Below are 57,671 nucleotides of genomic sequence, written 5' to 3'. Positions count from 1 at the left end.
AGGACACCGGCGACGCGCTGCCGCTCGATGCCTGCTTCACGCTGCGCGACGGCTCCGACATCACGCTGGTCAGCTGGGGCGCAATGGTCCAGGAAACGCTGGCCGCCGCCGACCTATTGGCCGACGAAGGCATCGCTGCCGCCGTGATCGACGTGGCCACGCTCAAGCCGCTGGACATGGAGACGATCCTGGAATCGGTGGCGCAAAGCGGCCGCTGCGTGATCGTGCACGAGGCGCCGCGCACGGCCGGCGTCGGCGCCGAGATCGCGGCGAACCTGGCCGATGCCGGGCTCTATACGCTCAGCGCGCCGGTACAGCGCGTGACCGGCTACGACACCGTGGTGCCACTGGCACGGCTGGAGCACAGCTACCTGCCGTCGGTGGCGCAGATCGTGGACGCGGCACGGCGCGCACTGGACGCCGGCTAGGCACTGCCAACCAGGAGACAACGATGCGGATCTTCAAGCTGCCCGACCTGGGCGAAGGCCTGCAGGAAGCCGAGATCGTGACGTGGCACGTCCAGCCCGGCGACACCGTGCAGGCCGACCAGCCGCTGCTGTCGGTGGAAACCGCCAAGGCCATCGTCGAGATTCCGTCGCCGTTCGGCGGCCAGGTGGCCAGGCTGTACGCGCAGCCCGGCGACATCGTCCACCTGGGCGCCCCGCTGGTGGGCTTTGAAGGCGTGGGCGCGGCCGACGATGCGGGCACCGTGGTGGGCAATGTCGAGGTGGGCACGCACGTGGTGCGCGAAAGCGAAACGCGCGTGGGCGCCGCCGGCATCGTGGGCGGCCACGGCCTCAAGGCGACGCCTGCGGTGCGCGCACTGGCGCGCAAGCTGGCAGTGGATCTGGCCATGGTGACGCCTTCGGGCCGCGACGGGGTGATTACCGCCACCGACGTGCAGCGGGTGGCCACCACGCTGGCCGAGGTCGGGCCGGCCGAAGTGGTACGAGGCGTGCGGCGCGCCATGGCCCAGAACATGGCGCGCGCGCAGAGCGAGGTGGCCGCGGCCACCGTCATGGACGACGCCGATCTGCACGCATGGCAGACCGTGGGCAGCACGGCCAGCGGGCATGACATCACGATCCGCCTGGTGCGGGCGCTGGTGGCCGGCGTACGCGCCGAGCCCGCGCTCAACGCCTGGTACGAGGGCCGTACCGGCCGCCGCCATCTGCTGGAACGCATCGACGTGGGCATTGCGGCAGACCTGCCGGAAGGGCTGTTCGTACCGGTGCTGCGCAATGTGGGCAAGCGCGATCCGGCCGACCTGCGCAACGGGCTCGACCGGATGCGGGCCGACATCAAGGCCCGTACCATCGCCCCCGAGGAAATGCGCGGCAATACCATCACGCTGTCGAACTTCGGCATGATCGCCGGCCGCTATGCGGCCCCGATCGTGGTGCCACCCACGGTGGCTATCCTCGGTGCCGGGCGCATCCGCGACGAAGTGGTGGCCGCCGGCGGCCAGCCAGCCGTGCATCGCGTGTTGCCGCTGTCGCTGACGTTCGATCACCGCGTGGTCACCGGCGGCGAGGCGGCGCGCTTCCTGCGCGCGGTCATCACCGACCTGGAGCGCCCGGACTAGGGAGTGACGCACGCGTTACCGGGAAAATTCCGCCACCGGAACGAGGGCATTCGCGCGCCGCGCTTCCTATACTGGATAGCCCCGGCCATGGCGACTGCCGCGCGTGCCGGACATCCATCCGACAACTGCATACCACCCTGAAGGAGCCTGACCATGGCCATCCGCATTGGCGAGACCGCCCCGGACTTCACCGCAGAGACCACCGAGGGCAAGATCAACTTCCACGAATGGATCGGCGACAGCTGGGCCATCCTGTTTTCGCACCCCAAGGACTTCACGCCGGTCTGCACCACCGAGCTGGGCTACATGGCCAAGCTGAAGCCCGAATTCGACAAGCGCAATACGAAGATCATCGGCCTGTCGATCGACCCCGTGGGCGACCATTCGCGCTGGGCCAAGGACATCGAGGAAACGCAGGGCACCGCCGTCAACTACCCGATGATCGGCGACCCCGACCTGACCGTGGCCAAGCTCTACGACATGATCCATCCCGAGGCCAGCGGCGGCGGCCCGCGCACCGCCGTGGACAACGCCACGATCCGCTCGGTGTTCTGGATCGGCCCGGACAAGAAGATCAAGGCCATGCTGGTCTATCCGATGAGCGCCGGCCGCAATTTCGACGAGGTGCTGCGCCTGCTCGATTCTCTGCAGCTCAACGCCAAGCACACGGTGGCCACGCCCGTGAACTGGAAACCGGGCGACGACGTGATTATCCCGACTTCGGTTTCCGACGAGGACGCAAAGAAGAAATATCCGGACGGATTCAAGACGCTCAAGCCGTACCTGCGTACGGTGGCCCAGCCGAAGTAACCCACGGCCGGGGTAACTCGACTGGATGAGCCAATGGTGCGGTATACCTGTTTGAGTTAGTCCATCTGGCCTGTGGAACTATCCACAGGTTGCGTGGATAATCGCCCTCTTGACAGCCCGCAAACCCGCGCCAGCCTTGAGATGAGCTGGACTGCCTTTTTTTTGGGCAAACGCCGTTGCGGGGGTTTTATTGCCTTCGGCGGCGATTTATGCAGGGCGCCCGCCGGACACCAAAACGACGCGCCCCTCGCCCGCATGACGGGAGAGGGGCGCGGGTTTCCGCCACTGCGGGCGTCAGTACTTCCGGCTTCGGTACTTCCGATTATTTCCGTTTATTCCCGATTATTCGCTTACGGATGCCGCGCCAGCACGCCGCGGATCGTATCGGCCAGGTCCTTGGCCAGGAACTTCGACACATAGGCGTCGGCGCCCACCTTGCGCACGTGCTCTTCGCTGGCCTCGCCCGACAGCGACGAATGGATGATCACGGGCAGCGACTTCAGCCTTGCATCGGCCTTGATCTTGCGCGTCAGCGTGAAGCCGTCCATCTCCGGCATTTCCAGGTCGGTCAGCACCAGCGCCACTTCGTCGCGGATCGGCCGGCCCTGGCTGGCCGTCAGTTCGGCGATCTGGCCCAGCATCTCCCAGGCTTCCTGACCGGTCTTGGTCATCACCACCTGCACGCCCATGGCCTTGAGGCCGTTCTCGATCAGCCCGCGCGCCAGCGCCGAGTCGTCCGCGCACAGGATCTTGCTGCCCGGCCGCAGGTTCAGCTGCGGGCCCACCGTGGCGGGATCGACGTCTGGCTGGCGGGTCGGCAGGACGTCGCGCAGGATCTGCTCGACGTCCAGCACCTGCACCAGGCGCGGGTTGTCGCCGCCGACATCGAGCTTGGCGATGCTGGTCACCAGCCCGCCCTTGACGCTGTTCTCGGCCGAAATCACCTGGCTCCAGTCCAGTCGTACGATCTCTTCGACGGCCTCGACCGCAAAGCCCTGCGTCGAACGTGCGTACTCGGTCACCAGCATGATGTTCAGGCCCGACTTCGGGGTGCATTCCAGCAGACGCGGCAGGTCGATGACCGGAATCACCTGGCCGCGGATATCGGCCATGCCCAGGATCGACGGCTCGGCGCCCACCACCGTGGTGACCGGCGGCATGACCAGGATTTCCCGGACCTTGAAAACGTTGATGCCGAACAGTTCGGACTGTCCGCTATGCGTCGCATCGCCAAGTCGGAACAACAGCAACTCGAACTGGTTGTTGTTGGTCAGGTTGGTGCGCTCGTCGATGTCTCTCATCGCGCTGGTCATGCTGTGGCTCCGCTTCGGCTCGGTATGTGTGGATGTGGGTGTTGCCAAGGGGCTATCGGCGGCCCTGCCGTGACCTTTAGCCCGACATGTGCCACCGACGCCGGGTGTGACGCATCGGTGGCCTCCGCGCGGCATTTCAAGGCACCGGGGCGGCCAGCGTCGGCCATTGAGGGAAATCCCTGAGCCGTTCCAGGCACCGCCGGGCCGTGGTTATTCAGGCGACGGCATGTTCCGCATGTGGCCCCGATGATGAACATGGCGGATGGCTCGCCTACCTTTGAGCCTCGCCGGATCCCGCCCGTCAGAGGCATCGGACCGGCACCCGGCCCCAGTGGCCGGACACCGAGGAACGAGACGCCCGCACCCCTTGCCCGATGCCAGCGGCAACTCCGCCCTCGCACACCCGGAACCACGTGAGACGAGGCTGACGCCCGATCCGTACGCGGACGCGCGCAGCGCCCCAGCAAGGAGACAGACCATGATCGAACAGCCGTATCCGTCCGTTACGGACGTGGACGCTGCGCCGCCGCAGGCCAGCGGCAAGCTCGACCAGTATTTCCAGATCAGTTCGCGCGGCAGCACCCAGCGCCGCGAAGTGCTGGCCGGCGTGACCACCTTCATGGCGATGGTTTATGCCGTGTTCGTCGTGCCCGGCATGCTGGGCAAGGCCGGCTTCGACACCAGCGCCGTATTCGTGGCCGTCTGCCTGACGACGGCATTCGGCTCGCTGCTGATGGGATTGTGGGCCAGGCTGCCGATAGCCATCGGCTGCGCCATTTCGCTGACCGCCTTCATGGCCTTCGGCCTGGTGCTGGGCCAGAAGCTGTCGCCCGCCGTGGCGCTCGGCGCGGTATTCCTGATGGGCGTGGTGTTCACGGCCATCTCGGTCACCGGCGTGCGCTCCTGGATCCTGCGCAACCTGCCCGCTGGCGTGGCACACGGCGCGGGCATCGGCATCGGCCTGTTCCTGCTGCTGATCGCATCCAACGACGTGGGCCTCGTGGTCAAGAACCCCGCCCCCGGACTGCCGGTGGCGCTGGGCCACATCACGGCATTCCCGGTCATGATGTCGGTGCTGGGCCTGGCCGCGATCTTCGGCCTGGAACGCCGCCGCGTGCCGGGCGGCATCCTGCTGGTGATCGTAGCGATCTCCGCGCTGGGGCTGATGTTCGACCCGGCCGTGAAATACACCGGCGTGTTCGCGCTGCCGTCGCTGTCCGCACCGGGCCACGCGTCGTTGATCGGCGCCATGGACATTCGCGGCGCCCTGTCGGCGGCCGTGCTGCCCAGCGTGCTGGCGCTGGTGATGACCGCCGTCTTCGACGCCACCGGCACGATCCGCGCCGTTGCCGGACAGGCCAACCAGCTCGACGCCACGGGCCGCATCCACAATGGCGGCCGTGCACTGACCGCCGACTCGGTCAGCTCGATTTTCTCGGCGTTCTTCGGTGGCGCACCGGCCGCGGCCTATATCGAATCGACCGTTGGCGTAGCCGCCGGCGCGCGTACCGGCCTGGCCGCCGTCACCGTCGGCCTGCTGTTCCTGGCCGTGATGTTCTTCTCGCCGCTGGCCGGCCTGGTGCCGTCGTACGCCACGGCGCCTGCGCTGATGTACGTGGGCCTGCTGATGCTGTCGAGCGTATCGCGCCTGCATATGGACGATATGGTCGATTCGCTGTCCGGCCTGGTCTGCGCCGTATTTATCGTGCTGACCTGCAATATCGTCACCGGCATCATGCTCGGCTTCTGCACGCTGGTCATTGGCCGCATCGTTGCCGGCGAATGGCGCAAGCTCAATGTCGGCACGGTGGCCATTGCGGTGGCGCTTGCCGCGTTCTACGCCGGCGGCTGGGCCATCTGACAAGAGCATTCCCGGATCATCAGAAAAATTCCGCCGTAGCAATCGAAGGCCATCGATTGGCCGCGGCGCCGGCAACCGCGTCTCCTCCACCTGGGATGACCGGTGGATTTCCAGGGCCCTCGGGACTTTCCCCCGGGGCCTTTTTTTATATCCGCGTCCGGCCAGTCGCCCGCATGACAAAAATACCAATACTGACAATCATGCATGGGGCTGGCCGCCTCCGGAATGAAAGGCGAATGGAAGCAACGGCCCTCGCTGGGTAAAAAATCGACATCGATTTGTCGGGATCTCAGCTGGCGCATACACGAATATCCGACCCGTTGCGGTTGCCTCGCATTACCGATTCTGGTTAGGATGCGAACCGGCGCCATTGGCAAAACGCCTCGCCGGCGCCAAATAGATTCCGGAACATTCCGATAAAAGGCAGGGCAGCGGATTTTGACGCCCGGACAGTGACGAATGTTTTCGCGATTCACGTTGGAATTCGCGTTTGAATCGTGCTTTTCCGGATAATTCTTGTAATATTTTTGTTATGCGGATCGTATTGCAGCCGTACGCAATGCACCGCCAATCTGAACGGGGATCCAAAAATGCCAACTTACAAGCAACTGCTGGCTGAAAAAGAAGCACTGGAAGCAAAGCTCAGCGAAGTGCGCGCCAATGAAGTGGCCAGCGTGATCGAACAGATTCGCCAGCTGATGGCCGATTATGATCTGACCGTCGAAGACATCGCCCCGAAACGCCGTCGCGGACGCCCCGCCGGCAGCGGCGCCGCACACAAAGCCGCTGCAGCACTGCCGCCCAAGTATCGCGATCCGAAGACCGGCAAGACATGGTCCGGCCGTGGCCGCGCACCGGCGTGGCTGGGCAAGCGCCCCGAACGATTCCTGATCGAACAGGCCTGAATCCCACCGATTCGCGGGACGTGCGATCTAGCGCGTCCCCGTCCCCGCCCCCGCCTTCCCGGCCGCCCCGGCCTCGCACAGGTATTCGGGCCGCAGCGCCCTGAACCCTTGCTGCGTGGGCTCCTGGACCACCGTTGCACCGCCTTCCGCATCGGGCTGCAGCCGCAGCACGCGCGCCGTGCATTGCGTCGCGGTCTCGTCCCGCCTATACCGGATTTCATATTGCCCATTGACCTGGGGGACGAACGACACCCCGGCGGCGCAGCGCGCCTCGTCGGCAGGCGGCGCGGCGTACGACGTCACGGCGACATAGATCCGCTTGCCGGGCAGCACCTTGCGCTCGCGGGTGCGCGACGGCGGCTCCGGCGGAATACCCGCCATGTCCAGCGTCGAGTCGCGCCCCATCGAGGCCAGTTGGCGGCCCATGCCGGCCAGCACCTGCGGACGCGGCGACGGACACCGGGCAGGGTCCAGCACGTTGAACGTCGTCCGGTCGTCGGTACTGGTCATCAGGCGCACGCTGGCATAGGGCGCGTCCGACGGCACGCGGTAATATGACACGCAGCCCCCCAGCGGCAGGGTCAGGGCGACTACAACAGGCACGGCGGCAATCGGAATCCTGCACATAGCGGGCATGAAGCTGACAGTTGACCGAGGTTGGTGCCAGAGCATAGCCTTTCCGCGACATTGCCGACGTGGGCTGGACCACGTTGAGGATATCCACAGTTTCTGTGGATATCCTGCCATGTCGCCCCGGCGGGGCCCAGTCTGTGCGGCATCGCACCGGACTGCTCAAGAAATAGGCAACCAGTGGCACCCTCGACGCCGGTCTGCCGCTCCCTCCGAAACACGGCCGGAACATGGGACTGTAGGTCAGGTTCGGCCCGAACCCAAGTCCGGCATGCCCGGCGGCGCCACGCTCCAGTGCTCGGCCAGGTAGTCCACGAACGCGCGCACGCGCGGCGGCACCAGTCGGCGCTGCGGCATGACGGCGTAGATGCCGGTGACCGCGATGGGATGGTCGGGCAGCACCTGCACCAGCCGGCCCGCCCGCAGGTCGTCGCATACATGCCAGGTCGAATGCATGGCGATGCCGAACCCAGCCAGCGCCGCGTCGGCCAGCAGTTCGCCCGTATTGGCTTCTACCCTGCCGCGCACCCGCACCGCGATCTCCCCGCCCTTGCCATCGTCGAATCGCCAGACATCCGAGCGCCCCTGCGCCCCCACCAGCACCAGGCACTGGTGCCGGGCCAGGTCCTGCGGCGTCTGGGGCCAGCCGTGTTCGCGCAGGTAATCGGGCGACGCGCATAGCAGCCGCTGGTTGTCCGCGAGCTTGCGAGCCACCAGCGTGGAATCCTCCAGCGCGCCGATGCGGATCGCCAGGTCGAAGCCGCTGCTGACCAGGTCCAGCACATGATCGGTCAGGTGAACGCTGACGTTGACTCCGGGATATCGCCGCAGGAACGCGGTCAATAGCGGCGATACGTACTGGCGGCCGAACGATGCCGAGGTGGTCACGCGCAGCGTGCCCGTGATACCGGACCCGGACTGCCGCAGCGACCCCGACAGCGCCTCCAGGTCTTCCACCAGCGCCCGCCCCTGCTCCGCCAGCACCGCGCCCTCTGGCGTGGCATGCAGGCGCCGCGTGGTGCGATGCAGCAACCGGACCCCGAGGTCGCGTTCCAGCCGCTGCAGGCGCTGGCTGGCCACCGCCACCGAGATGTCCAGGCTGCGCGCCGCCGCGCTGATCGAACCCTGATCCAGAACCCGCAGAAACAGCCCGATGTCCGCAATGCGATCCATGATTCTCAATGAAATCTTGAAACTGATTATGGATATTGCCCGTTTTTCAGAAGATGGGAAAGGCCGACACTGCTGCCTTCCCCGCCATCCAACCGTCGGCCCCGCGCCGGCTTCCAACGGAGAAATTCCCATGGCTGCGTCCCCCACTTCCCCCACCGCCGGCCCGCGCACGCGGATGCCCGCGGCCCTGTATGCCCTGACGGCCGGATCGTTCGGCATCGGCTGCGCCGAGTTCGTCATCATGGGCCTGCTGCTGCAGGTGTCGGCCGACCTGGGCGTGACGATCGCCGCGGCCGGCATGCTGGTATCGGGCTACGCGCTCGGCGTATTTGCCGGGGCGCCCGTCCTGACGCTGCTGACCCGCCGCATGCCGCGCAAGGCTGTGCTCATGGCACTGATGCTGATCTACACCGTCGGCAACGCCGCGTGCGCGCTGGCGCCCGACTACACCACGCTGATGATTGCCCGCGTGGTCACGTCGCTGACGCACGGCACGTTCTTCGGCGTGGGCGCGGTCGTGGCTACGGGCCTGGTGCCGGCCAACCGTCGCGCTTCGGCCATTTCGGTGATGTTCTCGGGTCTGACGCTCGCCACGTTGCTCGGCATGCCGGCCGGTGCGTGGCTGGGCCTGCAGTTCGGCTGGCGCTCGACGTTCTGGGCCATGACGGCGATCGGCCTCGTGTCGTTGACGGTGATCGCGTTGCTGGTCCAATCCAGCCGCGACAAGACCGCGCCGGTACGGCTCGTCGACGAACTGAAAACCATCGGTCGCCCGCAGGTGCTGCTGGGTCTGCTGATGACGGTGCTGCAGGCGCTCGGCACGTTTGCCGTGATCACTTATATCCAGCCGATGCTGACGCGCGTCACGGGTTTCGCCGAAAGCGCGGTGTCGCCAATCCTGCTGCTGTTTGGCGGCGGCATGATCATCGGCAATATTCTCGGCGGGCGCCTGGCCGACCGGCGGCCCACGGGCGCCCTGCTTGGCGCGCTGCTCGCGCTGACGGTGGTGCTGGCCAGCATGACCCTGTCGCTGTACAACCCCGTGGCCGTCGTCGTCTTCGTCGGCGTGCTCGGCATCGCGGCGTTCTCCACGGTATCCCCACTGCAGTTGCGCGTACTGCGCCACGCCCAGGGCGCCGGCCAGAACCTGGCATCGAGCTTCAATATCGCAGCCTTCAACCTTGGCAACGGACTCGGCGCGTGGCTGGGCGGCGCGGTGGTGGATCACGGGCCGGGACTGCAGGCCCTGCCGTGGATCGCGGCCATCGCGCCGCTGGCGGCACTGGGTATTGCGCTGGTGGCCGTGCGCATGGAGCGCAACGCATCGGGCAAACCCGGGGCGTACCATCTCGATCCTGCTTGATAGCCGTCAACAAGGCCGCGACCGAACTTCACGATCATGCCCGCATGCTGCGGGCGTGCTCCGGTTCGTCGCAATACATGGCGCCTGCGCATCGACCCCGTGCGTTCCCCTCGCACCGATCCGACAGCACAACCCCCTCGCCGTGTACGACGCCATGTTCGACGAAAACGATCTCTACAACCGCATCCAGGACGATTTTCCGCTGCACGCACGGCCCTACCAGGCAGCCGGCGAAGCCTTCGACCTTTCGGAGCACGCCGTGCTCAGCCTGCTGGCGCGCGACGTGGGCAATGGACGCGTCAGCCGAATCGGCGCGGTCTTCGCGCCCAACACCATCTGGGCCAGCACGGTGGCCGCGCTGTCGATCCCGGCCGCACGCATCGATCGCGTGGTCGAACGCATCAACAGCGATCCCGATATCAGCCAGAGCCATGCCCGCGAAGGCCATCGCTACAACCTCTGGTTCGTGGCCGGCGCGCGGGACCGCACCACGCTCGACGGCGTGCTGTCACGCCTTGCCCTGGATATTGGCCAGCGGCCCATCGACCTGCCCCTGGAACGCGAATACCGCACCGATCTGGGCCTGCCGCTGGGCGCGACGCGCAGCCCGCGCCGCGCGCCGCTGCAGCCATCGCAAGTGTTGAATACCCCCGTACGGCCCGACTTCGATGAAGCAGACTGGCGGCTGGCCATCGCGCTGGAAGCGGGCCTGGCGCTGACGCCGCGGCCGTATCACGCGCTGGCGCGGCGTACGGGACTGGCTTTGTCGGAAACGCTGGCACGGCTGGCCAGATGGCGAAGTTCGGGCGTGATCCGGCGTTTTGGCGCCATCCTGCGGCACCGCCCCTTCGGCTACACCCATAACGTGATGTGTGTCTGGAACGTGCCCGATGCACGGGTGGATGCGGTCGGCCTGCGGCTTGCCCAGGTGCCGCACGTCACGATGTGTTTCCGGCGCACCCGGCGGCTGCCGGCGTGGCAGTACAACCTGTTCGCGATGATCCACGCCCGTAGCGCCAACGAACTGCACACCACACTGGCACGCTTTGACGCCGTCGGCGGCCTGGCCGACGTGCCGTGCGCGGTGCTGCGCGCCAGCCAGTGCTACAAGCAGCGCGGCACCCGTTTCGGGGGCGCCATGCCCGAATTCTGATTCAGGCGCCGCGCGGCTCGGGGAACAGCAGCGACAACCGCTGGGCCAGCGCGCCCAGCCACGCGGGCCGCGGCGCCGCATCGAGCCAGTATTTGACTTCAAGGCCGAGCGCCGTATCGCCGCGGATTGAAAGACGGCGCTGAAAGAACAGCGTATCGGTGTCGGCATCGCCGCTGATCAGCCGCAGGTAGCTCGACGCCGCCGCATGCAGCGTCAGGTCGGTTTCCCGGCCATCGAACGGCCCCGGCAGGAATCGGCCCTTGACGCACTGGAAGCGCACCTCCAGCCCCACGTCGTCCACCGTCAGCGAAAACGTGCGGCCATCCAGCGCCGCGGGCGGCTCCATCCAGCCCGCGCGGCGCATGGCCTCCAGGGCCACGACCAGCGGCGCCGCACGCATCGGCGCGGGCATATGGCGATGCACGCGCGCCATCATCGATTTCAGAATCGTCATGCCTCAGCCCCTTCCTCCGACAGCCAGTGAATGCCCGGCTTGCCGCTCCAGTAGCCATTGCTCCGCGCCGCGCCGGCCGGCAGCACGGCGCTTGGCGATGCGGCGCGTTCCCCGCGCCGGATGGCATCGAGATGGGCAATCACTTCGCCCGTGCCGGTGGCGTGCGGGCTGACCCGCGCGTAATCGATGCCGGCGGCCGCCATCTGCGATACCTGCGCGCAAAGATCGAGGCAGGTAGCCGATTGGGTCTGGATGCCGTTGAGCGTGAAAAAGTCCTGGCCTTCTCCCGTGGTGGCCACCAGGCCATCGGGATACGCGATGCAGCGCAAATCGCACGCATCCTTGCGCAGCCGGTGATGCCGCGCGGTGAAGCATCGCGCCGAGAACGCCAGCGGCATGCGCCCCCAGACCATGGCTTCCAAAGCCAGCCCCGCCGGGCGCCCCGCCGCCAGCGCCGCCATCGTCGTGCCATCCATCTCCACCGGCACCACGCAACCCTGTGCGCCCAGGCCGGCCAGCCACGCCAGTGTGTCGGCGTGATAGACGTTCAGATGCGGGCCGCCGATAAAGGGTCGCCCGCGCATGCCATGCACGGCGCCCAGATCGTTGGCCTCCACCAGGAAGTCCTCCTGCGCGCAGACCCGCCGCATCACCGCGATGTCGCTGTCCGACTCGACCAGCACCGGCGTGGACAGCACCACCTGCTTGCCGGCATCGCGCAACATCTGCCCGACTTCGATCCAGTCGGCCAGGCGCATCTCGTGCCGCCGCGTACAGACGGCCTCGCCAAGATGGACGCGATCGACAGCCGTGTCGGCGACCGATGCATAGAATTCCAGCACTGTCGTGCGTGGCCAGTAGTACAACAACGGGCCGAGCGCGATGCGGAACGGCTCGGGATTCAGTGGGGTCATGGTTGCCATGTTGGGCTGGAATCGGGCAGGTCTCGATGCGGAGCGGGCCGGCGGCGCCGTGGCCGCCCCGGGGAAGATGGAATTACCGCCAGGGCCGGTCGTACGCGCCTTGCGTCACCTGATCGCCCTCGGCATGACGGCCCAGCGTGGCCTGCCAGTCCTGGCGTGGGACAAACCGCTTCGGGTCGCGGCACGCATCGTCGATGGCCGCGCGCAGCACGCCCACCACATCGGCCACATAGCGCGGGCTGCGCTGGCGGCCTTCGATCTTGATGGCCGCGATGCCGATATCGATCAGCGACGGCAACAGCGACACCGCATTGAGGCTGGTCGGTTCCTCCAGCACGTAGCCGCGCTCGTCTTCCACGGTAAAGCGGCCCTTGCACAGCGTGGGATAGCCGGCGGGCTCGCCCGGCGCGTAACTGTCGATCAGGATGCCCGACAGCCGCGCATGCATGGTGCCGTCCTGCTCGTCCCATCGCACCGCATGGGCCGGCGAACAGACGCCCCTGTTATTGGGGGAATCGCCGGTGGCATACGAGGACAGCAGACAGCGCCCCTCGGCCATCACGCACAGGCTGCCGAAGCCAAAGACTTCCAGTTCGACATCGGTCTGCCGGGCCAGCCGGGCAATCTGGGGCACGGACAGCACCCGGGGCAGCACCACCCGGCGGATGCCGAACTGCTCGCGCATCAACGCGATGGCGTCGGCATGCGTGGCCGAGCCCTGTACCGAAAGATGGATGCGCAGCGACGGGTGCCGCTTCGCGGCGTATGCGATCAGCCCGGCATCGGCCATGATCACGGCGTCGGCACCCAGTGCGGCAGCGGCGTCCACGGCATGGTGCCAACGCTCCACATGGCCCATCTGGGCAAACGTGTTGATGGCGAACAGCACCTCGGCGCCACGCGCATGCGCTTCGGCCACGCCGGTGCGGATATCGTCCTCGCTGAAGTTCAGGCCGCCGAAGTTGCGGGCGTTGGTGGCATCGCGCAAGCCCAGGTAGACCGCGTCGGCGCCATGCTGGAGCGCCATGCGCAGCGCCGCGAGCGATCCGGCAGGCGCTACCAGTTGAGGGCGGCGAACGGCGGTCGCCGTAGAGTGTGTCATCGCGTGATGATCCGGGAAGGGGAACCCCCGGATGCTAGCGATTCAGCGAGATTGGGCCTTTGACCCTGCGCAAACGTCGAGAAGGATCAACGCGCCGCCACTGTGTGCGTCGCCGATGCCGGCGCGCCCAGCCTGGCCGAAAGCCGGTCGGCCAGCGCGCGCACCTGCTGGCCGATACGCTCGCCGGTGGCCGTATCGATCTCGCTGGTCAGATAGCTGACGGCAATGGCGCCGGCGGCGCGGGCAGCCTGCGCGTCGAACACCGGCGCGCCAAAACAGGTCATGCCCTCGCGCATCTGGCCGTTGTCGACCGAATAGCCCATCGCCCGCACCTGCTGCAGTTCGTCGGCCAGCGCGTCGGCCGAGGCAACGCTCGCCCGGGTGAGTGGCGGCGGCAGGCCGTCCGCGAACAGCCGCTGCACCTCCGCGGCAGGCATCGTGCTGAGCATGGCCTTGCCCGTGGCCGTGTACGGCGCCGGCAGGCGCATGCCGATGCGGAAGGTCACGCCCAGCGGGCGGTCGCCGTTCTGGCAGGCCAGGTAGACCACTTCGTCCCCTTCCAGCATCGACAGCGTGACCGTGGCGTCGTGGAACGCGTCGGTCTGATCCCACAGCGCGCGGAATTCCTCGGTGATCTGCGTCTGCGCCAGAAACGCGTTGGCCCAGGTCATCACGTGCGGACCCAGCGCCATCGCCCCGCCGGGCAGCCGCTTGACCAGTTGCAGCTGCACAAGCGTGTCGCACATGCCATGCAGCGAACTCTTGGGCGCGCCGGTCAGCCGCGTCAGATCGGCCAGCGTCAGCGGATCGGCCGACGCGGCGATGGCATCGAGCACCTGCACCGCCCGTACCACGGCAGGCGACGTGGGCCGGTTCGCGGCGCTGCCGGGGGCATCGGGATCGGCGGGGGTGGCGTAAGCGGATTTGGGCATGGATGAGCTTTACGGACAGGAAGGCGGACGGCAGGAGCCCGAGCCGCACGGAACGCTGGGGACCTACTGGCGGTCTCCCCGCCATGGGCGTATGATCTGGTCATCGTTCGACATACGGAATATAGTTCAATCTATTGAACGCAGGCAAGCGATTTTATCGGCAAGCCTGCATTCGTGACTTCGGGGAAATTTGCCATGCAACTCAAGGATCCTTCACTGTTTCGCCAACAGGCTTATGTGGGCGGCCAATGGTTATCCGCCGATTCGGGCGCCACGTTCGATGTGACCGATCCGGCCACCGGCGAGGTCATCGCCAAGGTGGCCGACCTGGGCGCCGCCGAGACGGAGCGGGCGGTGGCGGCCGCCGAAGTGGCCCAGAAAAGCTGGGCGGCGCTGACCGGCAAGGCCCGCGCCAGCATCCTGCGCCGCTGGTTCGACCTGATGCTGGCCAACACCGACGACCTCGCCTATCTGATGACCCGCGAGCAAGGCAAGCCGTTGGCCGAAGCCAAGGGCGAGATCGCCTACGCGGCCAGCTTTATCGAATGGTTCGCCGAGGAAGCCAAGCGCGTGGACGGCGAGGTGCTGGCCAGCCCCGCGGCCGACAAGCGGCTGGTCACGCTGCGCCAGCCGGTGGGTGTCTGCGCCGCCATCACGCCCTGGAACTTCCCGGCCGCCATGATCACCCGCAAGGCGGCGCCGGCCCTGGCCGCCGGCTGCGCCATCGTCATCAAGCCCGCCGAACTGACGCCGCTGTCCGCGTTTGCGCTGGCCGAACTGGCCCATCGCGCCGGCGTGCCGGCCGGCGTGCTGCAGGTGGTGACCGGCGACGCCAAAACCATCGGTGCCGTGCTGACGGGCAGTCCTGTCGTGCGCAAGCTGTCGTTCACGGGCTCGACTGAAGTGGGCCGCATCCTGATGGCGCAGTCGGCGCCGACGGTCAAGCGCCTGTCGCTGGAACTGGGCGGCAACGCGCCGTTCATCGTGTTTGACGACGCCGATGTCGATGCCGCCGTCGAAGGCGCCATCGCCGCCAAGTATCGCAATGGCGGCCAGACCTGCGTCTGCGCCAACCGCTTCTATATCCAGGACGGCATCTACGATGCCTTCGCCGCCAAGTTCGCCGAGCGCACCAGCCAGCTGCGCGTGGGCAATGGCCTGGAAGACGGCGTGGTCATCGGACCGCTGATCGAGGACGCCGCGGTCGACAAGGTGGTGTCGCTGATGGACGACGCCACATCCAAGGGCGCCCGCGTGCTGACGGGCGGCGGCAAGCACAAGCTGGGCGGCACCTTCTACACGCCGACCGTCATCACGGGCGCCACGGCGGACATGCGCGTGGCGCGCGAAGAAATCTTCGGGCCCGTGGCGCCGCTGTTCCGCTTCAAGACCGACGACGAGGCCGTGGCGGCCGCCAACGACACCGAATTCGGCCTGGCTGCCTACCTGTACACGCGCGACATCGCCCGCGCGTGGCGTACCGGCGAGGCGCTCGAATATGGCATGGTCGGGCTCAACACCGGCCTGATCTCGAACGAGGTGGCACCGTTCGGCGGCATCAAGCAGTCCGGCGTCGGCCGCGAAGGCTCGCGCCACGGCATCGAGGAATACCTCGAGATCAAGTATCTTTGCCTGCAGATGTAAGGTAGCGACGCGTCCGGCTCCCCTCTCCCATCAGTGGGAAAGGGGAAAACCCCAAAAAAGCTCATACCCATACCCGGAGACATCATGAACCCGTTCCGCTTCCAGACCGTGCCGACGGTCGTCGTCGAATCCGGCGCGGCGCGCCGGCTGGGCGCGCTGCTGCGCGAGGCTTTTCCGCCGGCGCGACGCCTGTGCGTAATCACCGATGGCTTCCTGGCCCAGAGCGGGCTGCTGACGCCGGCGCTGGAAGACCTGGGCAAGCATGGCTGGCAGGTGACCGTGATCGACGACGTTGTCGCCGATCCGCCCGAGCATGTCGTGCTGGAAGCCACCGAACGGGCCCGTCAGGCCGATGCCGAAGTGGTGCTTGGCCTGGGCGGCGGCTCGTCGATGGACGTGGCCAAGCTGATTGCCGTGCTGCTGCCGGCCACGCAGTCCATCAAGGACATGTATGGCGTGAAGAAGGTCACCGGCACGCGGCTGCCGCTGGTGCAGATGCCCACCACGGCGGGCACGGGATCCGAAGTCACGGCCGTATCGATCGTCACCACGGGCGAGACCACCAAGATGGGCGTGGTGGCGCCGCAGCTGTTTGCCGACCTGGCCATCCTCGATGCGGAACTGACAGTGGGCCTGCCGCGCGGCGCCACGGCAGCAACCGGCATCGACGCGATGGTTCATGCCATCGAGGCCTACACCAGCGCGCATCTGAAGAACCCGGTCTCCGACATGCTGGCCGTGCGGGCGCTGGAACTCCTGTCGCAAAACCTGATGCGTGCCTGCGACAACGGCCACGACCTGGCCGCGCGCGAGGCCATGCTGCTGGGCGCGATGTTTGCCGGCCAGTCGTTCGCCAACGCTCCTGTGGCGGCCGTGCATGCGCTCGCTTATCCGATTGGCGGCATCTTCCACGTGGCGCACGGCCTGTCCAACGCGCTGGTGCTGCCGCACGTGATGAAATTCAACGCGCCCGCCGCCTGCAGGCGGTATGGCGAACTGTGCGACGTCGTGCTGCCCGGCACCACCGGCAGCGACGAGACCAAGACGGCAGCACTGATCGCCCATATCGAGGGCCTGGTCGAGGCCACCGGCATTCCGCGGACACTGCGCGACGTGGGCGTCAAGGAGCCGGACCTGAACCGGCTGGCCAGCGATGCCATGCTGCAAACGCGCCTGCTCGTCAACAATCCGCGCGAAGTCACCGAGGCCGACGCCTTCGCCATCTACCGCGCGGCGTTCTGAGCCAGCGCCCGAGCCACTCCGGACGGCGCGTGGCAGGCATTGGCCGCAGGCGTCGTCTTATTCCTACACCCATATCAGCCCTTGCCCGCCTCTGGCGCGAGTGGTGCTGTCCTAACCTGCAGTAACAGGGACAGCCGTGCTGCGGCGTAGACAGTCGCAGCGTCGGCAGCACCACAACAAAGGAGCGCACTATGGGTATCGGCACCATTCTTCTGATCGTCCTCGTCCTGCTGCTGATTGGCGCACTGCCAACGTGGCCGTACAGTTCCGGCTGGGGCTACGGGCCCAGCGGCGGCCTGGGGCTGATCGTCATCATTGTCGTGCTCCTGGTTGTACTGGGCCGGATCTAGCGATCCGGGGCATTCACCGCGAACCGAAGGAGATCGACATGCCAGCCAAATCCAAGGCACAGCAGATGGCGGCCGGAGCCGCCTTGTCAGCAAAGCGCGGCGAGCGCAAGGCTAGTTCGCTCAAGGGCGCATCGAAGTCGATGGCCAAGTCGATGAGCGAAGGCGAACTGAAGAAGATGGCCAGTACCAAGCAAAAGGGCAAGCCCGCGCACAAGTCGAAGAGCTAGCCAGATTTCGCCGGCCGGGCTGGCCGGCGAAACACGCCGCGGGCGGGACGTCCCCATCGGAAGGACGAGGGGGTGTTCTCCTGCGGCGTTTTCACGTCGGTTTCCAGCCGGTTTTCATATTCTTTTCATGTCCTCTGCCTGCCATCAGCCCGTCCGCTCGCACTTGCCAACGTAGCCCGGCAGGCGCTTGGCCTTGCTACTGCGCGCGAGCTGGATCGCCTGGATCATCGCGCGTGCGAAGCCTGGAATGCTCTCCATGTCTTCTGCCACGTGCCGGCGAAAAAACCCCGCCCATTGGAAATCGCCATAAGCGTTGCCCGGCTTGCGGTAGGCGCCCGCATTGCGCGTGAACGCCGCGAGGCTGCGATACGGGTCGTCGCGCATGCCCATTACGGTGGCAGGCAGGTCCTTGGCCGACAGATGTTCGCCGTGTTCGTCGTAAGGATGCAGATGGCCCAGGGCGCGCATCCGCTTCCAGAACTTGCCCTGCGGCAGGTGGCTCAGATCGTCGATGATGGCAACGGGCGCCTCCTGCCAGCCAAGTTCGAGCCACGCGCGGGCCCAATGATGATGGTCGGCGATATACAGCGCGCCACCCGGACCGGCGATCGTCTTGATGCGGTGGTCTTCCAGAAAACGCTTCAGCGCCGCGTTACTGCGCGGCCGGGCCGAAACATCCATCTTCTCGTGTACCTGATAGATCCCCAGCGTGATCTGGGTGGGCCGAAGCGTGTCGAGTTCGGCGGTGGCATGCGTCGCCATCAGTGCGTCGTCCAGGGTCAGTTATGACTGGCGACCTGCCGGTCGACGTAGTGTTCAAGTTCGCTGCCGGGATCCTCGTTGCCCGTGCTGTCCTCGGCCACTGCCTCCTGCGCCACCGGCGCGGCATGCGCGGGCCGGGCATCGCCGTCGACGCCCTTGGCTGCGCCCTGCCCGGGGATGGGCCAGCATTCGCCCTCCGCCGGATCCAGCAGCGCCGGCGCGCGCGCCGGGTCGAAATCGGACCATTGCCCGCCTTCCCACTTGCCCTTGGCCTCCTCGCAATCGCAGGCCCCGCCTTCACGCAGCACGTCCAGCGCCTCGTCACGGCGCTCGCCCTTGGCGCGGGCGGCCAGCAGGACGCCCGGCGGGCGGGCGCCGCCCGGGTCCACGGACATGATCGACACGTCCCACACGGAAAAGCCGCGCGCGTACAGCTTCTGCGCTGCCTGCTCGGCCTCGGGGATGGACGCGAAGCGCCCGGCAACAATCGAAGACATGATGTTTCTCCCTGTGTTCAGGCGTTGACCACCTCGCCGCCGTTGATGTGGAGGATCTGGCCGGTGATATAGCTTGCCGCATCGGACGCCAGGAATACGTAGCCCGCAGCCACTTCGAACGGCTGCCCCGGGCGACCCATTGGCGTCTTCTTGCCGAACTTGGCCACTTCCTCGGCCGTAAAGGTGGACGGAATCAGGGGCGTCCAGATGGGGCCCGGCGCCACGCCGTTGACGCGGATGCCGCGATCCACCACTTGCAGCGCCAGCGAACGCGTGAACGCCACGATGGCCCCCTTCGTAGCAGAGTAGTCCAGCAGATGCGCACTGCCCCGATACGCCGTGACCGAGGTCGTGTTGAGAATCACGCCGCCCTGCCCCAGATGCGGCAGCGCCGCCCGTGTCACATGGAACATCGCGAACACGTTGGTCCGGAACGTGCGCTCCAGTTGTTCGGCGCTGACGTCTTCCAGCGATTCCTGCGGATGCTGCTCTGCCGCGTTGTTGACCAGCACATCGAGCCGGCCGAACGACTTCAGCGTGTCGGCCACGACCTTGTCGGCATGATTCACGTCGCCGATATCGCCCTCGATGGGCAGCGCGCGCTGTCCGGCCTCGGTGATCAGCCTTTCGGTCTCCCGCGCATCGGCCTGCTCGTCCAGGTATGCGAACGCGACATCGGCGCCCTCACGGGCAAAAGCCACGGCAATGGCACGGCCGATACCGCTGTCCCCGCCGGTCACCAGCGCCACCTTGCCCTTCAGGCGTCCGCTGCCGACATAGTCGCCGGCGCCGCTGTCGGGCTTGGGCACCATTTCGCTTTCCAGGCCGGGCTGGCGGTCCTGATGCTGCGGCGGGAGTTTGCTTGGAGTAGACATGTCGGCTTCCGGTGCGATGATCAATGCAGACATGCGGCGCAAATTCCGTGCCGCCTTGCCGACCCTTCGCCGCCTCTGGAGGCCCCTTTGCGGGCCTGCATCGGGCGGACGCGTCCGTGCGCCGGACACCCTGGAGATGCGTAACGGTTACAAGGCGTGGCAACGATTGCCAAGCGAAGCGCTGGCGCGATCGACGCAGCACGGCACAAACCTTGCTGCTTCCCGGCCAGTTCCTGCAACGGAGACCCGATAGCCATGGCAAAGCGCCCGAGGCGGCTTGGCAAGGACGCGGCACTGATGGTGCCCATCGCTCACCTGCGTCCCACGCAGATCACGGTGGGCGCGTACCACGTCGCGCAGAAGATGCATGTCACGCGACGGCTGGACCATGCCGACCTGCCCGCCTTTCTGGACCAGCACCGCGTGCATATCGTGATCGGCCCCGAGCAGACGCTGTACATCGTCGATCATCACCACTGGGTTCGCGCATGGCAGGACATGGGCATCGACATGGTGCCAGCGCTCGTGCGCAACGACTTGAGCCACCTTTCTATCCGCAAGTTCTGGAAGCGGATGACCGACGAGCACATGGTTCACCCTTACGATGAACGCGGGCGGCGCCGGCCGATCAGTGAATTGCCGATCGACGTCCACAGCATGCGTGACGACCCGTACCGCAGCCTGGAGGCATTCGTCCAGCTGGCCGGCGGCTATCGCAAAGTCAAGACCGCCTATTCCGACTTTCGCTGGGCCGACTTTTTCCGCAAACACATCAAGGGCCCGCTAGATACCCATCACACCTTTGCGGCCGCCCTGGCCACGGGTCTGCAGCTCGCGACGAGCCCGAAGGCGCGCGACCTTCCCGGCTATCTCGGACCCTGCAAGAAGACGCGTGGCAAGGCGTGACGCCGATCCGCCTGCGGTCGTCGGGAGGTGTGGGTCAGACGGCGGCCGTCATTCGGCCGCCCTGCGCGCCGCGCCTACCCTTGCCTGGGCCCGCGCGTTGTCGCGGGCCAGCGTGAGCACGCAGCACAGCAACAGGTAGGCGCGCTTGAACTCGCTTGCCGCCTCGCGCGGGCTGCCGCTGCGTGCATGGCGAAAACCTGCGTCCAGGCGAGCCTCGATGCCGCGTTCCACATCGGGCTGCGTGTACAGCGATCGCGTGCGGTTCTGCCACAGCGCCATGGTCGCGGTATGCCGGCTATCGAGCGCGGCGGGCGACAGCGCCTCATCGGGCTTGCTCAGCACCAGCCGCATTTCGCACAACGCCTGCATCAGCACGCGCGCCTGGCGCAGGTCGCTGCCGCGCGGCGCACGCGCCGAGGCGCCCTTGCCATGCTGCGCCTTCGCGGCGAGCCGGGCTGGGGAGATCCGCCGCGCCATATGGCCGTGGCCCGCCGCGCTGTGGTCGCCGGCAACGCCTACGACATCGGATGTGAGGGAATTTCCAGCAGTGGAAAGCGACTGACGCGCTTCCGTGAGAAAGGTTGCCGGGCTGCTGCTGTCAGCCCCGAGGTAACCGATGACTGCGTGTTCCACCTTGAGCCTCGATTGCTATGCGTGTTCTGCTTGTTGTCGGTACAAGGAACAATGCAATTGCCGTGCCGGTTGAAGAGGTGCGGCTGCGCGGCTCCTTGGACCCCGCTACGCCGCTCTGCGCGCCGTCCGCGCGAGCGTGGCGGTGCTTTCCAGCAGCGCCAGCAACCGCGCCTCGTCGGTACGCAGGCGCACCGCTGTACGCGGTGCCGGTAAAGCCTGCAATGCGTCGGCCATGAACGCGGCCAGCACGTCCGGATGCACATAGCACTTGCGGCAGACCGCCACCGTGTTGCGCAGCCGCTGCGCCACGCTGCGAATCACCTCCACCATCGCCTTCTTGCGTGCCGCCTCGGTATCGGCGCGGGTCTTGCGCAGCAGCGCCAGCGCATGCACGCTGCCCGCCCATGTACGGAAGTCCTTGGCCGTGAACTCGCCGCCCGTCACCTCCTGCAGATAGGCGTTGACATCGGCCGAGCCGATCTCGCGTACCTCGCCGTCGCTGTCCTTGTACTTGAACAACTGCTGGCCCGGCAGGTCCGCGCAATTGCGCACCACTCGCGCCAGCCGCGCGTCGTTGACCGACACGTCATGCGTGACGCCGCTCTTGCCGGTGAACTGAAAGCGCAGGCGGCTGCCTTGCACGGCGACGTGCCTGCGCTTCAGCGTGGTCAGCCCGTAGGTGCGGTTCTGGGCCGCGTAGCGCGGCGTTCCAACGCGCACCAGCGTGGCGTCCAGCAGCGTCACCACGGCGGCCAGCACTTTCTCGCGCGGCATGCCATTGCGCGCCAGGTCGCGGGCAACCCGGCGGCGCAGATGGGGCAGCGCCTGCCCAAAGGCCATCAGCCGTGCGTACTTGTCGGCGTCGCGCAGTGCGGCCCAGTCGGGGTGATAGAGATACTGCTTGCGGCCGCGCGCGTCCCGGCCCGTGGCCTGCAAGTGGCCGTCGGGGTCCGGGCAGATCCAGACCGATTCGTAGGCGGGCGGAATTGCCAGCGCATCGATGCGTGCCTGTGTGTCGGCGTCCACGCGCTTGCCGTCAGGCATGACATACGTGAAACCCTTGCCTGCACGCCGACGGGAAATGCCGGGCTGCCTGTCGTCGACATGATGCAGTCCCGCCTTGCGCAGGGTTGCATCGAGCGAAGGGGCCGGGGTGTCGGGCTTGGCGACGGCGGTTGTGTTCATGTGCATGCGCGTACGCATGAGCCATGCCATCGCGCTTTGGCCTCCCTACCGGGGTGACGCCTGTCATCCTTGCACTTTTTACCGATCGAAATCGGTGGCCGCTGGCCTGCTTTTGCAAATTGTGCTGCCCGACGGGAATGCTTCTTGCGCGACTAGCTGGGCGTACATGCCGCCATCCATCTCGCCAATCGGCAAATGAAGGAGCCTCGTCATGCCCGAACATCGCAACCCGGAACGCACGCCCCGGCGATGGCCACGCCACGTGGCAGCCGCCGCCCTCGCCCTGTGCGGCTTAGCAGCCGCGTCGTTGGCACCCGCCGCACCGCCCGTCGCCGATGCACCGCTGGCACCCACTCCGCCAAAGGCCGCCAAGCCGCCAGCCGCATCGCTGTCCACCGACGACCTGCGCTTTTTGGATGAAGCGCAGATGACCAGCCACCTGGAGATCTCGGCCAGTGAAATGGCGCTCGAAGTGTCGAAGGATCCGAAGATCCACGCATTCGCGCAGCAGATGGTGGCAGAACACAAGGAGGCGCTCGGCAGATTGCGCAGCCTCGCCGCCGACAAGGGCATCACCCCGCAGGATCGCGTGCCCGAGGCGCCGGAGTTGACCCGGCTGAAATCCCTCAAGGACGACGAATTCGACCAGGCCTATATCCGGACCATTGGCATCGACGCGCACGAGCAGGCCGTACTGCTGTTCCAGAACCAGGCCACGCGCGGCAAGGATCCCGCCCTGCGCGCCTTCGCCGCCCGCATGCTGCCGGGGCTGCGCGACCACCTGAAGCAGGCGCGCAAAATGGACCGGCGCGTGACCGCCGGCCGCTGACCCACGGTCGAGCGCCGCGCTACGCCGCGCCGCGCCCGCCCGGCGGCTGCGCGGCAATGACCTGGGGATCGTTCTCGTCGTCGCCGGCCAGCACCGCCTCGCGCGCCTTGTCCTCGCCGCCGTCGCCATTGCGCTCGGGCTCCAGGCCGTCGTCTTGATGCGGGGTCTTTGGCGCGGTCGATGCCTTGGACGGCCGCGCAGCCACAGCGGGCCCGGTACGGGCCTCCGTCACCATCTCGCGCAGCCAGCCCAGCAGCAGCTTGGTATAGGCACGCTGGCTGTCCTCGCTGGTCAGTCCGTGGTCGGCGCCCTTGAGCACGCGGTATGTGATCGAACTGGCCTGGATACAGGCATCCACGTAGCTCAGCACCGCGGTGTGCGGCACGATATTGTCGTGCTGCGATGCCACCACCAGCACGTCGCCCTTGAAGTTGGTGCAGGCGCGCAGCGCGCGATTGGTGTCGGCGGCCACCACCTTGCGCCGGTATGCCACGAGGTCCTGGTCGCGGTGCAGTTGCCGCTTGGGCGATTCCCAGCCTTCGTCCATGTATAGCGCCGGGGCACGAAACGCGAGCCACCGCACGGGCCTGAGTTCGCACAGCACCGCGGCCAGATAGCCGCCGTAGCTGCTGCCCACCACCGCAATGGCGTTGCGGTCCACCTCGGGATGCCGCACCAGCATGTCGTAGGCCGCCAGCACGTCAGCCAGGTTGCGCATGCGGCTGACCGTCTCGTACTGCGAGGACGTGCCGGCGTGGCCGGTCAGGTCGAACGTCATGCAGACCGCGCCCAGCCCGGCCACTTCCCGGGCGCGGGCCAGGTACTGCTGCTGGCTCCCGCCCCAGCCATGCACGAACAGCACGCCGGGCAGCTTGGTGGCGGGCGAGATCACGGTGCCCGCGATCATCCCCCCTTCGGTATGGATCTGGATCGATTCTTCATGAGTGGCCATCGGATGCTGACTCCAGTCTTGCGTATTTGGTCAGTGCGCCGACACTGCGGTCTTCTCCCTGAAAGTAGACGTCCGCGTCGTCGGGTACGGGTGCGTCCTTGCCGTAGATCTCGCGCGTACACGCGGTGGCGCGCATGCATTGCGGATCGTCGCGGAACGCGGCCAGCGCCGCCAGCTCCGCGCCCGTGGCGCCGCCCACGCGCCACGACTGTTCCAGCACGCCCAGCCGCCGCCGGCCGTTGTCGATACCGAACGCCACGTCGTAGTTGCAGCGCGACATCAGCGAGCCGGGAAAGCATTCGATGGCCGCCGCGTGATAGGCCATCGCGGCCTGCACGGCGTCGCGCAGGTGCACTTCGAGCGGATGCGTCAGCAGATCTCCCAGCGTGCCACGCACCACGCTCAGCGTGGACCCGCCATAGACCTTCCGGCCCGTGTTGTCGGGCGTCAGATCCTGCGTGCCGCAGTAGCTGGCGCACAGGTCGCCGATCTGTATCTGTCCCACGCTGAACGTGATCACGTCGTCGAGATTGCGCTCCAGCACCAGCCCTTCGCGCTTCACGCGCTCAGCGTCCAGCGCCTGCAGCGCCCGGTCCAGCTCCGCCTCGTTCGCCACCACCTGCTGGCCGAGCCCGCCGATCCCGCACGGCTCCTTGACGCGGACCTTGCCATCGCGAAGCATCCCCCGCGCGGCGCGCCTGGCGTCATCGAGCGAGAATGCCGTGAAGCCCGGCAGCACGTGCCCTTGGATGCGTGCGGCAAACGTGTCGCTCCACCCTGCGGGGGCCGCAGCGTCGGGCGCCACCCGCCCGTGCGAGATGGCCTTGGTGGCGATGAACGCGTGGGGCACCACACCGCCCAGCAGGTCGTCCAGCCCGGCGATGCCAAGCTGGCGGGCGCTGTCGACGCCGGTCAACGTATCGGCCGGCACGAAATAAAGCCTGCCGTCCGCGGGGCGGTGCGTGGCCGCGTCGTAGCTGCCGGCAAACGTGAAGCCCGCCAGCCTCGCCACCCGTTGGGCAATGCCTTTGAGCGTGGCGCCCTGGTGACTGTCCGGATCATCGCAATCGGCGCGGCCGTACACCACCACGCGTACGTCGCACTGCTGCGGATCGGGCTCCGGGGCGGCGTCCATGGCCACCGCAGTCGCTGATGCATCGGGAGTCGGGGTTGCCAAGTCGGGCTCCTCTGCGGCCAGGCCGCGTGTTGTCGTTTCAGCGTTTCAGATACGGGTATTGGCGGGCTACGCCGTGGCTGGCGCCTGCGCGTCATCAGCCTCCTTGCGGCGAGCATGCCGCACGCGGGACTTTTCGGCGTGATTCACCCGGGCTTCGTCGATCGAATGGCTGCACTTGACATCGCCCTCCTCGTCGGCCAGTTCGGCCAGATGGCGGTAGAACTTCACCAGCTGGCGCAGTTCTTCCTCGTCAAGGTCCTCGATGGCCACGAGGTGGTTGCTGGCCTCGCGGTGCGACGCCAGCAGTTCGTTGAGCTTCAGGTGAACCGCTATGGCATCCTTGTTCTGGCTTTGCTGGATCAGGAACACCATCAGGAAGGTCACGATGGTGGTGCCCGTGTTGATCACGAGCTGCCAGGTTTCGGAATAGCCGAATAGCGGCCCGGTAACCGCCCAGGCCAGGACGACCAGGACGGCAAGCGCGAAGGCCACCGGCGACCCCGCCTGGCGGGTTGCGGCGCCGGCGAAGCGGTCGAACAGTTGAAACAGACGGCGCTGCGTGGGCTGATGTTGCATGAAACGCTCCCGTGGCAAGGCAGGACTGTCTACATTGTAGGGAGCACCCCAACGCAGTTTCAGTCGGTGGCGTCCTACAAGGATGTCATCCGGCACCGTGACATGTCGTTTTTACAAGCAACGATCCGGAGACCGGGTGCCCCGGTGGGCATGGCGATTGCGTCTCACCGGCTATCCGGGCGCGGCGTTACCGCCGCGCACCATCACTTACCAGACAAGGACCGCCATCATGCAAACGGAAAGCGAAGCACCCCGCCGTACCAGCCCCGACGACGAAGACGAACTGCTGCGCGAGCGTGTAGGCACCTGTATCGCGGAGTTTTGCGGCGGCGACATGCCGGACGGCGTGGCAGTCCATGTGGTGGAACGCCGCGTGACCATCACCGGCCAGGTCGAAGACATCGATATCGCCCAGCGCATCGAAAAGGCCGCCTCGACGCCGCCGGGCATCCTCGGCGTGTCTAACCAGCTTACGACGCGCGTTCCGCCGCCACGCGAGAGCCCCGGGCAACCGCCGCAGGCCACGGGCATGCGCGCCGATCCGGCGGAAAAGCCACCCGGCCAGATCAATCACAAGGTATAGCAACGAATACGGCCCCGCCCCCTGATGAGGGGAACGGGGCCGCGCAAGCCGGCCAGGCGCCGGCAATGGCTTCAACCCAGGCCGGTCAGGCCCACGGGTCGTACCGGTCCTTTTCCCAGTATGGCGAAATGCCGTAGTACTCGTGGATGCTGGTGGCCCACTGCGAATTCGCCATGGTGGGCCAATGCTCCTTGTCGAAGCCCGGCGCTGCCTTGATGCGCTCCTTTTCAATTCCGAGCACAAAGCACTTGCGACGCGTGTCCAGCGTCAGCGCCGACCATGGCAACGCATGGAGCTTTTCCCCGATACCCAGGAAGCCGCCCATCGCCAGAACGGCGTAGGCGATACGGCCGCCGAGCACGTCGAGCATGATGTGGTCGATGGTGCCGATTTCCTCGCCGGACGGATCGACCACCTTGTTGCCTTCGAGCGTGTCGGACGCCATCACGAACGGTCCGCATCCGGCCGTGGTCTGGTCGACGTCACCAATGATTGACGCGCCGCGCGGCGGCGTACCGGCGGGCGGAGTCTGCGGGTCCATGGGCTTCATGAGCGGTTCCTCCAGGTGTGGAAGTTGAACGGCAAATCACTGCAAAGTCAAAAGACGCCGGCGGTGGCCAATCCGCCATACGTGCCATACATGTCAGGCCGATACAGGTCAGCGCCCCGCCGGCACCGGAGGAGCCAGCGGATCGAAGTCCTCCCAGCGGCCATCGCGCCACTGGCCTTCCGCGCGCTCGACATCACGTGCGCCGCCACGGCGCAATTCGCTGGCCACCAGCGCCGTATTGGCGTCGCTGACATGGGCGGCCAGCAGCACGCCGGCGTGCCGCACCGGGCCTGCGCCCCGATCAGTGCCGGCGAGCGCGCCCATCAGCGAGCCGGCATAGGCACCCACGCCGGTGGCAAACGCCATGACCAGCACCAGCACCCACGGCTGCACCGACGCCGCGCCGAACCAGGCGCGGGCCGCCGCCACCAGACAGATCCCGACCGCAAAACCCAGCACGGCACCGATCAGGATGCCTCGCCCGGCGCCGGGGCCGGCCTCTCGCGCGCCGGCGTCCACGGCCTCGTCACCCCCTATCGGAAAAGTGCCGTGCTGACCGGGCGGATTCACATAGAACATGGTCAGATCGTCCTGCCTGACGCCCTTGGCCATCAAACGTGATGCAGCAGTCTCGGCCCGGGCAAACGTTTCGAATCGTCCTGCGATGATCGTAGACATCCTGAGGCTCCGTTCAAAGGTATGTTGCAGTGCGAGGGTGGGGCAACGATCACATGGCGAACGCGCCGGGCGAGGAAATCGCCCTCGGCGATTCGTGCCCCGCCCGAATTCAACGCTTCTTGTCGCTGCGATCGCTGACGCCGGTGCGGTGTGCGGCGGCCTTTTCGCCGGCGGGCTGGTGTTCGCTGCCCTTCTTCAGCTTCCAGTCCACGTCGTCGCGGCGCGTGGCGGTCTGACGCTCGGCGTGTTCGGCGGCCCCGGGCGAGATCGGATCACTGGCCGGGAAGGTCATGTCCAGCGATTCATCCACAGCGGCCTGGTAGGTCTTGCCTGACTTGTCGGATTTGCCGGCGCCGGCCTTGTCCGCCGACTGGGTAGACGGCTTGTTCGACGGCTTGGCCGAAGGCTTTTGCGAACCCTTCGAAGCATGGGCGTGTGACATGGCATCTCTCCTGTTCGGAATCGAATTCGGGTCCCCTGTGTGCGGGGCTCCGTCCCTGAGCGATGCAAACGCCGGGCCAGCGCCGCAAACCGCGCGCACAGCCGTGACAGGGTGCGCACAGCGGCGCGTCATGTCGGGAATCGGCCGGAAAAAGTGAGAGAACGGCTCGCGGCGGCGCTGCAGATTGTGCGCCATCCGGTAAAAAGTGCTCAGGCCGGATGGGCGGCCGTCACGCGGGGAAAGCGCACAGCAATGCAGACCGTGACGTTGTCAGTGTCGCCACAGTTCTCGTTTTCGGCGGTCAGCGCGGCACCTTGCAGCTCAACCATACGGCGGGTCAGCAGCAGCGCGGTACTCTGGCGCGGCGAATGCCCGCCGCCGGCCGGCGCGCGGCGGCCGAAAAAGTCGCTCAGCGCGGCAAGCCTGCCTTCGCCCCGCGAGCGTTCCACGGGCGGGCTTTCGGTAATGCGGAACTTGACGAAGTCGGGTTCCGCGCTCAGATACACCCGTACCGATCCGCCTGCCGCAGCGCGCCAGATGCAGTGGACCAGCAGATGCCTGAGCAGCGGTCCGATGCGCAGGGCGTCGCCCGGCACCGTATAGCCGGCCTCCGCGTGGTCCTGGGCGTCCAGTGCCGCCAGGATGACCCCACGGGCCTCGGCGGCGGCACGCTTGTCCTCGATGGCCAGCCCCGCCAGCACGCGCAGATCGGTTTCTTCCCACGACGGGCCACGATCGTCGGCTAGCAGCCGCACCCCTTCTTCCATTTCCTCGATCAGCACCAGCTGCTGCTGCATGCCCGACCGCATGCCATCCAGCGCACGCTGTGCCGGCGCCGCCAGCGAATCGATCGAGCGGTCCAGCACATAGCTCCAGCTCTGGATCGCATTGAGCGACGACCGCAGGTCATGCGCGGCCTGCTCGATCAACGCGCTCACCTCGCCAATGCTGCGCACGGCGGGCGGGGCGTCGTCTGGGGCACCGCCACCGGCCGAAGGCGGCACGGCAGAGGAGGGAATGCGCGGAGCGTCAGTCATGTTCAGCCATCGGATCGGCAATCTTTTCGGAAACCGCCACTGGTTTCACACCACGCAAGAACCATGCACTGACACCGTCAGCCTGTCTTGCGCGCCACGGCGCATGCGCCCGCAGCCCTGCCCGACACGCCTCATGAGGCGGCAGGCGGGCTGGCGTCGCCGCCACGTGATGCCCGCAGCCATTCCGGCAGCTCGCCCTTGGCTGCATAGTCCTCCAGCCGGTTGTACAAAGTCTTCAAACTGATGCCCAGAATTTCCGCTGCATGCTTCTTCACACCGGCACATTGCTCCAGCGTGGCAAAGATGAGCTGGCGGTCGGCCTCGGCCAGCGACATGCCAACTGGCACCGACACCACGGCCGTGCCGGTGCTGGGCGCAGCCGCCACCTGCAGCGGGATCTGGACCTCGGTGATGACGTCCTGGTCGGCCATGATGTACGCGCGCTGCACGAAATTGCGCAGCTCCCGCACGTTGCCGGGCCACGAATGCATGCGCAGGCTTTCCAGCACGGCGGCCGAAAACCTGCGCTGCGTACCCTGCTCCGCGTTCAGTTGCTCCAGCATCGTGTTGGCGATCTGCACCACGTCGTCGCCACGGGCGCGCAGCGGCGGCAGTTCGATCGGGAACACATTGAGCCGGTGATACAGGTCGGCGCGCAGCTTGCCTTCGGCCACGGCTTCTTCGGGGTTGCGGTTGGTGGCGGCCAGCACGCGGACGTCGGCGTGGGTCTCGCGGTTGGTCCCCACCCGCATGAACGAGCCGGTTTCCAGCACGCGCAGCAGTTTCACCTGCAGCTCCAGCGGCATCTCGGTGATTTCGTCGAGGAACAGCGTGCCACCGTCGGCGCGCTCGAAGTAGCCCTTGTGCTGGCGGTCCGCGCCCGTGAAACTGCCCCGTTCGTGGCCGAACATCTCGGTCTCGATCAGCGTGGGCGAGATGGCCCCGCAGTTGACGGCCAGGAACGGCTGGCGCCGGCGCGCGGACAGCTCGTGAACGGTCTGGGCGGCCAGTTCCTTTCCCGTGCCGCTTTCGCCGATCAGCAGCACGGTGGCCTCGGTGGGCCCGACCTTGCTGAGCTGATCGTAGACCGTCTGCATGGCCTCCGAACTGCCCAGCAGGCGGCCAAAGCGCCCGTAGCGGCGCAGTTCGCCGCGCAGCGAATGCACTTCGGCCCGGAGTTCGCTGGTGGTGGCAATGCGCTTGAGTACCGTCTGCAGCCGCGTGACGTTGATCGGCTTGACCAGGTAGTCGGTGGCGCCCAGGCGCAGCGCCTCGACAGCCGATTCCACGCTGGCATAGCCTGTGGTCAGGATCACCTCCACCCCGGCGGAGCCGACTTCGTCGAACAGCTCCATGCCGTTGCCGTCTGGCAACCGCAGGTCGGCCAGGATGGCATCGGGCATGCGCCAGCCGATTTGCAGGCGCGCTTCGCGCAGGCTGTTGGCACTGGCCGAGGAAAAACCTTCGATCGCGACAATCTCCGCCAGGGCCGCACAGGCGTTTTCGTCGTCGTCAACGATCAGGATATGTGGCATAGGAAAGTCGGGTGGCGTCGTATGACCGGCGTCTGTTTGTCATGGACCTGCAGGTGGCGGCTGGTTGGCCAGGGCGAATGCGGACGGCACACGCCCAAGAATAGGCTGAAGTGTAACGACAGTCCCCTGGCCGTTATGCCGGTGTCCGTCTGACACGCCTGTGGGACCATGCCGCAACAGCGTTTCGGGCTGTAGCCACCCGGCGCGTGAACAGATAGCATGATAGACATCTTCCACCATTGCGACGCGCCTGCGCGCACCGGCCGCTCTCAGCGTTTCACGCGCCGGACCGCAGGCCCCGATCTGGCCACGCCCGTGTCAACCACCGCCACGCTCCCTTCCGGCCGTCCCGCCGCGCCGCCGCGCCCGGCGGGACGCCGCGCCGCACCCGCGCAGGTTTCGCTGCTGTGGGAAAGTACCTCGCCAGCCATGCAACGGCTGATCGGTCAGTTGAATCGTGTGGCGGCCACCGACGTCACGATGCTTGCCGTCGGGGAAAGCGGCAGCGGCAAGGAGGTGGTGGCGCGCGCGGTGCATGAACGCAGCAGCCGCCGGTCCGGCCCGTTCGTGGCGGTCAACTGCGGCGCCATCGCACCCACGCTGATCGAATCGGAGCTATTCGGCCACGAGAAAGGCGGTTTCACCGGCGCGCTGGAACAGAAGGCCGGCTATTTCGAGCAGGCCCAGGCCGGCACGCTGTTCCTGGACGAAGTTACCGAAATGCCGCTGGAGATGCAGATCAAGCTGCTGCGCGTGCTGGAAAGCCGCTCGTTCCATCGCGTGGGCGGCGATGCGCCGATGATCAGCGACGTGCGCATCCTGGCCGCCACCAACCGCGACCCCATGGACGCGGTGCGCGGGGGCCAGTTGCGCGAGGATCTGTTGTACCGGCTGGCGGTGTTTCCGCTGCATATTCCTCCGCTGCGCGAGCGGCCCGAGGACATCATCCCGCTGGCACGCCACTTCCTGGACGAGTTCAACGCGATGGAACAGACGGAAAAGTCTTTCTCGCCCGGCTCGCTGGAACGGCTGGTGCGCTACGACTGGCCCGGCAATGTGCGCGAGCTGAAGAACTCCATCTACCGCGCCTACATCCTCGCCGACCGTCAGGTCGAGATCGGCAATCCGGGCCTGGCCAGCCAGCCGCCCCGCCCCACCACCGTGGATGGGGTGGTCAGCGTGCGCGTGGGTACCACGCTGGCCGACACCCAGCGCGAGATCATCCTGGCCACGCTGGCCAAGTACGATGGCGACAAGCGCCAGGCCGCCAAGGCGCTGGGCATCAGCCTCAAGACACTGTACAACCGCCTCGACGTGTATCGGGCGGGCTGATCGCCCGGCTTTTCTTCCAGCCTTTCCGCGTTTCTCCCGCTGGCCGCGTTGCGCGTCGGCCGCATCCACTTGCCTGCCTCGGCGCCCCCCTTCGGGTGTCCGGAATGCAGCAGTCCCATCAGGGCATTCCTGCGTGCCCGACGTTTTGACCCTGTATTTCTTACATCGCTGACTCGGCAGCGGCGTTGGCGGCCCTCCGCGCCATCCCTTGCTGCACCGCACTTCCAGCGCAATGGCGGCGCCCGCCGTCCGCCTGGCACGTCCTCTGCATGTCCTTATGGAATTGACATGACGCGCGCCCGCCTGACCTACGGGCGCCCACGGCCAGAGGACGTGACGTGCGCATTTGCCAAATCAACCTGACGGAATCGCGGGCACTGGACGACGACGCACTGGTGCGCGCTGCCAGGCTCGGATTCGACCATATCCTGCTGGCCGGCTGGTCAGCCTCCCACTCCCGCCCCGACGTGCTGAAAGCGGCCTTTGAAGCGTGCCGCAAGCACGGCCTGGCGCCGCTGCTGGATCTTGCGCTGGACCGCCTTCCCGGCGACGCAGCGGCCATGCATGACGGCTGGGTCGATCATGCCCGCCCCGCCGGCAGCCCCGATGCCACCGACAACCATCTGCCCGGCGTTCGCGTGCGCTGGTTCGATGACGCCACGGCTGGGCAGTTGCTGGCCTGGTGGAATGCCCAGCTGGCCGATGCCGTGGCCGCAGGCGCCGCGGGCTTCTGCTGCAGGGCACCATCGCGGGTGGCGGGACGGCACTGGGCCGAACTGATCGAGTCGCTGCAACGCAACAACCTGCCTGGCAATGGCGGCAAACCGATTTTCCTGGCCTGGACTCCCGGCAGCACGCCGCAGCAACTTGATGACCTGGCAGCCGCGCCGTTCGACGGCGCGTTCTCGTCGCTGCCGTGGTGGGACTATCGCAGCGCCTGGCTGACAGAGGAAATCGCGCGCCTGCGGCGCTTTGGACGGGTGCTGGCCGCGCCCGCGCTGGCCCCTGACGGCGTTGACGTTTTGGCAGCCCGGCGGGCGTTGTGGACGGCCGCCGCCATCGGCGATGGATGGATGGTGCCTGCCGGTTACGAGACCGGCGCCGCTGCCGCGCATGGCGCGCTCGACACATCGCCCGGTGCACAGGCCGATGGCCATCCGGACGATATCGTCGACGCGCCCTACGACCTGACGCATGAACTGATGCAGGCCAACGCCTGGCTGGCCGCCCGCGATGACCAGCCCGCTGTGGCGGTGCGACAGGTCAGCGGGCCCGATGCCCCGTTGACGGTGCTGGCACGCGTGCCGCGCCACCTGGCCAACGGCGCCGCCGGCGAGCCGGCGCTGACCGTGGTGCTGAACCCCTGCCCCGTGAAGCCCGCGTCGTTTGGCGTCGATCGGGTGCTGAGCGGCCTGCCGCAGCCGTCGGCCACCTTGACACCCGTGGACGGCGGCCCCGGTGGCACGCTGGAAGACGGTCTCGACAACCTGAGCCCATGCAGCACGATCACGCTGCCGCCCGCCGATATTCGCCTGTTCGAGGCAGTGCCGGCGCCCGTGATCGCGACCACCGGACGCAAGGACGCGCGCAACGGTACGCGCAAATCCGCGGACCGGGAAGCCGACCGTGCGCTGGCCGCCGCCATGGAAGCGCCGCGCGTGGCTATCGAGAACCTGTCGCCCTCCACCGACAACGGCCGCTTTGCCGTGCGCCGCACGGTGGGCGAACGCGTGGAAGTCAGCGCCGATATCTGGATGGACGGTCACGACAAGCTGGCCGCCGTGGTGCTGTGGCGGGGTCCCGGCGAACAGGCATGGCACGCGGCGCCGATGGTCCACATCGTCAACGACCGCTGGCGCGGCAGCTTCCCGATGGTGGCCATGGGCCGTCATGAATTCACGGTCGAGGCCTGGCGCGACACCTTCGCCAGCTGGCTGGACGAAGTCGGCAAGAAGCGCAAGGCCGGCGTCAATATCAAGCTGGAAATCGAGGAAGGCGCGCGTCTGGTGGCTGCCACGCTGGGCACGCCGGAAGCCAGCGCCATTGCCGATGCCGGCGCCATCCGGGCCGACCTGTCGGCCGCGGCCGATGACGCCCTGCGCCTGGAAATCCTGCTCTCGCCGCGTACCGAGGCCGCCATGCGGGCGGCGATGGAAACCCCGGCGGGTCGTCCGTTCGCCAGCCGCTATCCAACCACGATGCCGGTCGAGGCCGATCGCCTGGCCGGACGCTTTGCCAGCTGGTACGAACTGTTCCCGCGCTCCGAGAGCGGCGACGTGAATCGCCACGGCACGTTCGACGACGTGATGCGCCGCCTGCCCGCCATTCGTGCGATGGGCTTTGACGTGTTGTATTTTCCGCCGATCCACCCCATCGGGCAGGCGCACCGCAAGGGGAAGAACAACAGCCTGAAGGCCGAACCCGGCGACGTGGGCAGCCCGTACGCCATTGGCAGTGCCGAGGGCGGGCACGACGCCATCCATCCGCAACTGGGCACGCTGGAGGACTTCCAGCGCCTGCGCAAGGCTGCCGCCGACTTGGGTATCGAACTGGCGCTCGACTTCGCCATCCAGTGTTCGCCTGACCATCCCTGGCTGCGCGAGCACCCCGAGTGGTTCTCCCATCGGCCGGACGGCACGCTGCGCTATGCCGAGAATCCGCCCAAGAAGTACGAGGACATCGTCAACGTCGATTTCTATGCAGCGCCACCGGGCGGCGAACAACTCTGGAAGGCGCTGCGCGACGTGGTGATGTTCTGGGCCGATCAGGGCGTGCGCATTTTCCGTGTGGACAATCCGCACACCAAGCCGCTGCCGTTCTGGGAATGGATGATCGCGGACGTGCGTGCCAGGCATCCGGACACGCTGTTCCTGGCCGAGGCCTTCACGCGGCCCAAGATGATGGCGCGGCTGGCCAAGCTGGGCTTTTCGCAGTCATACACGTACTTCATCTGGCGCAACACCAAGGCCGAGCTGATCGAGTACATGACCGAGCTGACGCAAAGCCCGCTGCGCGAGTTCTACCGCCCGCACTTCTTCGTCAACACGCCCGATATCAACCCCTTCTTCCTGCACGACGGCGGGCGCCCGGCGTTCCTGATCCGCGCCGCGCTGGCCACGCTGCTGTCCGGGCTCTGGGGCATGTACAACGGCTTCGAGGTCTGCGAGAGCGCGCCGCTGATCCTGAACGGCGTGGAGCGCGAGGAATACCTCGACTCCGAGAAGTATGAACTGCGCGTGCGCGACTGGCAGGCGCCGGGCAACATCGTCGCCGAGATCGCGCGACTGAACCAGATCCGCGCGAATCACCCGGCCCTGCAGAACCACCTGGGGCTGCGCTTCTATCACGCCAGCGACGACGCCGTGCTGTACTTTGCGCGCTTCGTGCCCACCGGGGCCGAACACGCCGGCGCATTCGGCGAAGACGTGCTGCTGGCCGCCATCAGCCTGGACCCGCGCACCGCGCGCGAGACCGACATCGAACTGCCGCTCTGGGAATGGGGCCTGCCGGACAACGCCGCGCTGGACGCCGAAGACCAGATGTTCGGCACCCGCTTCACGTGGCACGGCAAGCGCCAGCGCATCCGCCTGAACCCGCATGAACTGCCGTTCTCGCTCTGGCACGTCAAGCCCCAACAACAACCTGGAGACACGGCATGAAGCGACTCTCCGAGGGCGCCAACGCCGCATTGCTCAACGCCGATCCGCTCTGGTACAAGGACGCGGTGATCTACCAGCTGCACATCAAGTCGTTCCATGACGCCAATGGCGACGGCGTGGGCGATTTCGCCGGACTGCTTGCGAAGCTGGACTATCTGGTCAGCCTGGGCGTCGACACAGTCTGGCTGCTGCCGTTCTACCCATCGCCGCGCCGGGACGACGGCTACGATATTGCCGACTACCGCAACGTCCACCCCGACTACGGCACGCTGGCCGAGGCCAAGCGGTTCGTGTCGGCTGCACACGCCCGGGGCCTGCGCGTCATCACCGAGCTTGTCATCAACCACACGTCCGACCAGCACCCGTGGTTCCAGCGCGCGCGCCGCGCCAAGCCCGGGTCCGCCGCCCGCAACTACTACGTGTGGTCCGACAACGACCAGAAATACGCCGGCACCCGCATCATCTTCTGCGATACCGAGAAGTCCAACTGGAGCTGGGATCCCGAGGCCGGCGCTTATTTCTGGCACCGCTTCTACTCGCATCAGCCGGATCTGAACTTCGACAATCCGCAGGTGCTCAACGAAGTACTGTCGGTCATGCGCTTCTGGCTCGACATCGGCATCGACGGTCTGCGCCTTGACGCGGTGCCCTACCTGGTGGAGCGCGAGGGCACCAGCAACGAGAACCTGCCCGAGACCCACGAGGTGATTCGCAAGATCCGCCGCCATCTGGATGAACGGTATCCGGGCCGCATGCTGCTGGCCGAGGCCAACATGTGGCCCGAGGACGCCCAGCAGTATTTTGGCGGGGCCAGCGGCGGCGGCACCGCCGACAACACGGGCGCCGCCAGCCCGGACGGCGGCATCCAGGGGGACGAATGCCACATGTCGTTCCACTTCCCGCTGATGCCGCGCATGTACATGGCCATCGCGCGCGAGGACCGCTTCCCGATCACCGACATCATGCGGCAGACTCCCGAGGTGCCGCCGAACTGCCAGTGGGCGATCTTCCTGCGTAACCACGACGAACTGACGCTGGAAATGGTGACCAGCAGCGAGCGCGACTACCTGTGGGAGGTCTACGCTTCGGATCGCCGCGCCCGCATCAACCTCGGCATCCGCCGCCGGCTGGCGCCGCTGATGGAACGCGACCGCCGCCGCATCGAACTGATGAACAGCCTGCTGTTTTCGATGCCGGGCACGCCCGTGATCTACTACGGTGACGAAATCGGCATGGGCGACAACATCCATCTGGGCGACCGCGACGGCGTGCGCACGCCGATGCAGTGGTCGCCGGACCGCAACGGCGGCTTTTCGCACGCCGACCCCGAGCGCCTCGTGCTGCCGCCCCTGCAAGGCCCGTTGTACGGCTATGAGGCCGTCAATGTCGAAGCGCAGACGCGCGACCCGCATTCGCTGCTGAACTGGATGCGCCGCATGCTGGCGCTGCGCCGTCAGCACCGCGCCTTTGGCCGGGGTACGCTGCGCTTTCTGTTTCCGGGCAATCGCAAGATCCTGGCGTACCTGCGCGAGTACGACGGCGAGCACATCCTGTGCGTGGCCAACCTGTCGCGTGCACCGCAGGCCGTGGAACTCGACCTGTCGCAGTTCAATGGCCGCGTGCCCGTCGAAATGCTCGGCGCCACGCCCTTCCCCGCCATCGGCCAGCTGACTTACCTGCTGACGCTGCCGCCGTATGGCTTCTACTGGTTCGTGCTGAGCGAGGACGCGCAGCCGCCGTCCTGGCACGTCAACGCTCCGGAGCAGATGGTGGATCAGGTCACACTGGTGCTACAGAACCTGGGCGGACGTTCCGAACTGACCGACGCGGCGCGCCGCGTGCTGACCACCGAGGTCCTGCCGAACTACCTGGCGCGCCGCCGCTGGTTCGCGTCCAAGGGCGAGCGCATCGAGCGCGTGACCGTGGCCTATGCGTGGCCGGTGGCACGCGTGGGCAACAGCGAAGAAGTCTGGCACTGCGAGGTCGAAGTAACGCTGCCGGGCCGCACCGAGTGCTACCAGTTGCCGGTGGCTCTGCTGTGGGACCGCGAGAATACCGACGGCATGTCGCAGCTGATGACTGGCTTGTCGATGGCCCGCATCCGGCGTGGCGCCCGCGTCGGCGTGGCCACCGACGGCTTCGTGGTCGAATCCTACGCCCGCGCCGTGGTGCAGTCGCTGCGGGACAACGTCAGCGCCGAAACCCCGCACGGCACCATCCGCTACCTGGCCGAACCGGGACTCTCCGAGGCCCCGCTCGAAGACGAGCCAGTGCAGTGGATGTCGGCCGAACAATCGAACAGTTCACTGGCGTTCGGCAACACCGGGGTACTGAAGCTGGTGCGGCGCGTGGCCGGCGGCATCCACCCCGAAGCCGAGATGACACGCTACCTGACCAGCCATGGCTACACACATTCGGCACCGCTGCTGGGCGAAGTCGTGCGCACGGGCGCCGATGGCACGCCGCACACGCTGATGCTGCTGCAGGGCTACATCCTCAACCAGGGCGACGGTTGGGACTGGACCCTGGACTACCTGGGCCGGTCCATCGACGATGCCCTGCCAGCCGCCGAAACCGGCAACGAGGACGAGTTCGGCGAAGCCATGGCCGGCTACGCCACCATGGTCGGCACGCTGGGCAGGCGCCTGGCCGAACTGCATGCGGTACTGGCGCAGCCGACCGACGAAGACGCGTTCGCGCCGGTAGCCGCCACCGAAGCGCAGGCCACGGACTGGGCAGACGAAGCACTGCGCTCGCTGGAAGAGGCACTGGGCCTGCTCGAAGCGCGCCGTGCCAGTGCCACGGGCGCGTTTGCCGAAGACATCGACACACTGCTGGCCGCGCGCAACAAGCTGCCGCATCTGGTGTCGCGCCTGGCCGCCGCCGCGCCCGACAGCCTGCAGACCCGCATTCACGGCGACTTCCACCTGGGCCAGGTGCTGATCGCCCAGAACGACACGTATCTGGTGGACTTCGAAGGCGAGCCGCGCCAGCCGCTGGCTTTCCGCCGGCGCAAGACATCGCCGTTGCGCGATGTGGCCGGACTGTTGCGGTCCATCGACTACGCCGCCGCCACGGTCGGCACCGACCGCCAGGAGCGCACGCACGCCGCCCTGCCGCCGGCACAGGCCGAACGCCGGGCCGCGTTGCTGGACCGCTTCCGCAACACCGCCGGCGACGCGTTCCTGCACTGCTACCAGCAGGCCATGACGGCCGCGCCCCAGCCCTGGGCCGCGGCGGGCCAGTTGCAGCCGCTGCTGCACCTGTTCCTGCTGGAGCGTGCGGCTTATGAAGTGGGTTACGAGGCGGCCAACCGCGTGGCCTGGATCGACCTGCCGACCAGCGGTCTGGCGCGCCTGGTCCGCAAGCTCCTGGGAGAAGACCATGGCCAGGAATGATGCCGCCACGCTCGAATCGGCGGCCCCGACACTGCCGGGCCCGGTCATCGACGCGTTGCGCGAGGCGCGCCTGGCAGATCCGTTCGGCGTACTCGGCCCGCATCGCGACGAGCACGGCACGGTGGTCCGCGCCATCGTGCCCGGCGCAGCCGCCATCCAGTTGACCAGCGCCGATGGCGAATTCCTGGCCGACATGACGCTGCTGCACGCGGACGGCGTGTTTGCTGGCCGCCTGCCGGGCTTCGAAGATCGGCAGGCGACCGCCCCCGATTACCGCCTGCGCATCCGCTGGCCGGACGGCAGCGAGCAGTTCGGCGCGGACCCGTATGCGTTCGGGCTGCTGTTGGGCGATCTCGACCTGCACCTGTTCAACGAGGGCCGTCACCTGGAGCTGGGCAAATGCCTGGGCGCGCAATGCCTGACGATCGACGGTGAGCCGGGGGTCCGGTTTGCCGTATGGGCGCCGAATGCGCGGCGCGTGTCCGTGATCGGCGACTTCAATGGCTGGAACGCGGCGCGGCACCCCATGCGCCTGCGCCATGGCGCGGGTGTCTGGGAACTGTTCGTGCCGCAGGGCATGGGCATCGGGCCGGGCAGCCGATACAAGTACGACATGACCGGCCCGCACGGCGAAGTGCTGCCGGACAAGGCCGATCCGGTGGCACAAGCCACCGAATTGCCACCGGCCACCGCATCGGTGGTGGCGTGCGCCGGGCATGCCGCGCCGCCGTTCCGGTGGAACGACGCGGCGTGGATGGAGCAGCGCGCCAGCATCGACCCCTATGCCGCCCCGATGTCGGTCTACGAACTGCACGTGCTGTCCTGGCAGCGCGCGGCCAACGACAGCGGCCGCGGCTGGGAAATCCTGGCCGAGCGTCTGGTGCCTTATGTGCGCGACCTCGGCTTTACGCATATCGAACTGCTGCCCATCACCGAACACCCGTTCGGAGGATCGTGGGGCTACCAGCCGCTGTCGCTGTTCGCTCCCACGGCGCGCCTGGGCTCGCCCGAACAGTTCGCATCATTCGTGGATCGCTGCCACCAGGCCGGCATCGGCGTGATCCTGGACTGGGTGCCGGCGCACTTTCCGACCGACCCGCACGGGCTGGCAATGTTCGACGGCACCGCGCTGTATGAACACCAGGATCCGCGCGAGGGCTATCACCAGGACTGGAACACGCTGATCTACAACCTGGGCCGCAACGAAGTGCGCGGCTTCCTGCTGGCCAACGCCGTCCACTGGGTCGAACACTTCCATGCCGACGCGCTGCGCGTGGATGCGGTGGCGTCGATGCTCTATCGCGACTACAGCCGCAAGTCGGGCCAATGGGTGCCGAACCGTTTCGGCGGCCGCGAGAACCTGGAATCGGTGGCCTTCCTGCGCGAGATGAACACCGTGGTGCACGAACGTTGTCCCGGCGCGCTGACCATCGCCGAGGAATCGACCGCATGGCCCGGGGTCACGGCCAGCGTGGAATCGGGCGGACTGGGCTTCAACTTCAAGTGGAACATGGGCTGGATGCACGACACGCTGCGCTACCTGGGCCACGAGCCCATCCACCGCCCCTGGCACCACGGCGACATGACGTTCGGCATGGTCTACGCGTGGTCGGAGGCGTTCGTGCTGCCGCTGTCCCACGACGAGGTGGTGCACGGCAAGGGGTCGATGATCGGCAAGGCGCCCGGCGACGACTGGCAGCGCTTTGCCAACCTGCGCGCGTACTACGGCTTCATGTGGACGCACCCAGGCAAGAAGCTGCTGTTCATGGGTGGCGAGTTCGCGCAGTGGCGCGAATGGAACCATGACGAGGAACTGGACTGGGCGCTGCTCGACCAGCCCGCGCATCGCGGCGTGCATTCGCTGGTGCGCGACCTGAATCGCCTGTACCGCGACTTGCCGGCGCTGCACGCGATGGACCATCGGCCCGAAGGCTTCCAGTGGATCGTCGGCGACGACCACCAGAACAGCGTGTTCGCGTACCTGCGGCGCGCCGCGCCCGACAGCCAAGACGTGGTGCTGGCCGTCGTCAACATGACGCCGGTGCCGCGCCACGGCTATCGCCTGGGCGTGCCCTTCGCCGGGACATGGGAGGAATGCCTGAACACCGACGCTGAAATCTACGGCGGCAGCAACCTGGGCAACGGCGGGCACGTGCAGGCGGACGCAACCCCATCGCACGGCCAGCCCGCGTCGTTCTCGCTGACCCTGCCGCCACTGGCCACGCTGATTCTGCGATATGCGCCGGCCCATGCGGGCTGACATCCGAAGCGCGCGCCGCCCGCGCGGCGAGCCATCAAGACAAACGACAACCATAACCAGAACAACGAGGAGCTTCACGCATGGCGAGCCTTACCGTTGATCGCCTGCTGCCCGGCAAGCCGTATCCGCTTGGCGCCCACTGGGACGGACTCGGCGTCAATTTCGCCGTGTTCTCCGCCAACGCCAGCCGCATCGAGCTGTGCCTGTTCTCGCCGAACGGGCGCAAGGAGGTGCAGCGCCTGGCGCTACCCGAATGTACCGACGAAATCTGGCATGGCTACCTGCCGCACGCCCAGCCGGGCCTGCAATACGGCTTCCGCGCGTTCGGGCCTTACGAGCCCACGCGGGGCCACCGCTTCAATCCGCACAAACTGCTGCTTGACCCCTACGCCCGGGCGCTGAGCGGGCCGGTGCGCTGGTCCGACGCACTGTTTGGCTACCGCCTCAACAGCCCGCGCGCCGATCTCACGCCCGACCGCCGCGACAGCGCGCCGACGATGCCGAAGGCCGTAGTCATCGACGAGAGCTTCAACTGGGGCGATGACCGACCGCCCCAGCAGCCGTGGGCCACGACGTCGATCTACGAGGTGCATGTGCGCGGCGTGTCGATGCTGCGCGAGGACGTGCTGCCGCAATACCGCGGCACCTTTGCCGCGCTGGCCGATCCGCGCTTCGTCGAGCACCTGCTCAAGCTGGGCGTCACGGCAATCGAACTGCTGCCCATCCACGCGTTCCTGCAGGATCGCTTTCTGATAGAGCGCGGGCTGCGCAATTACTGGGGCTACAACACGCTGGCATTCTTTGCCCCCGAGCCCCTGTACCTGTCCGGCCGCCAGCACCACGAGGTGAAAATCGCGATCCGGCGCCTGCACGCGGCCGGCATCGAAGTCATCCTCGACGTGGTCTACAACCACACGTGCGAGGGCAACGAGCTGGGGCCCACGATGTCGTGGCGCGGGCTGGACAATGCCAGCTACTACCGGCTGATCCCCGGCGACGAGCGTCATTACATCAACGACACCGGCTGCGGCAACACGCTGAACCTGTCGCACCCGCGTGTGCTGCAGATGGTCATGGACTCGCTGCGCTACTGGGTGGAGGTGTTCCACGTGGACGGCTTCCGCTTCGACCTGGGCAGCACGCTGGGTCGCGAAAGCAACGGCTTCGACCCGGGATCGGGCTTCTTCGACGCCATCCTGCAGGACCCGGTGCTGTCGCGCGTGAAGCTGATCTCCGAACCCTGGGACCTGGGCCCCGGCGGCTACCAGGTGGGCAACCACCCACCCGGCTTTGCCGAATGGAACGACAAGTTCCGCGACAACGTGCGCCGCTTCTGGCGCGGCGACGCAGGCCAGCGCGGCGAACTGGCGGCGCGGCTGACCGGCTCGGCCGACCTGTTCGACCGCCGCCACCGCAAGCCGTGGGCCAGCGTCAACTTCATCACCGCGCACGACGGTTTCACGCTGGCAGACGTGGTCAGCTATGCGCACAAGCACAACGACGCCAACCACGAGGACAACCGCGACGGCAACGACGACAACGCCAGCGCCAACTGGAGCCCGGACGGCAGCATCGAAGGTCCGACCGACGACGAGGCCGTGCTGGAAACGCGCGGCCGGGTGGCACGCGCCATCATGGCCACGCTGCTCCTGTCGCAAGGCACGCCCATGATCACCGCCGGCGACGAATGGGGACGCAGCCAGCAGGGCAACAACAACGCGTACTGCCAGGACAACGAGCTGTCGTGGCTGAACTGGGACGATGCCGCCCATCCTTCCAACGCACCGATGCGCCAGCTTGTCAGCCGCCTGCTGGCACTGCGCCGCCGGTTGCCGGTACTGACCGAAAACCGCTTCGTCCATGGCCGCTCGCAGCCGGCGCCGGGCCTGGCCGATATTGCCTGGTTCGGACCCGACGGCAACGAGCTGACCAGCGAGCAATGGGCCAACCCCGAGGACCGTACGCTGGCGCTGCGCCGCGCCACGCACAGCCCCGAGGAAGAGGTGGAGGTCATCGTGCTGTGCCTGAATGCCAGCCACGAGGACGTGGTCTTTCGCATGCCGGGGCCGGGCGAGGACTGGCATCTGCTGTTCGACAGCACCGCGCCCGACCTGGAAGACGAACCCGTGGCACTCGACGACGAAGGCCGTCCCGCGTACCAGGTACCGGCGCGCGGCCTGGCGCTGCTGTCCGCCGCCGTGCCCAAGGACGAGGATCCCTCCCGATGAGTCACGACGACGCGCTGCAACGGCTGGCTGAACGCGCCGGGCTCCAGGTGCGTTGGCGCGACGCGTGGAACCAGCCGCAGACGCTGTCGCCGGACGCCCTGCGCACGGTGCTGACCGCGCTGGACCTGCCCTGCGGCACGCCCGGCGAGTGCGAGGCGTCGCGCGCCCGGCTGGCCGCCGACGACGGGACGCACGCGCTGCCGCCGCTGATCACCGCCGACCAGGGCATCCCCGTAGTCGTGCCCTGGGCTCACCCGCTGGCTGAGCGGCCTTATCGCCTGGAATGCGAGGACGGCACGATGATCGAAGGCATCGCCCGGCGCACCCGCGACGGCACGCTGCGGATAGCGCCGGTCCCGCAGTGGGGCTACCACCATCTGCTGCTGGGCGATGTGGAGACCACCCTGGCGGTGGCGCCGCCGCGCTGCTTCAGCGTGGCGGATGCGCTTGCGGCGTCGCCGCGCACGGTACTGGCGAGCAAACCCTGGGGGCTGTCGGTGCAGCTGTACGGGCTGCGGCGCGGCGCCGATGGCGGCATTGGCGACCTGACCACGCTGGCGCTGACCGCGGAAGCGGCGGCAGGCGCCGGCGCCGACGCCATCGCCATCAATCCGTTGCATGCCGGATTTCCGGCGCTGCCAGAGCGTTTCAGCCCCTACTCGCCGTCCAGCCGCATCTTTTTCAACCCGCTTTACGCAGACCCCGCGCGCATTTTCGGCCATGCCGCCGTGGACCACGCGGTGGCGAACCTGGGCCTCGGCGCGGCGCTGGCCGAAGCCGAGCGGCGCACCGAGATCGACTGGCCCGCCATCGCCGACGTGCGGCTGCGGTTGCTGCACTGGCTCTGGCAGCATCACGACACCCTGCTGTCCGCCGCGCAGAAGCAGGCTTTCGCCGCGTTCCGCGCGCGCGGTGGCAAGGCATTGCTGGCGCACGCAACGTTCGAAGCCATCCAGGCCGAACGGCTGGCCGTTGCCGCCGACAGCGACGCCGCCCGCGACGCCGCCGACTGGCGACGCTGGCCGGCGCCGCTACGCAGCCCCGATGGCGCGGCAGCCGCTGCCGTCGCCGCAAGCGCCGCCGACGCCATCAGCTATCACGCCTTCCTGCAATGGCTGGCCGCCGATGGCCTGTGCGACGCCCAGCAGCGTGCGCGCGAGGCCGGCATGGCGATTGGCGTGATTGCGGACCTTGCCGTCGGCACCGACCCCGGCGGCAGCCACGCGTGGACGCGCCAGGCCGAGATCCTGAACGGCTTCCACGCCGGCGCCCCTCCCGACCTGTACAACCCGCTCGGGCAGGACTGGGGCGTGGCCGTATTCTCGCCGCGCGGCCTGCGCCGCAACGGCTATGCCGCCTTCATCGAGATGCTGCGCGCCAACCTGGCCCACGCCGGCGGCCTGCGCATCGACCATGTGCTGGGTCTGGCGCGCATGTGGCTGGTGCCCGAAGGGGCGCCCGCCAGCGCCGGCGCCTACCTGACCTATCCGCTCAACGACCTGCTGCGCCTGGTGGCCATCGAGTCCTGGCGGCACCGCGCGATCATCATCGGCGAGAACCTTGGCACGGTGCCCGAGACGCTCGATACCGCACTGGCAGCGCGTGGCGTACTGGGCATCGACGTGCTGTGGTTCGTGCGCGAGGCAGACGACCCAGACACAGCGGACGACGATCGTGCCGCCGCCGATGCCCTGCCCGACTCCCCTCCTTCGCCACCCGCGCAGATTCCCGGCGAAACCGCTGCCGCAGCCGAGCCGGTCTGCCCGGCATTCCTGCCGCCCGATCGCTGGCCCGCGCTGGCCGTGGCCACCACGACCACGCACGACCTGCCGACCATCGCAGGCTGGTGGGCGGGCCGCGACATTGCGTGGCGCGCCCGGCTGCATCAGCTGGCCGCCGACGAGACCGAGGCCGGCCTGATGGCGCTGCGTGCTGCGGAGCGCAGCGCACTGTGGCAGGCCATGCGCGACGGGGGTGTGGCGCATGGCGCCGAACCGCCCGCCGACGCGGCGCCGGTGGAAGCCGTGCTGCGCTGGCTGCATCGCGCCCCTACCCCCCTGCGGCTGGTGCCGGTGGAAGACCTGCTGGCGCTGCGTGAACAGCCGAACCTGCCGGGCACGGTGTCGGGCCATCCCAACTGGCAACGGCGGCTGGACGCCGATCCGCGCGACCTGTTCACGCGTCCCGAAGTGGCGCGGCGGGTGGCGGCACTACGTGACGGGGACGCGCAGGCAGGCGGACCGGGCGGAATCGCGGGAATCGGCGGAGACGGCGGAGACGGCGATGCGTGATGCGTCAGGGCGCGTGCGGATCCGTCAGCGCGCGACAGAGCGCCTCCACGGTCAGCGGCTTGACCAGGTGCGCGTCGAAGCCGGCCGCTTCGGTGCGGCGCCGGTCGTCGGGCGAACTGCGTCCGGTCAGCGCAAACACGCGCGGCCCCAGGCCGCTCTGGCGCAGCGCATCCAGTACCTCGTAGCCGCTCATGTCGGGCATCTCCAGATCCAGCAGCACCACGTCGGGTGCGAAGCTGCGCGCCGCTTCCACGGCGCACATGCCTGTGTAGACCGGCTTGGCGTGATGCCCAAGCACGGTCAGCAGCTCGGCCATGCTGTCGGCCGAATCGGCACTGTCATCGACGATCAGGATGCGCCGGCCTGCACACTGGGCCGTTCCCGGACGCGGCACGCTGGCACCGTCCATCTGCACCTCAGGCAGCATGACCGTGAACGTGCTGCCAAGGCCCTCGCCCGCGCTGCTGGCCTGGATGGCACCGCCGTGCGCCTCGATCACGGCCCGTGCCAGCGCCAGGCCGATGCCGAGCCCGGAGCGCGCGGTCTCGTCGCCTTCCTGTGCGAACAGGTTGAAGATGCGGTCCAGCGCCTCCGGCGCGATGCCGCGCCCGGTATCGCTGATCGTGGTCACCACGTTGCCGGCGTCCGCGCGCACCCGCACCGTCACCGTGCCGCCGCGCGGCGTGTACTTGGTGGCATTGCTGAGCAGGTTCGACAGCACCTGCTCCAGTCGCGCCGCATCGCCGTTCACGAAGACGGGATCCGCCGGCAGCACCACGTCGAACTTCTGGCTGACACCGTCCAAGGCGGGCCGCATCGCCTCGACGGCGGTGGCGACCACCTCGTTGTAGAGGATGGGCACCGGCTGCACCTTGAGCTTGCCCGACGTCACGCGGCCCACATCCATCAGGTCGGTGACCAGGCGTGTCAGCAACTGCAGTTGCCGGCCGATGATTTCCGCGCAATGGCGGATGCGGGAGTCGGCCACCGGCGTCAGCCGGATCACATCGACGGCATTGCGGATCGGGGCCAGCGGGTTGCGCAGCTCGTGGGCCAGGATGGCCAGGAATGCCTGCACGCGGCGCCCCGTGTTTTCCAGGTCGGCCAGGCGAGCCGAGTCGGTGACATCGCGGGCGGTCCACAGTATGCCCGACACGCCCCGGTCGGCATCGCGCAGCAATACCTGGCGGACATGGCACCGCACCAGCGTGCCGTCATGCCGCTGCAGGCGTTGCTCGCCCGACCACGCACCGCTGCCGCGCACGGCATCGAGCAAGCCCGGCGTGCTGGCTGGCCGGTTGCCGGAGGGCGCGTCGGAAACCGTGTCCGGCGCCATATCGTGCCGGGGATGCAGCAGCGACAGCGGCTGACCCACTGCCTCCTGCGCCGTGTAACCGAACAGCGACTGGGCGCCGGCGTTCCAGCTTCGGATCTGCCCTTCGGGGCCAAGCTCGCAGATGGCAATGTCGTCGATCGTGTCGAGCAGTTCGTGCCAGCGCCCCTCGACCACCCGGACGTGTTCCTCGGCCGCGTACTGGACCGTGATGTCGCGGTAGACCACGGCAAACCCTTCGGGGCCGCCGTTGCGCCCACCGCCGGGCCCCGGCAGCGCCACGATCACCGCGCTGGCATAGAACACGCTGCCGTCGCGACGCATGCGCCAGCCTTTGGTTTCGGCGCGTCCGCTCGTCCTTGCCGTCGCGAGCAACTGGTCGGCGGTAGCCGCCCCGTCATCGCGATCGTCCGGACTGGCAGGATGAAAGCGCGACAGCGGCGAACCCGTCGCCTCGTCGGCGGTGTACAGCATCACGCGCCGCGCGGCCTCGGTCCACGCACTGACACGCCCATCCGCCGCCAGCACGAAGATCGCGGTGTCGTCGACCGCATCGATCGCATTGAGCAATGCGGCACCCGGCAGGGTCATGGAAACGCTCCTTCCTCTCTTGTTGCCGCTGCCTTTCTTGGAGGCAGTCGTCGCATCCGGCTCTCCGGCCCGGCGGGCCGGGACGTTTGCGTGGTTTGCAAAAACTACAAAGGGATGCCGGAAAAGCTAGCCGCGTTCGCGCGCCGCCTTGCTGACCGACGGCGGTGGCGGGTGCTTGTCCGGCAGGTTGCGGGCGGGCTGGTCCCCTTTTTCCTTGTTGTGATCGGGGCTCTGGTCGGGCCGCCGGTCCGGCCGTCGCACGGGGTCATGCGGGATGTGGGTAGCCATGGCGCGTCTCGCAGTCAATTTGCAGATGGGAGGCCATTTGCGCTGCAGATTTCATACCAGCGCCGGCATCAGTGCTTCCCCGGCGCCGCCCGATTTCTTTTGTAGCCTGAAACCAGCAAGAAGTCTCGATCCACGTTGATCTGTCCAGGAGTCAAGTGATGACCGATGCATCCCGGCTGCGGCCGGCCCCCGCCGATGCAACCCGTGGCAGCCAGACCGCCACGCCCGCCCCCGAGAACCCGGACGACACGCGCACCGCAATGTCCAGCGCCACCATCCGGCGCGCCTTTCTGGACCACGTGTTCTATACCCAGGGCAAGCTGCCCGGCCATGCCAGCGGCAACGATCTCTACCAGGCCCTGGCGCACACCGTGCGCGACCGGCTCGTGCAACGCTGGATCAGCACTGCGGAAACCTACCAGACGCAGCCGTCGCGCACGGTGGCCTACCTGTCCGCCGAATTCCTGATGGGCCCGCACCTGGGCAACAACCTCGTCAACCTGGGCATCGTCGACGAGGTGCGCGCCGCCATGACCACGCTGGACCTGGATCTGGACGACATCCTGTCGCACGAGGAAGAACCGGGACTGGGCAACGGCGGCCTGGGCCGCCTGGCCGCCTGCTTCATGGATTCGATGGCGACGCTGGAAATTCCCGCGCTGGGCTACGGCATCCGCTACGAGTACGGCATCTTCCACCAGAACATCATCGATGGCCAGCAGGTGGAAACCACCGACACCTGGCTGCGCCACGGCAATCCGTGGGAGATCCAGCGATCCGAATGGGCGGTGCAGGTGCGGCTGGGCGGTCACACCGAGCACTACACCGACGACCGCGGCCGCTACCGCGTGCGCTGGGTGCCGGACAAGACCGTGGTGGGCGTGCCGTTCGATTCGCCGATCCTGGGCTACCGGGTCAATACGGTGAACACGCTGCGCCTGTGGCGCGCCGAAGCCACCGAGGCGTTCGACTTCCACACCTTCAACCGGGGTGACTACCTGGGCGCAGTCAGCAAGAAGGTGACGTCGGAAAACCTGACCAAGGTCCTGTACCCGAACGACGAAACCCAGCAGGGCAAGGAACTGCGGCTGGAGCAGCAGTACTTCTTCGTGGCGTGCTCGCTGCAGGACATGCTGCGCCTGCTGGCCTCGCACGGCATTCCGGTGTCCCGCTTCCACGAGAAGTTCGCCGTGCAGCTCAACGACACCCACCCCGCCGTGGGCATCGCCGAACTGATGCGGTTGCTGGTGGACGACCATGACCTGACCTGGGACGATGCCTGGTACATCACCCGCAACGCGTTTGCCTATACCAACCACACGCTGCTGCCCGAGGCACTGGAACAGTGGCCGCTGGAACTGTTCCGGCGCGTGCTGCCGCGCCACCTGGAAATCATCTACGAGATCAACGCGCGCTTCCTCGACGAGGTGCGCATCCGCTTCTACGGTGACGAATCGCGGCTGGCGCGGCTGTCGCTGGTGAACGAGCAAGGCGGCCGATACGTGCGCATGGCCGGGCTGGCCTGCGTGGGCAGCCATGCCATCAACGGCGTGGCCGACCTGCACTCGCGCCTGATGCGGGAGGACGTGCTGCAGGACTTCTACGCGATGTGGCCGGAGAAATTCACGAGCATCACCAACGGCGTCACGCCCCGGCGATGGCTGGCGCTGTCCAACCCGCGCCTGACCCGGCTGGTCAGCGACGCCATCGGCGATGGCTGGATCAAGGATCTGGACCAGCTGCAGGCGCTGGAGCCGTACGCCGACGACGCCGGCTTCCGGGCCCAGTGGCAGGCCGTGCGCCGGGACAACAAGCGCGACCTGGCGCAGCTGATCCGGGATACCACCGGCGTGACGGTAGACCCGGCGTCGATGTTCGACGTGATGGTCAAGCGCATCCACGAATACAAGCGCCAGCACCTGGCCGTGCTGCACATCATCGCGCTCTATCACCAGATCAAGTCCGATCCGCATGCCGAGATTCCGCCGCGCACCTTCCTGTTCGCGGGCAAGGCCGCGCCCGGCTACCACTATGCCAAGCTGATGATCCGCTTTGTCACGTCGGTGGCGGAGGTGGTCAACCGCGACCCGCAGGTGCGCGACAGGCTCAAGGTGGTCTTCCTGCCGAACTTCAACGTGACCTACGGCCAGAAGATCTACCCGGCGGCAGACCTGTCCGAACAGATTTCGCTGGCCGGCAAGGAGGCATCCGGCACCGGCAACATGAAGTTCGCCATGAACGGGGCCATCACCATCGGCACCATGGACGGCGCCAATATCGAGCTGCGCGACGCCATCGGCGCCGACAACTTCTTCCCGTTCGGGCTCAATGCGTCGGAGGTCTATGCGCTACGCGCGGCCGGGTACCACCCGTCCACGTATTACGAAGCCAGCCCCGAACTGCGCGCCGTGGTGGACCTGATCCAGCACGGTTTCTTTTCCAAGGGCGACGCGGCCGTGTTCCGCCCGCTGTTCGAGGGGCTGCTGCAGCACGACCCGTACATGCTGATGGCCGACTTCGCGTCGTACCTGCAGTGCCAGCGCGAAGTTTCGGCTGCCTATGCCGATCCGGCGCGCTGGCAGCGCATGTCGGTGCTGTCCACCGCGCGTTCGGGCCGGTTCTCGTCGGACCGCGCCATCCGCGAGTATTGCGAGCGCGTCTGGCATGTCGACCCGGTGCCCGTGTGCCTGTTGCGGCGGTCGAGCGGCCAGGTGCAGGGGCAGCGGCGCGCTGGCGACGCCATCGGCGGTTTCAGCGAACGCTGCCAATAGTCACGCGGCGCCACAGGCGGCAGCCACCGCAGTAACGCCGCCGCCACATTCCACGCGGGCCGGGCCACCGATTGCAGATTGGTGGTTCGAAAGCCCGCCCGCGGCACTTTCTACAAAAGCGGCGGCACCTTATACATCGGCGTTGCGCGCGCTCTTGCCCGCCAGCACAGCCGCCTCAGGCGTCACGCGGCACGCCAGCCTGCGCGGGTGCTGGCACAAAGTTCGCATTGCTGTTCCCCTGCGTCCTGCGGCCCCTGTGTGCGGCGCCGCACGGACCCTCCAATACATCCCAGCAGAACGGCAAACCAGCGGGAGTCTTTCCTTGAACGCGAACACCCTGTTTGTGGCGGCAGAAGCCCAGCCCCTGGCCAAGACTGGCGGGCTGGCCGATGTGGTAGGCGGACTCGCCCATGCGCTGCTGCAGCGCGGCGCCGATGTCACGATCCTGATGCCCGGTTACCCCCGCGCCGTTGCAGCGGCGCGCGACGTGCGCAGCCTCGGCGCGATTCACCTGCCGATGGCGCTGCCGCCTGGACACAGCCCTGCGCGCCTGCTGCAAGGCCTGATGCCGGATAGCGGCGTGCGCGTGGCGTTCCTCGACTGCCCGTCGCTCTACGACCGGCCGGGATCGCTGTACGTTGACGCCACCGGCCGCGACTTCTGCGACAACGCCCAACGGTTTGCCGCGCTGGCGCACGCCGCCACGGCCATCGCGGCGGGCGAGACGCCGCTGCCGGTGCCGAGCCTGGTCCATGCCCACGACTGGCACGCGGCGCTGACGCCGCTGCTGATGCGCGCGCGCGGCCTGCACACGCCCACCGTCTGCACGATTCACAACCTGGCCTTCCAGGGCGTGTTTCCCATGGCCGCGGCGGAGCCGCTGGGTCTGCCCCCCGAATCGCTGACGCCCGATGGCATCGAGTTCTGGGGCAAGATCAATTTCCTGAAAGCCGGCATCCGCTATGCCGACCGCGTCACCACGGTCAGTCACACCTATGCGCGCGAAATCCTCACGCCACACTTCGGCCATGGGCTGGACGGCCTGCTCGCGCATCGCGCGGCCGTGCTGGGCGCCATTCCTAACGGTGTCGATACCGACGCCTGGTCACCCCGTACCGACCGCCTGCTGCCGCAGCGCTACGACGCGCGCAACCTGGCGGGCAAGCGCGCCTGCAAGGCCGCCCTGCAACAGCGCCATGGGCTGCCGGTGGATGCAGACCGCCCGCTGATCGCCATGGGCAGCCGCCTGACGCACCAGAAAATGGCCGATGTCGCGCTCGACGCGATCGCCCTGGCACTTGCCACACACTCCGACGCGCAGTTCGTGATCCTGGGCTGCGGCGACCCCAGGCTCGAAGCCGCATTTTGCGCACTGGCCCAGCGCCATCCGCAGCGCGTGGGCGTGGCCATCGGCTATCGCGAGGAAGATGCGCACCTGCTGCACGCAGGCGCCGACATGCTGTTGCACGGCAGCCGCTTCGAGCCCTTCGGCCTGACGCCGGTCTATGCCATGCGCTATGGCACCGTACCAATCGTATCGCGCGTGGGTGGCCTGGCCGACACCGTGCGCGACGTGGGCGACGGCACCGCACCGGCCGTCCGCGCGAACGGTATTGTTTTCGACGGCGAATCCGCCGAGGCGATGTGCGCCGCCATGACCCGTGGACTAGGATGGTATGGCCGCCCGCGCCACTGGCGCAGCCTGCAGCGTACCGGCATGCAAACCGATTTCGGCTGGGAAGGCCCCGCGCGCCAGTACCTCGCCCTGTATGGCGCGCTGGCGCCGGCGCTGGCTCACGTGCCAGTCGTGGACGTCACGCCCGTGGCGGCGGCGCCGACGGTACAGCCGGCGCGCGGTGGTCGCCGCCCGGTGGCAGTGCCCGAAGCTCCGGCGCTGTCGCCGTCCGACGCCGGGGCGGCCGCCACTCCCGCCTGAGCCATGTCCGGCCTGCCATGTAACTGGATGTGCGATTGCCTGCACGAAGGTAGCCTCAGATGATGACTGCTACGCCATCCCCGCCGCCCCGTGACGGCGCGCCGGTCCACCCGAACTGGCAAACCCTGGGCGCCGATGCCCGGATGCTGCCCTGCGGCGACGAAGCCGCGGAAGGCTACTGGTTCGGCCCGGTCCGCCTGGCAGACGGCCGCGTGCGCTTCCGCCTGTGGGCGCCCGACGCCGCCGCGCAGGGCCATGCGATACGGCTTGAAGTCGCCGGCATGGCGCCCGTGGTGATGATGGAAGGCAAAGGCGGCTGGTTCGAAGCAGTGGTGCCGTGCTGCCACGGCGTGCGCTACTGGTTCCGGCTTGACGACGGCACCATCGTGCCCGACCCGGCATCGCGCCTGCAGGCCGATGACGTGCATGGCGCAAGCGTGCTGTGCCTGCCGGAGACCGGCGCGGGCTACGCCTGGCAGCACACGGAATGGCGCGGACGCCCATGGCATGAAGCGGTCATCTACGAGCTGCACGTGGGCCTGTCCGGCGGCTACACCGGCGTAATGTCCGAACTGCACCGTCTGGCGGCGCTGGGCTTCACCGCGATCGAACTGATGCCGCTGTCGGAGTTTCCCGGCGCCCGCAACTGGGGCTACGACGGCGTGCTGCCGTTTGCTCCCGAGCACAGCTATGGTTCGCCCGACGAGCTGCGCGCGCTGATCGACGCCGCCCATGGGCTGGGCATGATGGTGCTGCTCGACGTGGTCTACAACCACTTCGGGCCCGAGGGCAACTACCTGCACCAGTACGCCAGCCCCTTTTTCCGCAGCGACCGGCAAACCCCCTGGGGGCCGGCCATCGACTTCCGGCGCGCAGAGGTGCGCCGCTTCTTTGGCGAAAACGCGCGCTACTGGCTGGAATCGTTCCGCTTCGACGGCTTGCGGCTCGATGCCGTGCATGCCATCGACGACGAAGGCTGGCTGCCCGAGCTGGCGCGCGAACTGCGCGCGTGCCTGCCCGACCGGCACGTGCATCTGGTACTGGAAAACGATCACAACGACGTGGCGCTGATCCAGGCCGGCTACGACGCGCAGTGGAACGACGACGCCCATCACGCGCTGCACGTGCTGCTGACGGGCGAGCATGACGGGTACTACCGCGAGTATCAATCGGCGCTGCCCGGGGCCACGGCCGCAAGAACGGACGTCGGCGAACCCGCGCTGCATCACCTGGCACGGGTGCTGGGCGAAGGATTCGCATGGCAGGGCGAAGTGTCGCCACACCGCAGCGGCGACGAGAATGGCCCGCTGCAGGGCCGCGAGGTGCGGCGCGGGCAGCCCAGCGCGGTGCTGCCGCCGACCGCCTTCGTGATGTTCCTGCAGAACCACGACCAGACCGGAAACCGCGCGTTCGGCGAGCGCCTGACCACGCTGGCGGATCCCGACGCCCTGCGCGCGGCAGTGGCGCTGCAACTGCTCTGCCCGCAGATTCCGCTGGTGTTCATGGGCGAGGAGCATGGCGCGCGCACGCCCTTCCTCTACTTCACCGACCATCCGCCCGAACTCGCGCAGGCGGTGCGCGACGGCCGGCGTCGCGAATTCGCCGCGTCGTCGGCCTTCCGCGACGACGCCCATGCCGCGCGCATCGCCGACCCGAACGCGCCGGAGACGTTCGATGCCTCGCGCCCGGTCTGCGACGATACCGACGGCAATTGCCGCGCGTGGAACCACTACTACGGCGAACTGCTGTCGATCCGCCGCAACGAGATCGTGCCGAGGTTGCGCCATTGCCAGCCGGCCGGCGTCACGCCACTGGCCGACCGCGCGCTGGTGGCGCGCTGGCGCATGGGCGACGGCAGCCAGCTGTCGATCTGGCTGAACCTTGGCCCCGAGCCCGTGGAAGCCGACTGCGCCGGCGGCCGGATGCTGCATGCCAGCCAGGCCGGCGCCATTGCATCGCTCAACGCCGGCATCCTGACCGAACGCTGCTGCGTCACCTGCCTGCATCCCGCCTGACAACGCCATGACCACACCCGCCGACGCGCATCACGCCGACCTCGATCATGCCGGCGTGCCCCGTGCCACGGTGCGGCTGCAACTGCATGCCGGCTTCACCTTTGCCGATGCTGGGGCGCTGGTTCCCTATTACGCCGGGCTCGGCATCAGTCACCTTTATCTGTCCCCGGTCACCGAAGCGCGGCCCGGGTCCACGCACGGCTACGACGTCACGGACTGCACACGGATCAGCGCGGCGCTGGGGGGCGAGGACGGCTTTGTGGCGCTGGCCAGCCAGGCGCGCGAAGCTGGCCTGGGCATCGTGCTGGACATCGTGCCCAACCACATGGCGGCCGACGCCACGCACAACAGATGGTGGCGCGACGTCCTGGCGCAGGGCGAACGCAGCGCGTTTGCCCACTACTTCGATATCGACTGGCAATCGCCCGACCCCGCCCTGCGCGGCAAGGTGCTGCTGCCGGTACTGGGCGACCCGTACTGGCAGGCGCTGGAGTCGGGCGCGCTGACCGTGGCACGCGCCAGCGATGGCCGGCCGACGCTGCGCTACGGCGACCACGACCTGCCGCTGTCGATGCCGGACGGATCCGCCTTGCCCACCGACGCGCAGGCGCTGCACGCGCTGCTGGAACGCCAGCCCTACCGGCTGGCGTGGTGGCGCACCGGGGCCGCCATGCTGAACTGGCGCCGCTTCTTCGAGATCACGGAACTGGTGGGCGTGCGCCAGGAATGCGAGGACGTGTTCGAGGCCACACATGCACTGCCGTTCCGGCTGTACCGCGAAGGCTGGATCGACGGGCTGCGCATCGATCATGTGGATGGCCTGGCCGACCCGGCCGGCTACTGCCGCCGCGTACGCGAGCGCCTGGACACCCTGCGGCCCGGCCGGCCCGCCGCGCTGGCGCGCGTGCATCCATGGCTGGTCGTCGAGAAGATCCTCGGCGAGCGCGAGCCGTTGCCGCGCGACTGGCAAGTGGATGGCACCACCGGCTACGACTTCATGGACGAGGTGGGCGCCGTGCTGCACGACCTGCATGGCGCGGCCCCGCTGAACATGCTCTGGCTGCAGATCAGCGGCGACGACCGCACGTTTGCCGAACAGGTACATGCCGGGCGGCATCGCGTGCTGGCACGGCATCTGGTCACGGAGGTCCAGTCGCTCTGCGCGCGGCTGCTTGCGCGGGCACGCAGCGACGTGGCCACGCGCGACCTGTCGCCGCACGCGCTGCATCATGCGCTCTCGGCGTTCATGACGGCCATCCCCGTGTACCGCAGCTACTACGTGACCGGCGACAATGACCGGGACCGCTCGTTCGACGACGACATGGTGTCGGCTGCAGCCGAGGCCGCGCGCCACCACCTGGCGCCGGACGAATCGGCCGCGCTCGATTTCATCGTGGCCGCCTTGCGCGCCGACGCCCCGCTCGACAGCGCAGCCGGGCAGCTTCGCACCAAACTCCAGCAACTGATGCCCGCGCTGGCCGCCAAATCCACTGAGGACACCGCGTTCTACCGCTATGGGCGGCTGCTGTCCCGCAACGAGGTGGGCAGCGATCCGGGCACGCTGGCCATTGCAGCCGAACGTTTTCACCAGCGGATGCAGGCGCGCGCCCAGACATGGCCTCACGCCATGCTGGCCGTATCCACCCATGACCACAAGCGCGGCGAGGATGCGCGGATGCGACTGGCGGTGCTGAGCGAGGTGCCCGAGGCATGGGCGGAAGCCGTGGCCGGCTGGGAGGCGCATCTGGCGCCCCTGCTGGCGGCATCGCCCAAGGGCCCCGATGGCATCGACCGGCTGATGCTGTACCAGACGCTGGTGGGCGCATGGCCCGCCGATCCCCGCGCGCTGGAGTCCGAGGACGGCCAGCGCACCTTCGTCGACCGCATCCTGGCCTGGCAACGCAAGGCCATTCGCGAGGCCAAGCGCCACGGCAGCTGGACCCATCCCGATCTCGAATACGAACACGCGTGCGAGGCGTTTCTGCCCGCCATGGCCATCGGCGGGGCGGACAGTGTGCTGGAGCGTATCGGCGCCTTCGCGGCGCGCATCGGCACTGCCGCGGCGCTGAACAGCCTGGCGCAGACGCTGTTGCAGCTGACCGCGCCCGGCGTGCCGGACCGCTACCAGGGCAATGAAACCTGGGACTTCAGCCTGGTCGACCCCGACAACCGGCGCGCACCCGATTACGCGCGGCTACAGGCGCAACTGGAATGCCGTGCGGGCTGGTCGCACTGGCTTGCGCACTGGCGCGACGGCCGCATCAAGCAGCAGCTGATCCGCAGCGTGCTGGCATTTCGGCGCGAGAACCCCGCGCTTTTCGACCAGGGCAGCTACCGGCCGGTGTCCGCGAGCGGCGATCTGGCGGGGTCCGTGCTGGCGTTTGCGCGCGAATGCGGCAACGTGGAAGCGGTGGTTGCCGTCACCCGGCTCGCCGCGCGCCACGTAGATCCGGCCGAGCCGCGTATTCCGCCGCAGTGCTGGCACGATACAGGCCTGCATACGGGCGATGGCGGCGAAGCAGACGGTAACGGCAGCGGGTGGACCGACATCCTGACCGGTCATGCCGTGACATCGCACGCGGGATGGCTGCGCGCCAAGGACGTGTTCGCCACGCTGCCCGTGGCGCTGCTCGTGCGACGCTGACGCCTGGGGCTAGCCGAGGGCGGCGGCCAGTTGCGCGTCCA

General features: G+C 67.7%; 47 protein-coding genes (2 of these 47 cut by a window edge). 24 read left to right on the top strand and 23 right to left on the bottom strand.

Annotated features, from left to right (window positions below; translation table 11 throughout):
- The 3 genes from BLQ58_RS12940 to BLQ58_RS12930 form a co-directional block, all read left to right on the top strand.
- Positions 1–428 carry the final stretch of an alpha-ketoacid dehydrogenase subunit beta gene (locus BLQ58_RS12940; protein WP_092598469.1) on the top strand. The gene continues 553 nt to the left of window position 1, outside the view, so the window shows 428 of its 981 coding nt (coding positions 554–981); the start codon falls outside the window, past its left edge; it ends in the stop codon at positions 426–428.
- Positions 429–451: 23 nt separating this feature from the next.
- Positions 452–1,585 carry a dihydrolipoamide acetyltransferase family protein gene (locus BLQ58_RS12935; RefSeq protein ID WP_092598466.1) on the top strand — a complete coding sequence of 378 codons (1,134 nt, stop codon included), beginning with the start codon at positions 452–454 and terminating at the stop codon, positions 1,583–1,585.
- 153 nt (positions 1,586–1,738) lie between these two features.
- A complete protein-coding gene (locus BLQ58_RS12930; protein ID WP_092598463.1) occupies positions 1,739–2,395 on the top strand; it encodes a peroxiredoxin in 657 nt (218 codons plus the stop codon).
- 350 nt (positions 2,396–2,745) lie between these two features.
- On the opposite strand, the gene BLQ58_RS12925 is transcribed toward BLQ58_RS12930, so the two are convergent.
- On the bottom strand, positions 2,746–3,708 hold the full coding sequence (locus BLQ58_RS12925; protein WP_092598459.1) for a chemotaxis protein: 963 nt from the start codon (positions 3,706–3,708) through the stop codon (positions 2,746–2,748).
- A gap of 478 nt (positions 3,709–4,186) precedes the next feature.
- On the opposite strand from BLQ58_RS12925, the gene BLQ58_RS12920 reads away from it, so the two are divergent.
- Positions 4,187–5,569 (top strand): NCS2 family permease, encoded by a 1,383-nt coding sequence (locus BLQ58_RS12920; protein ID WP_092598455.1) that lies wholly within the window; start codon positions 4,187–4,189, stop codon positions 5,567–5,569.
- Positions 5,570–6,159: 590 nt separating this feature from the next.
- Positions 6,160–6,474 carry an H-NS histone family protein gene (locus BLQ58_RS12915; protein WP_092598452.1) on the top strand — a complete coding sequence of 105 codons (315 nt, stop codon included), beginning with the start codon at positions 6,160–6,162 and terminating at the stop codon, positions 6,472–6,474.
- A 27-nt stretch (positions 6,475–6,501) separates the two neighbouring features.
- On the opposite strand, the gene BLQ58_RS12910 is transcribed toward BLQ58_RS12915, so the two are convergent.
- Positions 6,502–7,077 carry a hypothetical protein gene (locus BLQ58_RS12910; RefSeq protein ID WP_254775924.1) on the bottom strand — a complete coding sequence of 192 codons (576 nt, stop codon included), beginning with the start codon at positions 7,075–7,077 and terminating at the stop codon, positions 6,502–6,504.
- A 270-nt stretch (positions 7,078–7,347) separates the two neighbouring features.
- Positions 7,348–8,277 carry a LysR family transcriptional regulator gene (locus tag BLQ58_RS12905; protein ID WP_092598446.1) on the bottom strand — a complete coding sequence of 310 codons (930 nt, stop codon included), beginning with the start codon at positions 8,275–8,277 and terminating at the stop codon, positions 7,348–7,350.
- Positions 8,278–8,407: 130 nt separating this feature from the next.
- Between BLQ58_RS12905 and BLQ58_RS12900 the strand changes: the two genes are divergently transcribed.
- Complete coding sequence (locus BLQ58_RS12900) at positions 8,408–9,640, top strand: MFS transporter (RefSeq protein ID WP_092598443.1); 1,233 nt, start codon at positions 8,408–8,410, stop codon at positions 9,638–9,640.
- 154 nt (positions 9,641–9,794) lie between these two features.
- Positions 9,795–10,793, top strand: a complete 999-nt coding sequence (locus BLQ58_RS12895; RefSeq protein ID WP_092598768.1) for a siroheme decarboxylase subunit beta — start codon at positions 9,795–9,797, stop codon at positions 10,791–10,793.
- Position 10,794: 1 nt separating this feature from the next.
- Here BLQ58_RS12895 and BLQ58_RS12890 read toward each other — a convergent pair whose 3' ends face one another.
- The 4 genes from BLQ58_RS12890 to BLQ58_RS12875 all read right to left on the bottom strand — a co-directional run bounded on the left by BLQ58_RS12890 (position 10,795) and on the right by BLQ58_RS12875 (position 14,204).
- Positions 10,795–11,247: a ubiquinone anaerobic biosynthesis accessory factor UbiT gene (locus BLQ58_RS12890; protein ID WP_092598440.1), complete on the bottom strand. Its 453-nt coding sequence runs from the start codon at positions 11,245–11,247 to the stop codon at positions 10,795–10,797.
- Entirely contained in the window at positions 11,244–12,170 is a 927-nt protein-coding gene (locus BLQ58_RS12885; RefSeq protein ID WP_254775923.1) for a U32 family peptidase, read from the bottom strand. The genes BLQ58_RS12890 and BLQ58_RS12885 overlap by 4 nt, the downstream gene beginning before the upstream one ends.
- 73 nt (positions 12,171–12,243) lie before the next feature.
- Positions 12,244–13,197 carry a ubiquinone anaerobic biosynthesis protein UbiU gene (locus tag BLQ58_RS12880; protein ID WP_092598434.1) on the bottom strand — a complete coding sequence of 318 codons (954 nt, stop codon included), beginning with the start codon at positions 13,195–13,197 and terminating at the stop codon, positions 12,244–12,246.
- A gap of 161 nt (positions 13,198–13,358) precedes the next feature.
- Positions 13,359–14,204 carry an IclR family transcriptional regulator gene (locus BLQ58_RS12875; RefSeq protein WP_092598431.1) on the bottom strand — a complete coding sequence of 282 codons (846 nt, stop codon included), beginning with the start codon at positions 14,202–14,204 and terminating at the stop codon, positions 13,359–13,361.
- 195 nt (positions 14,205–14,399) lie between these two features.
- Here BLQ58_RS12875 and BLQ58_RS12870 point away from each other — a divergent pair, with 195 nt between their 5' ends.
- From BLQ58_RS12870 to BLQ58_RS12855, 4 genes are all read left to right on the top strand, one after another.
- Entirely contained in the window at positions 14,400–15,848 is a 1,449-nt protein-coding gene (locus tag BLQ58_RS12870) for an NAD-dependent succinate-semialdehyde dehydrogenase (RefSeq protein ID WP_092598428.1), read from the top strand.
- A gap of 84 nt (positions 15,849–15,932) precedes the next feature.
- On the top strand, positions 15,933–17,090 hold the full coding sequence (locus BLQ58_RS12865) for an iron-containing alcohol dehydrogenase (RefSeq protein ID WP_092598425.1): 1,158 nt from the start codon (positions 15,933–15,935) through the stop codon (positions 17,088–17,090).
- A 191-nt stretch (positions 17,091–17,281) separates the two neighbouring features.
- Positions 17,282–17,440 (top strand): DUF3309 family protein, encoded by a 159-nt coding sequence (locus tag BLQ58_RS12860; protein WP_092598422.1) that lies wholly within the window; start codon positions 17,282–17,284, stop codon positions 17,438–17,440.
- Between the two features lie 38 nt (positions 17,441–17,478).
- Positions 17,479–17,667: a DUF3008 family protein gene (locus BLQ58_RS12855; RefSeq protein ID WP_092598419.1), complete on the top strand. Its 189-nt coding sequence runs from the start codon at positions 17,479–17,481 to the stop codon at positions 17,665–17,667.
- A gap of 144 nt (positions 17,668–17,811) precedes the next feature.
- Here BLQ58_RS12855 and BLQ58_RS12850 read toward each other — a convergent pair whose 3' ends face one another.
- The 3 genes from BLQ58_RS12850 to BLQ58_RS12840 are packed head-to-tail and all read right to left on the bottom strand — an operon-like array spanning position 17,812 to position 19,801.
- Positions 17,812–18,429, bottom strand: a complete 618-nt coding sequence (locus tag BLQ58_RS12850; RefSeq protein ID WP_092598416.1) for a ParB-like protein — start codon at positions 18,427–18,429, stop codon at positions 17,812–17,814.
- A 17-nt stretch (positions 18,430–18,446) separates the two neighbouring features.
- Positions 18,447–18,926: a hypothetical protein gene (locus BLQ58_RS12845; RefSeq protein WP_092598413.1), complete on the bottom strand. Its 480-nt coding sequence runs from the start codon at positions 18,924–18,926 to the stop codon at positions 18,447–18,449.
- A gap of 17 nt (positions 18,927–18,943) precedes the next feature.
- Positions 18,944–19,801, bottom strand: coding sequence for an SDR family oxidoreductase (locus BLQ58_RS12840; protein ID WP_092598765.1), 858 nt, complete (start codon positions 19,799–19,801; stop codon positions 18,944–18,946).
- 255 nt (positions 19,802–20,056) lie between these two features.
- Between BLQ58_RS12840 and BLQ58_RS12835 the strand changes: the two genes are divergently transcribed.
- The gene (locus BLQ58_RS12835) at positions 20,057–20,707 is read left to right on the top strand and encodes a ParB-like protein (protein ID WP_092598410.1); all 651 of its coding nucleotides are present in this window, start codon (positions 20,057–20,059) and stop codon (positions 20,705–20,707) included.
- Positions 20,708–20,755: 48 nt separating this feature from the next.
- Here the strand turns inward: BLQ58_RS12835 and BLQ58_RS12830 are convergent, their stop codons facing one another.
- Together BLQ58_RS12830 and BLQ58_RS12825 are read right to left on the bottom strand one after the other, a co-directional pair.
- On the bottom strand, positions 20,756–21,340 hold the full coding sequence (locus BLQ58_RS12830) for a hypothetical protein (RefSeq protein ID WP_139186102.1): 585 nt from the start codon (positions 21,338–21,340) through the stop codon (positions 20,756–20,758).
- A 105-nt stretch (positions 21,341–21,445) separates the two neighbouring features.
- Complete coding sequence (locus tag BLQ58_RS12825) at positions 21,446–22,525, bottom strand: DNA topoisomerase IB (protein ID WP_092598762.1); 1,080 nt, start codon at positions 22,523–22,525, stop codon at positions 21,446–21,448.
- 211 nt (positions 22,526–22,736) lie between these two features.
- Here BLQ58_RS12825 and BLQ58_RS12820 point away from each other — a divergent pair, with 211 nt between their 5' ends.
- Positions 22,737–23,354 carry a DUF4142 domain-containing protein gene (locus BLQ58_RS12820; RefSeq protein WP_092598404.1) on the top strand — a complete coding sequence of 206 codons (618 nt, stop codon included), beginning with the start codon at positions 22,737–22,739 and terminating at the stop codon, positions 23,352–23,354.
- Positions 23,355–23,373: 19 nt separating this feature from the next.
- Here BLQ58_RS12820 and BLQ58_RS12815 read toward each other — a convergent pair whose 3' ends face one another.
- From BLQ58_RS12815 to BLQ58_RS12805, 3 genes are all read right to left on the bottom strand, one after another.
- Entirely contained in the window at positions 23,374–24,306 is a 933-nt protein-coding gene (locus BLQ58_RS12815; RefSeq protein ID WP_092598401.1) for an alpha/beta hydrolase family protein, read from the bottom strand.
- Entirely contained in the window at positions 24,293–25,483 is a 1,191-nt protein-coding gene (locus BLQ58_RS12810) for a DUF3182 family protein (RefSeq protein WP_254775922.1), read from the bottom strand. The genes BLQ58_RS12815 and BLQ58_RS12810 overlap by 14 nt, the downstream gene beginning before the upstream one ends.
- Positions 25,484–25,549: 66 nt before the next feature.
- Complete coding sequence (locus tag BLQ58_RS12805) at positions 25,550–26,059, bottom strand: low affinity iron permease family protein (protein ID WP_092598398.1); 510 nt, start codon at positions 26,057–26,059, stop codon at positions 25,550–25,552.
- Between the two features lie 229 nt (positions 26,060–26,288).
- Between BLQ58_RS12805 and BLQ58_RS12800 the strand changes: the two genes are divergently transcribed.
- Complete coding sequence (locus tag BLQ58_RS12800; RefSeq protein WP_092598755.1) at positions 26,289–26,642, top strand: BON domain-containing protein; 354 nt, start codon at positions 26,289–26,291, stop codon at positions 26,640–26,642.
- Between the two features lie 85 nt (positions 26,643–26,727).
- Here the strand turns inward: BLQ58_RS12800 and BLQ58_RS12795 are convergent, their stop codons facing one another.
- The 5 genes from BLQ58_RS12795 to BLQ58_RS12775 all read right to left on the bottom strand — a co-directional run bounded on the left by BLQ58_RS12795 (position 26,728) and on the right by BLQ58_RS12775 (position 30,884).
- Entirely contained in the window at positions 26,728–27,192 is a 465-nt protein-coding gene (locus tag BLQ58_RS12795; RefSeq protein WP_092598395.1) for a PRC-barrel domain-containing protein, read from the bottom strand.
- 108 nt (positions 27,193–27,300) lie between these two features.
- Positions 27,301–27,870 carry a hypothetical protein gene (locus BLQ58_RS12790; RefSeq protein WP_092598392.1) on the bottom strand — a complete coding sequence of 190 codons (570 nt, stop codon included), beginning with the start codon at positions 27,868–27,870 and terminating at the stop codon, positions 27,301–27,303.
- 109 nt (positions 27,871–27,979) lie between these two features.
- Complete coding sequence (locus BLQ58_RS12785) at positions 27,980–28,312, bottom strand: hypothetical protein (protein WP_092598389.1); 333 nt, start codon at positions 28,310–28,312, stop codon at positions 27,980–27,982.
- 209 nt (positions 28,313–28,521) lie between these two features.
- Positions 28,522–29,349 carry a sensor histidine kinase gene (locus BLQ58_RS12780; RefSeq protein ID WP_254775921.1) on the bottom strand — a complete coding sequence of 276 codons (828 nt, stop codon included), beginning with the start codon at positions 29,347–29,349 and terminating at the stop codon, positions 28,522–28,524.
- 131 nt (positions 29,350–29,480) lie between these two features.
- Complete coding sequence (locus BLQ58_RS12775; protein WP_092598386.1) at positions 29,481–30,884, bottom strand: sigma-54-dependent transcriptional regulator; 1,404 nt, start codon at positions 30,882–30,884, stop codon at positions 29,481–29,483.
- Positions 30,885–31,103: 219 nt separating this feature from the next.
- Between BLQ58_RS12775 and BLQ58_RS12770 the strand changes: the two genes are divergently transcribed.
- The 6 genes from BLQ58_RS12770 to malQ all read left to right on the top strand — a co-directional run bounded on the left by BLQ58_RS12770 (position 31,104) and on the right by malQ (position 46,052).
- The gene (locus BLQ58_RS12770; RefSeq protein ID WP_254775920.1) at positions 31,104–32,216 is read left to right on the top strand and encodes a sigma-54 interaction domain-containing protein; all 1,113 of its coding nucleotides are present in this window, start codon (positions 31,104–31,106) and stop codon (positions 32,214–32,216) included.
- A 338-nt stretch (positions 32,217–32,554) separates the two neighbouring features.
- Positions 32,555–35,875 (top strand): alpha-1,4-glucan--maltose-1-phosphate maltosyltransferase, encoded by a 3,321-nt coding sequence (locus BLQ58_RS12765; RefSeq protein WP_092598379.1) that lies wholly within the window; start codon positions 32,555–32,557, stop codon positions 35,873–35,875.
- On the top strand, positions 35,872–39,273 hold the full coding sequence (gene treS, locus BLQ58_RS12760) for a maltose alpha-D-glucosyltransferase (protein WP_092598376.1): 3,402 nt from the start codon (positions 35,872–35,874) through the stop codon (positions 39,271–39,273). Before BLQ58_RS12765 ends, treS begins: the two co-directional genes overlap by 4 nt.
- Entirely contained in the window at positions 39,260–41,533 is a 2,274-nt protein-coding gene (gene glgB / locus BLQ58_RS12755; protein WP_092598373.1) for a 1,4-alpha-glucan branching protein GlgB, read from the top strand. The genes treS and glgB overlap by 14 nt, the downstream gene beginning before the upstream one ends.
- Before the next feature lie 80 nt (positions 41,534–41,613).
- Positions 41,614–43,761 carry a glycogen debranching protein GlgX gene (gene glgX, locus BLQ58_RS12750; protein ID WP_092598370.1) on the top strand — a complete coding sequence of 716 codons (2,148 nt, stop codon included), beginning with the start codon at positions 41,614–41,616 and terminating at the stop codon, positions 43,759–43,761.
- Positions 43,758–46,052 carry a 4-alpha-glucanotransferase gene (gene malQ, locus BLQ58_RS12745; RefSeq protein WP_092598367.1) on the top strand — a complete coding sequence of 765 codons (2,295 nt, stop codon included), beginning with the start codon at positions 43,758–43,760 and terminating at the stop codon, positions 46,050–46,052. Before glgX ends, malQ begins: the two co-directional genes overlap by 4 nt.
- Positions 46,053–46,056: 4 nt before the next feature.
- Here the strand turns inward: malQ and BLQ58_RS12740 are convergent, their stop codons facing one another.
- Positions 46,057–47,976 carry a hybrid sensor histidine kinase/response regulator gene (locus BLQ58_RS12740; RefSeq protein ID WP_092598364.1) on the bottom strand — a complete coding sequence of 640 codons (1,920 nt, stop codon included), beginning with the start codon at positions 47,974–47,976 and terminating at the stop codon, positions 46,057–46,059.
- Positions 47,977–48,102: 126 nt separating this feature from the next.
- Positions 48,103–48,264, bottom strand: a complete 162-nt coding sequence (locus BLQ58_RS29125) for a hypothetical protein (protein ID WP_175459897.1) — start codon at positions 48,262–48,264, stop codon at positions 48,103–48,105.
- Positions 48,265–48,524: 260 nt separating this feature from the next.
- On the opposite strand from BLQ58_RS29125, the gene BLQ58_RS12735 reads away from it, so the two are divergent.
- The 4 genes from BLQ58_RS12735 to treY all read left to right on the top strand — a co-directional run bounded on the left by BLQ58_RS12735 (position 48,525) and on the right by treY (position 57,630).
- Positions 48,525–51,035 (top strand): glycogen/starch/alpha-glucan phosphorylase, encoded by a 2,511-nt coding sequence (locus BLQ58_RS12735; RefSeq protein ID WP_092598749.1) that lies wholly within the window; start codon positions 48,525–48,527, stop codon positions 51,033–51,035.
- Positions 51,036–51,357: 322 nt separating this feature from the next.
- Complete coding sequence (gene glgA / locus BLQ58_RS12730; protein ID WP_254775919.1) at positions 51,358–52,971, top strand: glycogen synthase GlgA; 1,614 nt, start codon at positions 51,358–51,360, stop codon at positions 52,969–52,971.
- A 143-nt stretch (positions 52,972–53,114) separates the two neighbouring features.
- The gene (treZ, locus tag BLQ58_RS12725) at positions 53,115–54,986 is read left to right on the top strand and encodes a malto-oligosyltrehalose trehalohydrolase (RefSeq protein ID WP_175459904.1); all 1,872 of its coding nucleotides are present in this window, start codon (positions 53,115–53,117) and stop codon (positions 54,984–54,986) included.
- A gap of 7 nt (positions 54,987–54,993) precedes the next feature.
- The gene (treY, locus tag BLQ58_RS12720) at positions 54,994–57,630 is read left to right on the top strand and encodes a malto-oligosyltrehalose synthase (RefSeq protein ID WP_092598358.1); all 2,637 of its coding nucleotides are present in this window, start codon (positions 54,994–54,996) and stop codon (positions 57,628–57,630) included.
- A 9-nt stretch (positions 57,631–57,639) separates the two neighbouring features.
- On the opposite strand, the gene surE is transcribed toward treY, so the two are convergent.
- Positions 57,640–57,671, bottom strand: the final stretch of a protein-coding gene (gene surE / locus BLQ58_RS12715) for a 5'/3'-nucleotidase SurE (RefSeq protein ID WP_092598355.1). It continues 754 nt past the right edge of the window; only the last 32 of its 786 coding nucleotides appear in the window; its start codon lies off the right edge, out of view; its stop codon occupies positions 57,640–57,642.

The sequence above is a fragment of the Ralstonia sp. 25mfcol4.1 genome, from assembly GCF_900104095.1.
Lineage (GTDB): Bacteria > Pseudomonadota > Gammaproteobacteria > Burkholderiales > Burkholderiaceae > Cupriavidus.
This window is presented reverse-complemented; position numbering and strand designations above follow the sequence as displayed.

What these genes read in the sequence shown, in the direction of transcription:
- BLQ58_RS12885 (WP_254775923.1), bottom strand. Translation starts at nt 12,170, where the DNA reads ATGGCAACCATGACCCCACTGAATCCCGAGCCGTTCCGCATCGCGCTC.
- BLQ58_RS12935 (WP_092598466.1), top strand. Translation starts at nt 452, where the DNA reads ATGCGGATCTTCAAGCTGCCCGACCTGGGCGAAGGCCTGCAGGAAGCC.
- BLQ58_RS12775 (WP_092598386.1), bottom strand. Translation starts at nt 30,884, where the DNA reads ATGCCACATATCCTGATCGTTGACGACGACGAAAACGCCTGTGCGGCC.
- BLQ58_RS12920 (WP_092598455.1), top strand. Translation starts at nt 4,187, where the DNA reads ATGATCGAACAGCCGTATCCGTCCGTTACGGACGTGGACGCTGCGCCG.
- BLQ58_RS12865 (WP_092598425.1), top strand. Translation starts at nt 15,933, where the DNA reads ATGAACCCGTTCCGCTTCCAGACCGTGCCGACGGTCGTCGTCGAATCC.
- treZ (WP_175459904.1), top strand. Translation starts at nt 53,115, where the DNA reads ATGCTGCCCTGCGGCGACGAAGCCGCGGAAGGCTACTGGTTCGGCCCG.
- BLQ58_RS12915 (WP_092598452.1), top strand. Translation starts at nt 6,160, where the DNA reads ATGCCAACTTACAAGCAACTGCTGGCTGAAAAAGAAGCACTGGAAGCA.
- BLQ58_RS12800 (WP_092598755.1), top strand. Translation starts at nt 26,289, where the DNA reads ATGCAAACGGAAAGCGAAGCACCCCGCCGTACCAGCCCCGACGACGAA.
- glgX (WP_092598370.1), top strand. Translation starts at nt 41,614, where the DNA reads ATGGCGAGCCTTACCGTTGATCGCCTGCTGCCCGGCAAGCCGTATCCG.
- BLQ58_RS12840 (WP_092598765.1), bottom strand. Translation starts at nt 19,801, where the DNA reads ATGTCTACTCCAAGCAAACTCCCGCCGCAGCATCAGGACCGCCAGCCC.
- BLQ58_RS12890 (WP_092598440.1), bottom strand. Translation starts at nt 11,247, where the DNA reads ATGACGATTCTGAAATCGATGATGGCGCGCGTGCATCGCCATATGCCC.
- BLQ58_RS12770 (WP_254775920.1), top strand. Translation starts at nt 31,104, where the DNA reads ATGATAGACATCTTCCACCATTGCGACGCGCCTGCGCGCACCGGCCGC.
- BLQ58_RS12825 (WP_092598762.1), bottom strand. Translation starts at nt 22,525, where the DNA reads ATGAACACAACCGCCGTCGCCAAGCCCGACACCCCGGCCCCTTCGCTC.
- BLQ58_RS12905 (WP_092598446.1), bottom strand. Translation starts at nt 8,277, where the DNA reads ATGGATCGCATTGCGGACATCGGGCTGTTTCTGCGGGTTCTGGATCAG.
- BLQ58_RS12855 (WP_092598419.1), top strand. Translation starts at nt 17,479, where the DNA reads ATGCCAGCCAAATCCAAGGCACAGCAGATGGCGGCCGGAGCCGCCTTG.
- BLQ58_RS12880 (WP_092598434.1), bottom strand. Translation starts at nt 13,197, where the DNA reads ATGGCGCTCCAGCATGGCGCCGACGCGGTCTACCTGGGCTTGCGCGAT.
- BLQ58_RS12860 (WP_092598422.1), top strand. Translation starts at nt 17,282, where the DNA reads ATGGGTATCGGCACCATTCTTCTGATCGTCCTCGTCCTGCTGCTGATT.
- BLQ58_RS12925 (WP_092598459.1), bottom strand. Translation starts at nt 3,708, where the DNA reads ATGACCAGCGCGATGAGAGACATCGACGAGCGCACCAACCTGACCAAC.
- BLQ58_RS12900 (WP_092598443.1), top strand. Translation starts at nt 8,408, where the DNA reads ATGGCTGCGTCCCCCACTTCCCCCACCGCCGGCCCGCGCACGCGGATG.
- BLQ58_RS12795 (WP_092598395.1), bottom strand. Translation starts at nt 27,192, where the DNA reads ATGAAGCCCATGGACCCGCAGACTCCGCCCGCCGGTACGCCGCCGCGC.
- treY (WP_092598358.1), top strand. Translation starts at nt 54,994, where the DNA reads ATGACCACACCCGCCGACGCGCATCACGCCGACCTCGATCATGCCGGC.
- BLQ58_RS12820 (WP_092598404.1), top strand. Translation starts at nt 22,737, where the DNA reads ATGCCCGAACATCGCAACCCGGAACGCACGCCCCGGCGATGGCCACGC.
- glgB (WP_092598373.1), top strand. Translation starts at nt 39,260, where the DNA reads ATGGCCAGGAATGATGCCGCCACGCTCGAATCGGCGGCCCCGACACTG.
- BLQ58_RS12930 (WP_092598463.1), top strand. Translation starts at nt 1,739, where the DNA reads ATGGCCATCCGCATTGGCGAGACCGCCCCGGACTTCACCGCAGAGACC.
- BLQ58_RS12735 (WP_092598749.1), top strand. Translation starts at nt 48,525, where the DNA reads ATGTCCAGCGCCACCATCCGGCGCGCCTTTCTGGACCACGTGTTCTAT.
- malQ (WP_092598367.1), top strand. Translation starts at nt 43,758, where the DNA reads ATGAGTCACGACGACGCGCTGCAACGGCTGGCTGAACGCGCCGGGCTC.
- BLQ58_RS12845 (WP_092598413.1), bottom strand. Translation starts at nt 18,926, where the DNA reads ATGTCTTCGATTGTTGCCGGGCGCTTCGCGTCCATCCCCGAGGCCGAG.
- BLQ58_RS12815 (WP_092598401.1), bottom strand. Translation starts at nt 24,306, where the DNA reads ATGGCCACTCATGAAGAATCGATCCAGATCCATACCGAAGGGGGGATG.
- BLQ58_RS12785 (WP_092598389.1), bottom strand. Translation starts at nt 28,312, where the DNA reads ATGTCACACGCCCATGCTTCGAAGGGTTCGCAAAAGCCTTCGGCCAAG.
- BLQ58_RS12790 (WP_092598392.1), bottom strand. Translation starts at nt 27,870, where the DNA reads ATGTCTACGATCATCGCAGGACGATTCGAAACGTTTGCCCGGGCCGAG.
- BLQ58_RS12780 (WP_254775921.1), bottom strand. Translation starts at nt 29,349, where the DNA reads ATGACTGACGCTCCGCGCATTCCCTCCTCTGCCGTGCCGCCTTCGGCC.
- BLQ58_RS29125 (WP_175459897.1), bottom strand. Translation starts at nt 48,264, where the DNA reads ATGGCTACCCACATCCCGCATGACCCCGTGCGACGGCCGGACCGGCGG.
- BLQ58_RS12850 (WP_092598416.1), bottom strand. Translation starts at nt 18,429, where the DNA reads ATGGCGACGCATGCCACCGCCGAACTCGACACGCTTCGGCCCACCCAG.
- BLQ58_RS12875 (WP_092598431.1), bottom strand. Translation starts at nt 14,204, where the DNA reads ATGCCCAAATCCGCTTACGCCACCCCCGCCGATCCCGATGCCCCCGGC.
- BLQ58_RS12805 (WP_092598398.1), bottom strand. Translation starts at nt 26,059, where the DNA reads ATGCAACATCAGCCCACGCAGCGCCGTCTGTTTCAACTGTTCGACCGC.
- BLQ58_RS12870 (WP_092598428.1), top strand. Translation starts at nt 14,400, where the DNA reads ATGCAACTCAAGGATCCTTCACTGTTTCGCCAACAGGCTTATGTGGGC.
- BLQ58_RS12895 (WP_092598768.1), top strand. Translation starts at nt 9,795, where the DNA reads ATGTTCGACGAAAACGATCTCTACAACCGCATCCAGGACGATTTTCCG.
- treS (WP_092598376.1), top strand. Translation starts at nt 35,872, where the DNA reads ATGAAGCGACTCTCCGAGGGCGCCAACGCCGCATTGCTCAACGCCGAT.
- BLQ58_RS12740 (WP_092598364.1), bottom strand. Translation starts at nt 47,976, where the DNA reads ATGACCCTGCCGGGTGCCGCATTGCTCAATGCGATCGATGCGGTCGAC.
- BLQ58_RS12835 (WP_092598410.1), top strand. Translation starts at nt 20,057, where the DNA reads ATGGCAAAGCGCCCGAGGCGGCTTGGCAAGGACGCGGCACTGATGGTG.